45 protein-coding genes, 1 pseudogene and 1 riboswitch (1 of these 47 cut by a window edge) are annotated in these 51,806 nt (G+C 72.0%); of the genes and pseudogenes, 11 read left to right on the top strand and 35 right to left on the bottom strand.

Annotated elements, in window-relative coordinates; translation table 11 throughout:
* On the bottom strand, positions 1 to 2,355 hold a 2,355-nt coding region (locus tag ACL02U_RS15160), incomplete at its 3' end, for a DNRLRE domain-containing protein (protein WP_412791331.1).
* A gap of 271 nt (positions 2,356 to 2,626) precedes the next feature.
* On the opposite strand from ACL02U_RS15160, the gene ACL02U_RS15155 reads away from it, so the two are divergent.
* The gene (locus tag ACL02U_RS15155; protein WP_412791330.1) at positions 2,627 to 3,139 is read left to right on the top strand and encodes a hypothetical protein; all 513 of its coding nucleotides are present in this window, start codon (positions 2,627 to 2,629) and stop codon (positions 3,137 to 3,139) included.
* Positions 3,140 to 3,220: 81 nt separating this feature from the next.
* On the opposite strand, the gene ACL02U_RS15150 is transcribed toward ACL02U_RS15155, so the two are convergent.
* From ACL02U_RS15150 to ACL02U_RS15105, 10 genes and pseudogenes are all read right to left on the bottom strand, one after another.
* Positions 3,221 to 4,063 carry a hypothetical protein gene (locus tag ACL02U_RS15150; RefSeq protein WP_412791329.1) on the bottom strand — a complete coding sequence of 281 codons (843 nt, stop codon included), beginning with the start codon at positions 4,061 to 4,063 and terminating at the stop codon, positions 3,221 to 3,223.
* Positions 4,060 to 4,284, bottom strand: coding sequence for a hypothetical protein (locus ACL02U_RS15145; protein WP_412791328.1), 225 nt, complete (start codon positions 4,282 to 4,284; stop codon positions 4,060 to 4,062). The genes ACL02U_RS15150 and ACL02U_RS15145 overlap by 4 nt, the downstream gene beginning before the upstream one ends.
* Positions 4,285 to 4,350: 66 nt before the next feature.
* Entirely contained in the window at positions 4,351 to 5,418 is a 1,068-nt protein-coding gene (locus tag ACL02U_RS15140; RefSeq protein ID WP_412791327.1) for a hypothetical protein, read from the bottom strand.
* Between the two features lie 225 nt (positions 5,419 to 5,643).
* Positions 5,644 to 5,811, bottom strand: a pseudogene (locus ACL02U_RS15135) (hypothetical protein); the annotation flags it as partial.
* Between the two features lie 247 nt (positions 5,812 to 6,058).
* Positions 6,059 to 6,838 (bottom strand): endonuclease/exonuclease/phosphatase family protein, encoded by a 780-nt coding sequence (locus ACL02U_RS15130; RefSeq protein WP_412791326.1) that lies wholly within the window; start codon positions 6,836 to 6,838, stop codon positions 6,059 to 6,061.
* Positions 6,839 to 6,908: 70 nt separating this feature from the next.
* Positions 6,909 to 7,862 carry an ROK family glucokinase gene (locus ACL02U_RS15125; protein ID WP_412791325.1) on the bottom strand — a complete coding sequence of 318 codons (954 nt, stop codon included), beginning with the start codon at positions 7,860 to 7,862 and terminating at the stop codon, positions 6,909 to 6,911.
* Positions 7,863 to 7,914: 52 nt separating this feature from the next.
* Entirely contained in the window at positions 7,915 to 8,547 is a 633-nt protein-coding gene (locus ACL02U_RS15120) for a DUF5304 domain-containing protein (protein WP_412791324.1), read from the bottom strand.
* 295 nt (positions 8,548 to 8,842) lie between these two features.
* Positions 8,843 to 10,012 carry an ArsA family ATPase gene (locus ACL02U_RS15115; protein ID WP_412791323.1) on the bottom strand — a complete coding sequence of 390 codons (1,170 nt, stop codon included), beginning with the start codon at positions 10,010 to 10,012 and terminating at the stop codon, positions 8,843 to 8,845.
* A 258-nt stretch (positions 10,013 to 10,270) separates the two neighbouring features.
* The gene (locus tag ACL02U_RS15110; protein ID WP_412791322.1) at positions 10,271 to 10,714 is read right to left on the bottom strand and encodes an SRPBCC family protein; all 444 of its coding nucleotides are present in this window, start codon (positions 10,712 to 10,714) and stop codon (positions 10,271 to 10,273) included.
* A 311-nt stretch (positions 10,715 to 11,025) separates the two neighbouring features.
* On the bottom strand, positions 11,026 to 11,823 hold the full coding sequence (locus tag ACL02U_RS15105) for a metallophosphoesterase family protein (protein ID WP_412791321.1): 798 nt from the start codon (positions 11,821 to 11,823) through the stop codon (positions 11,026 to 11,028).
* A gap of 316 nt (positions 11,824 to 12,139) precedes the next feature.
* Between ACL02U_RS15105 and ACL02U_RS15100 the strand changes: the two genes are divergently transcribed.
* Positions 12,140 to 13,936 carry an AMP-dependent synthetase/ligase gene (locus tag ACL02U_RS15100; protein ID WP_412791320.1) on the top strand — a complete coding sequence of 599 codons (1,797 nt, stop codon included), beginning with the start codon at positions 12,140 to 12,142 and terminating at the stop codon, positions 13,934 to 13,936.
* 108 nt (positions 13,937 to 14,044) lie between these two features.
* On the opposite strand, the gene ACL02U_RS15095 is transcribed toward ACL02U_RS15100, so the two are convergent.
* The gene (locus ACL02U_RS15095) at positions 14,045 to 15,187 is read right to left on the bottom strand and encodes a glycosyltransferase family 4 protein (protein ID WP_412791319.1); all 1,143 of its coding nucleotides are present in this window, start codon (positions 15,185 to 15,187) and stop codon (positions 14,045 to 14,047) included.
* A 116-nt stretch (positions 15,188 to 15,303) separates the two neighbouring features.
* Between ACL02U_RS15095 and ACL02U_RS15090 the strand changes: the two genes are divergently transcribed.
* The gene (locus tag ACL02U_RS15090; RefSeq protein WP_412791318.1) at positions 15,304 to 16,539 is read left to right on the top strand and encodes a glycosyltransferase 87 family protein; all 1,236 of its coding nucleotides are present in this window, start codon (positions 15,304 to 15,306) and stop codon (positions 16,537 to 16,539) included.
* A 107-nt stretch (positions 16,540 to 16,646) separates the two neighbouring features.
* Here ACL02U_RS15090 and ACL02U_RS15085 read toward each other — a convergent pair whose 3' ends face one another.
* The 4 genes from ACL02U_RS15085 to ACL02U_RS15070 are packed head-to-tail and all read right to left on the bottom strand — an operon-like array spanning position 16,647 to position 22,118.
* Positions 16,647 to 19,034 carry a glycoside hydrolase family 3 N-terminal domain-containing protein gene (locus tag ACL02U_RS15085; RefSeq protein ID WP_412791317.1) on the bottom strand — a complete coding sequence of 796 codons (2,388 nt, stop codon included), beginning with the start codon at positions 19,032 to 19,034 and terminating at the stop codon, positions 16,647 to 16,649.
* 7 nt (positions 19,035 to 19,041) lie between these two features.
* A complete protein-coding gene (locus tag ACL02U_RS15080) occupies positions 19,042 to 19,860 on the bottom strand; it encodes a carbohydrate ABC transporter permease (RefSeq protein WP_412791316.1) in 819 nt (272 codons plus the stop codon).
* Complete coding sequence (locus tag ACL02U_RS15075; protein ID WP_412791315.1) at positions 19,857 to 20,810, bottom strand: carbohydrate ABC transporter permease; 954 nt, start codon at positions 20,808 to 20,810, stop codon at positions 19,857 to 19,859. Before ACL02U_RS15075 ends, ACL02U_RS15080 begins: the two co-directional genes overlap by 4 nt.
* A gap of 6 nt (positions 20,811 to 20,816) precedes the next feature.
* Positions 20,817 to 22,118 (bottom strand): ABC transporter substrate-binding protein, encoded by a 1,302-nt coding sequence (locus ACL02U_RS15070; protein WP_412791314.1) that lies wholly within the window; start codon positions 22,116 to 22,118, stop codon positions 20,817 to 20,819.
* Positions 22,119 to 22,258: 140 nt separating this feature from the next.
* Between ACL02U_RS15070 and ACL02U_RS15065 the strand changes: the two genes are divergently transcribed.
* Complete coding sequence (locus ACL02U_RS15065; RefSeq protein WP_412791313.1) at positions 22,259 to 23,296, top strand: LacI family DNA-binding transcriptional regulator; 1,038 nt, start codon at positions 22,259 to 22,261, stop codon at positions 23,294 to 23,296.
* 131 nt (positions 23,297 to 23,427) lie between these two features.
* Here ACL02U_RS15065 and ACL02U_RS15060 read toward each other — a convergent pair whose 3' ends face one another.
* From ACL02U_RS15060 to ACL02U_RS15040, 5 genes are all read right to left on the bottom strand, one after another.
* Positions 23,428 to 24,618: a hypothetical protein gene (locus ACL02U_RS15060; RefSeq protein WP_412791312.1), complete on the bottom strand. Its 1,191-nt coding sequence runs from the start codon at positions 24,616 to 24,618 to the stop codon at positions 23,428 to 23,430.
* Between the two features lie 101 nt (positions 24,619 to 24,719).
* Positions 24,720 to 25,742, bottom strand: a complete 1,023-nt coding sequence (locus tag ACL02U_RS15055; RefSeq protein WP_412791311.1) for an NlpC/P60 family protein — start codon at positions 25,740 to 25,742, stop codon at positions 24,720 to 24,722.
* Positions 25,743 to 26,004: 262 nt separating this feature from the next.
* Positions 26,005 to 27,036, bottom strand: a complete 1,032-nt coding sequence (locus ACL02U_RS15050; protein WP_412791336.1) for an NlpC/P60 family protein — start codon at positions 27,034 to 27,036, stop codon at positions 26,005 to 26,007.
* A gap of 242 nt (positions 27,037 to 27,278) precedes the next feature.
* Positions 27,279 to 28,622, bottom strand: coding sequence for an NYN domain-containing protein (locus ACL02U_RS15045; RefSeq protein WP_412791310.1), 1,344 nt, complete (start codon positions 28,620 to 28,622; stop codon positions 27,279 to 27,281).
* Positions 28,623 to 28,685: 63 nt separating this feature from the next.
* The gene (locus tag ACL02U_RS15040; protein WP_412791309.1) at positions 28,686 to 28,925 is read right to left on the bottom strand and encodes a hypothetical protein; all 240 of its coding nucleotides are present in this window, start codon (positions 28,923 to 28,925) and stop codon (positions 28,686 to 28,688) included.
* Between the two features lie 167 nt (positions 28,926 to 29,092).
* On the opposite strand from ACL02U_RS15040, the gene ACL02U_RS15035 reads away from it, so the two are divergent.
* Both ACL02U_RS15035 and ACL02U_RS15030 read left to right on the top strand, forming a co-directional pair.
* A complete protein-coding gene (locus ACL02U_RS15035) occupies positions 29,093 to 29,836 on the top strand; it encodes a rhomboid family intramembrane serine protease (protein ID WP_412791308.1) in 744 nt (247 codons plus the stop codon).
* The gene (locus ACL02U_RS15030; protein ID WP_412791307.1) at positions 29,833 to 30,114 is read left to right on the top strand and encodes an Lrp/AsnC family transcriptional regulator; all 282 of its coding nucleotides are present in this window, start codon (positions 29,833 to 29,835) and stop codon (positions 30,112 to 30,114) included. Before ACL02U_RS15035 ends, ACL02U_RS15030 begins: the two co-directional genes overlap by 4 nt.
* Positions 30,115 to 30,228: 114 nt before the next feature.
* On the opposite strand, the gene ACL02U_RS15025 is transcribed toward ACL02U_RS15030, so the two are convergent.
* The 6 genes from ACL02U_RS15025 to ACL02U_RS15000 all read right to left on the bottom strand — a co-directional run bounded on the left by ACL02U_RS15025 (position 30,229) and on the right by ACL02U_RS15000 (position 37,620).
* Positions 30,229 to 31,707 carry an aminotransferase class V-fold PLP-dependent enzyme gene (locus ACL02U_RS15025; RefSeq protein ID WP_412791306.1) on the bottom strand — a complete coding sequence of 493 codons (1,479 nt, stop codon included), beginning with the start codon at positions 31,705 to 31,707 and terminating at the stop codon, positions 30,229 to 30,231.
* A gap of 330 nt (positions 31,708 to 32,037) precedes the next feature.
* Positions 32,038 to 32,154, bottom strand: a riboswitch (SAM riboswitch).
* A 75-nt stretch (positions 32,155 to 32,229) separates the two neighbouring features.
* Positions 32,230 to 33,294 (bottom strand): anthranilate phosphoribosyltransferase, encoded by a 1,065-nt coding sequence (gene trpD, locus ACL02U_RS15020; RefSeq protein ID WP_412791305.1) that lies wholly within the window; start codon positions 33,292 to 33,294, stop codon positions 32,230 to 32,232.
* Between the two features lie 123 nt (positions 33,295 to 33,417).
* Positions 33,418 to 35,055, bottom strand: a complete 1,638-nt coding sequence (locus ACL02U_RS15015; RefSeq protein ID WP_412791304.1) for a cytochrome b — start codon at positions 35,053 to 35,055, stop codon at positions 33,418 to 33,420.
* On the bottom strand, positions 35,052 to 36,110 hold the full coding sequence (locus ACL02U_RS15010; RefSeq protein WP_412791303.1) for a Rieske 2Fe-2S domain-containing protein: 1,059 nt from the start codon (positions 36,108 to 36,110) through the stop codon (positions 35,052 to 35,054). Before ACL02U_RS15010 ends, ACL02U_RS15015 begins: the two co-directional genes overlap by 4 nt.
* Positions 36,107 to 36,919 (bottom strand): c-type cytochrome, encoded by an 813-nt coding sequence (locus tag ACL02U_RS15005; RefSeq protein WP_412791302.1) that lies wholly within the window; start codon positions 36,917 to 36,919, stop codon positions 36,107 to 36,109. The genes ACL02U_RS15010 and ACL02U_RS15005 overlap by 4 nt, the downstream gene beginning before the upstream one ends.
* Positions 36,920 to 36,999: 80 nt before the next feature.
* Positions 37,000 to 37,620: a heme-copper oxidase subunit III gene (locus tag ACL02U_RS15000; protein WP_412791301.1), complete on the bottom strand. Its 621-nt coding sequence runs from the start codon at positions 37,618 to 37,620 to the stop codon at positions 37,000 to 37,002.
* Positions 37,621 to 37,764: 144 nt separating this feature from the next.
* Here ACL02U_RS15000 and ACL02U_RS14995 point away from each other — a divergent pair, with 144 nt between their 5' ends.
* Positions 37,765 to 38,166 carry a hypothetical protein gene (locus tag ACL02U_RS14995; RefSeq protein ID WP_412791300.1) on the top strand — a complete coding sequence of 134 codons (402 nt, stop codon included), beginning with the start codon at positions 37,765 to 37,767 and terminating at the stop codon, positions 38,164 to 38,166.
* A 39-nt stretch (positions 38,167 to 38,205) separates the two neighbouring features.
* Here ACL02U_RS14995 and ACL02U_RS14990 read toward each other — a convergent pair whose 3' ends face one another.
* The 4 genes from ACL02U_RS14990 to coxB form a co-directional block, all read right to left on the bottom strand.
* On the bottom strand, positions 38,206 to 39,468 hold the full coding sequence (locus ACL02U_RS14990; protein ID WP_412791299.1) for an Ig-like domain-containing protein: 1,263 nt from the start codon (positions 39,466 to 39,468) through the stop codon (positions 38,206 to 38,208).
* 130 nt (positions 39,469 to 39,598) lie between these two features.
* A complete protein-coding gene (locus ACL02U_RS14985; protein ID WP_412791298.1) occupies positions 39,599 to 39,997 on the bottom strand; it encodes a cytochrome c oxidase subunit 4 in 399 nt (132 codons plus the stop codon).
* Entirely contained in the window at positions 39,994 to 41,733 is a 1,740-nt protein-coding gene (ctaD, locus tag ACL02U_RS14980) for a cytochrome c oxidase subunit I (protein WP_412791297.1), read from the bottom strand. The genes ACL02U_RS14985 and ctaD overlap by 4 nt, the downstream gene beginning before the upstream one ends.
* Positions 41,730 to 42,689, bottom strand: coding sequence for a cytochrome c oxidase subunit II (coxB, locus tag ACL02U_RS14975; protein ID WP_412791296.1), 960 nt, complete (start codon positions 42,687 to 42,689; stop codon positions 41,730 to 41,732). The genes ctaD and coxB overlap by 4 nt, the downstream gene beginning before the upstream one ends.
* A 286-nt stretch (positions 42,690 to 42,975) precedes the next feature.
* Here coxB and ACL02U_RS14970 point away from each other — a divergent pair, with 286 nt between their 5' ends.
* Positions 42,976 to 44,370, top strand: a complete 1,395-nt coding sequence (locus ACL02U_RS14970) for a cysteine desulfurase/sulfurtransferase TusA family protein (protein WP_412791295.1) — start codon at positions 42,976 to 42,978, stop codon at positions 44,368 to 44,370.
* Between the two features lie 430 nt (positions 44,371 to 44,800).
* Here ACL02U_RS14970 and ACL02U_RS14965 read toward each other — a convergent pair whose 3' ends face one another.
* Positions 44,801 to 45,775, bottom strand: a complete 975-nt coding sequence (locus tag ACL02U_RS14965; RefSeq protein ID WP_412791294.1) for a carbohydrate kinase family protein — start codon at positions 45,773 to 45,775, stop codon at positions 44,801 to 44,803.
* A 129-nt stretch (positions 45,776 to 45,904) separates the two neighbouring features.
* Between ACL02U_RS14965 and ACL02U_RS14960 the strand changes: the two genes are divergently transcribed.
* Together ACL02U_RS14960 and ACL02U_RS14955 are read left to right on the top strand one after the other, a co-directional pair.
* The gene (locus ACL02U_RS14960) at positions 45,905 to 46,132 is read left to right on the top strand and encodes a hypothetical protein (RefSeq protein ID WP_412791293.1); all 228 of its coding nucleotides are present in this window, start codon (positions 45,905 to 45,907) and stop codon (positions 46,130 to 46,132) included.
* A 177-nt stretch (positions 46,133 to 46,309) separates the two neighbouring features.
* Entirely contained in the window at positions 46,310 to 48,058 is a 1,749-nt protein-coding gene (locus ACL02U_RS14955; protein WP_412791292.1) for a hypothetical protein, read from the top strand.
* Between the two features lie 94 nt (positions 48,059 to 48,152).
* Here ACL02U_RS14955 and ACL02U_RS14950 read toward each other — a convergent pair whose 3' ends face one another.
* Complete coding sequence (locus ACL02U_RS14950; protein ID WP_076089244.1) at positions 48,153 to 48,509, bottom strand: iron-sulfur cluster assembly accessory protein; 357 nt, start codon at positions 48,507 to 48,509, stop codon at positions 48,153 to 48,155.
* Between the two features lie 279 nt (positions 48,510 to 48,788).
* On the opposite strand from ACL02U_RS14950, the gene nadA reads away from it, so the two are divergent.
* Positions 48,789 to 49,973, top strand: coding sequence for a quinolinate synthase NadA (gene nadA, locus ACL02U_RS14945; protein WP_412791291.1), 1,185 nt, complete (start codon positions 48,789 to 48,791; stop codon positions 49,971 to 49,973).
* A 431-nt stretch (positions 49,974 to 50,404) separates the two neighbouring features.
* Here nadA and ACL02U_RS14940 read toward each other — a convergent pair whose 3' ends face one another.
* Both ACL02U_RS14940 and ACL02U_RS14935 read right to left on the bottom strand, forming a co-directional pair.
* Positions 50,405 to 51,019 carry a hypothetical protein gene (locus ACL02U_RS14940; RefSeq protein WP_412791290.1) on the bottom strand — a complete coding sequence of 205 codons (615 nt, stop codon included), beginning with the start codon at positions 51,017 to 51,019 and terminating at the stop codon, positions 50,405 to 50,407.
* Positions 51,020 to 51,029: 10 nt separating this feature from the next.
* Positions 51,030 to 51,806, bottom strand: the final stretch of a protein-coding gene (locus ACL02U_RS14935) for an alpha/beta hydrolase (protein ID WP_412791289.1). It continues 1,002 nt past the right edge of the window; only the last 777 of its 1,779 coding nucleotides appear in the window; its start codon lies off the right edge, out of view; the stop codon is at positions 51,030 to 51,032.

Here is a 51,806-nt window from a genome sequence, read left to right as displayed (position 1 = left end):
GTCGCCGACGCCGGCGATCTCGTGCAGTTCGGAGCTGTTGCGGCCGAACCGCTCCTGCCGGCCGTCCGCACCGGTGACCACCACGCCGCCCGAACCGTCGTCGTCCGGCCGCACCCTCATGTCGGCCATCGACGACCAGCCGGCTCCGAACGCGCCGGAGGTGCGCACGTCCAGCGAGTTGTAGGCCCGGTCCACCTGCAGTCGGGGCCCGACCGCGGCGATCCGGGCGTCCGTGGCGCCGGTGGTGAAGTTGCCCGCTTCCGGGCCGTAGCCGTGGCCGGAGTTCTGCGCCAGGTGGGAGGCGACCAGGGGCTGGGCGACCGCGGTGGAGAACGCCTGCGTGCTGCTGGTCGTCGTGGTCCAGCCGTCGAAGGCGGAGACGGTCCAGTAGTAGGTCTTCCCCCAGGACAGGTCGCCCACCGGTACGTCCCAGTAGGCGGCGGACTGGGAGCCGGAGGACTCCAGCAGCGAGCCGGACGTGTTGTACAGCGCGAAGTCGTACGTCAGCGAGGAGTTCGGCCAGCTGTCCGGATCGGAGGCCACGGCCTGGAGCTGCGGGGTGAGCGTCGAGGCGGTGAACCCGGTGACCGGATAGGTGTGGACGACGTCCGGCGCCTGGTCGGGCGCGTAGGTGACGTCGACGTACGGTGCGTGACCGGAGACGTGGTCGGAGTCGAACTGCTTCCAGCTCGTGGAGTCCGTACCCGAGGAGAACACCGCGATCCCGTTGTTCGCGGTCTTCCCGAGGGCGATGTCCTGGAAGTAGTCGGTCGACAGGGTCGTGTACTGCCACTGGCCCGTGGAGGAGTTCAGCGAGGAGTTCCCGCACACGCTCGACGACGGCTTGCCCGACCAGGTGCCGATCGCCGCCGCCGTGGGCGGCCGGTCGGACCACGACTTGCTGCCGGTCACGCTCCAGGACGAGGCGATCGGGTACACGTGGTACGAACTGGTCGTGCCGCAGGTGGAGGCCCAGATGTCGAACAGGCCCAGCTTCGCGCCGGTGATGTGGTAGCCGTTGCTCTTCGGCAGGTTCGGGAGTTTGATGAACGACTCGCCGATGTGCCCGCCGCCGTCATACGTGCCGATCTTCAGCACGGAGGCGGAGGAGAAGTCCTGGGCGTACGGGTACTCGGCGTAGGTGGTGTCGGTCTGACCGGACGTCGACACCGTCATGGTCGGGTCGACCGTGACGGGGAAGTCCACGGCGGGATCCTGCAGCCAGGACGGGTCCAGCGACATCCGGACCGCGGGCGAGCCGTCCACGGTCGTGACCGAGTACTGCATCGACCAGTTCTCGTGGTGCTCCCCCGACACCGGGTCCACGGCCGCGTCGAAGGCGTAGGGCTTGGGGAGGGTCGCCATGGCCGTGCCGGCGTCGTCGACCAGTTCCACGGTGCCGTCCGCCGCGGTGGCCAGCGACAGCCCGTGCAGCGACATGGGGAAGACCCAGCTCGTCGGCGCCGCCGCCGACTTCAGGATGATGGACTCCTTGACGCCGTCGCCGTTGCCCTCCAGCACGAGGCTGGTGTCCGGCAGGATCCCGTCGTACTCGGCCCGGGAACCCGAAACCGAGGCCGGCACACTGCTCGCCCCGGAGAGCGACCAGGACACCGACCGGGACGACGAGAGCGCCAGGGTGGCCAGCGGCCCGTCGGAGGTGCCACCCGTCACGACCGTGTCGACCGGTACCGCCTGCGACTGCCCCGGCAGCGCCGAAACCCCTGCCGGGGCCCGGTACACGGCAGCGCGTGCGGTACCGGTGCCCGAGGTGAAGGCCGGGGCGGCGGACGCCGGGGTGCCGTCGGTGGCGGTGCCCGCTGCCCGAGGGGTGGAGCCCGGCGCCCTCGACGCGAACGACACGCTCAGCGAGTTCGCCTTCTCCCGCACCCGGTGCCCGCTCGCGGACACCAGGGTGGAGTCGATCGGCTGCCAGTCACCGGCGCTGTCACGGTAGTTGACGACCTGCCGGAAGACGCGGCGGGTGAATGTGCCGTCGGCGTTGCGGAAGTAGTCGAACCCGGCCCCGGACTTGGCGGCCAGTCGCTTGGACGTCCCTGGGTCGTAGCCGTGCTTCGGGCTGCTCGACTCGCCTTGGCGAGCGGACACGTGCGCCGTCGTCTCGGGCGGCAGTTCGCCCTTCGCCCGCCCCGGTCGGGCACCTGCCGGGTGCCCTTCGCCCGCCTTCGCCCGGCGCACGTCCGCGGCCGTGCCCGTCACCGAATGCGGACCCGAGCCGTCCCCGGCGGCCAGCCAACGCGTCACGTCCGCGAGGGCGGTCCTCACCGACGTCCCCGGGTGCGACGCGGCGAACGCGCTACCGGTCTGCGCCCAGCCGGCAAGCACCACGGCCATCAGCGTTACCCAGACATGCCGACGCGGCACGCGGCGCATGGAAACCCCCACCCGGATGGAAACTCGGAATCACCAGATCGGCGCCACGTCCGTGACGCCGCAGTGGGTGATCGAAACAGTCATGCCGGGAACACGACAAGACTGCTTTACCGGTTGCGTTCGCGATCATGGCTTGATCTTTGCCGTGCCCACCCGCGTCGACAGGTCTCAGGCAGTCCCGGGTACGATCCGCGCGACCTCACGAACGCGAAGGATTCAAGGGATTCCACGCATGCGACGAACTCCGCCGAGTCGGGCCGTGCTCGGCGCTTCCGCCCTCCTCATCGCCGCTTTCGCCGCCGTGTTGACCTACTGGTCGGCCGGCCGGCAGGGCGGGAGCGCCGAAGGAGGGCCCCCGACTCCCGTCTCCTCGGTCGCCACGGCCCGAAGGGGCTGCCTGCTCACGGACAACCGCACAGATCCGGTCACCGGCGGCCGCGTGTGGACGGCTCTGCGTCAGGCCGCCGCCCACGATCCCCACCTGATAGCGCAACGCTTCGTGCTGCCCCCGGCCGCAACACCCGGCGGCTACCTCGACACGCTCACCCACATGCACTGCACGACCGTCGTCGCCGTCAGCCCGGCCCTGCGCGGCGCCGTCCTCGAGGCGGCCGGCGAACCCGGGCAGACCAGTCACTTCCTCCTGATCACCGAAGAGCCCACCGGCACCGGTCGCGTCGCGACGCTCTCCCCCGATGGGGCAACCGCGTCCGCCATCGCCGAGGCGGTCGGCGCACAACCGTAGCGCGACCTGCGAACCGGGGACGGCCTCACCGCACCCCGGTTAGCCCCTCCGGGTGCAGAGAAAGCCCCATGCGCACCGGGGTCACGGCCATACTCCGAGGGCGGTGTCGACCGTGCTCTCCTGCATGCCGTGGCCGACGACGATGCCCTGCCGGGCACGGGCTTCGGCGATGGCCGGGTCCGTCACCGACAGGGTCAGCGACCAGTCCTCCTCACGGCCCATGGCATCCACCATCTCGGGCCAGGCCATGCCGCTGCCGTTCATCGACTCGGGCAAACGGACATCGAGGACGAGCAGCCCGTTCACCCGCTCCACCACCGGAACCAGACCCTCCCGCCTCAGAAAGCTGCCGCTCGGCCCCTCGACGTACAGGGAGACACGAACCGGACCACTCGGCTCCTCGTCCAACGTGGCGGACAGCCGCAGCTCGTCACCCGCCATCCCGAACCCCTCGACCGTCAACCGTCCCACCGGCGGCAGGTCGGCGTGGGAACACACCGGCTCAAAGATCCACCTGACCACCTCCTGCTCCGCCCGCTCGGCTTCTTGCCTCTCCAGGAACTCGTCCACGTACTCCCAGGGATCCTGACCGGCAGCCTCCAGCGCGCGCTGCTCGCCCGCGGAAAGGAACCGGGAATGCGGATGACCGAGGATGTCCCGCAGATCGACCGGGCGCCCTCGCGAGTCCCCCAGCATCCGGACGAAAAACTCCGCCATCCCGTACGGCAGCTCGTAGGCCCAGCCCTCCCGGTGCCCGACGACGACCACGGGCCAGTCGTCCGGATCATCCCCGGTGACCCGCCAGAGCAGGTCGTACCCGATCGGGGTCACACCCCAGCCGAGCAGCGCCCCCGGGGCCGGCCAGGCGGGAAAGTGCCTCTTGCCGTGGAAGGTCTCGTAATCCACCCCCACAGCAGGTGTCATCCGGCGCACGGTGAGCACGCCCCGCTCGCCGACCGGCTCTCGGGCGTGGCGACGACGATCAGGTTGTCGATGCTTCCCCGGCCGTACACCTCCATGAAGTCGCGGTAGTCACGCGGGAACCCGGTCCCCCACTCGGCCCGGACCTCTCCCCAGGACAGAACCTCCACGCCCGCCGACGGAGGCGGCAGGAGCCGCTGCAACTCTCTGACTGCGGAATGCATGCCCTCTTCCCTTCCCTGCACGATCAGCGGACCCTGCAGCGAGAGCCTGCTGGCACGTCACAGGTCTCACGGCCAAGCCCCGTACGCCGTGTTCACCCCGCTCTCGTGCATGCCCGTACCCGTCACGATGCCGCGCCGCCCACGTGCAGCGCCGATCGCCCAGTCCTTCACCGAGACCGAGAGGCACCACTCGGGCTCGTGGCTCATGGCGTGTATGAGGTCCCGCCATGACATGCTCGTGTCGTTCATGTCCTCGTGCAGCCAGATGTCGAGGACGAGCGGATCCCCGGCACCGCCCGACGTGGAGACCGGCAGACCCTCACGACGCAGAACGTCACCGTTCGGGCCGCCGATTCGTACCGCGGCCGTGACCGGCGCCGTCGGTTCGAGGTCCAGGGTCGCCGACACACGCAGATGGTCGCCGTCCAGGCCGAAACCCTGGACGGTAAGCCGCGGCACGGGCGGATTGTCATGCTGGTGCCGTCCCGGGCCTTGCACCCAGGCGACCTCGTCGCTGTCCGCCCGCTCGCGCTCCCGCTCGTCCCAGAAGTCGTCGAGGTACTCCCAAGGGTCCTCCCCAGCGTCCTCGAGATCGGCCTCCTCCCGGACGCTCAGGTAACGCGAGTGCGGATGTCCTGGGATGCCCGTGATGCCGACCGGGCGGTCCAGGGGATCGCCGAGCATGCGGACGAGGAATTCCGCCATGCCGCAGGACAGCTCCACCGCTGTCCCGCTGCGGTAACCGACGATCACGACCGGCCAAGTGTCCGGGTCGTTTCCCCGCTTCCGCCAGAAGAGGTCGTAGCCGACGGGGGTGGTGCCCCAACTCAGCAGGGCCCCTTCGGCGGGCCAGGGCGGGAACCGCACCGTCCCGTGGAAGGTCCGGAATTCGCCCTCCACCGTGGAGGGCAACCCACGCACGGCAGGATCGTCGACTTCTCCGCCCCGCCCACCGGCAGGACAGACCCTGAGTACATCGTCCAGGCTTCCATAGCCGTAGGTGTCCACGAAATCCCGGAAGTCCTGCGGCAAAGCTGTTCCGTGGACGGCCTGGGCCTCCTCCCAGGGCAGCGGTTCCGCCCCGGCCGAGGGAGGAGGCAACAACGTGGTCAGCCGCCTTACCATTTCGTTCATGATCAACTTCTCACCTGACGCCGGGAGTGGGCAGCCGGTTCCGGCATGAGGAACACGCTGTGAGGCCTATGTTGGCCCACGTCCGCTGTGCCGGACTGCAGATGACGTCGGGCACCACGTCGGCACGCAGCTCGCCCCTCGTGCTGGCGGCCACCATGGCGAAGGCGTAGGGCACTGCGCGTTCCCCTCGTACACAGGTTCCACGTGGTAGTGGACGTCCGCGCCGGACTCCACCTGGGCGCGCGTCGCGTCCTCGAACTCCCGCATGTAGCCGGGACGGCCGGGGTCGGTGGGATCCTGGCGTGAGGAGTTCGTGGGCCGTCCGCAGGTTGCCTCGTTCGCCAGGACGCCCTCGCCGCCGAGTTGGTCGCCCAGCAGATGGCAGGCGTTCACGGAATACTTGGCATCAGAGACGCCCAGTTCCTTCGCGTACGACTGCGCCCACTTGCAGCCGGGGACGACCCGGGGGTTGGACGGGCTACCGCCGTCCAGGGCGCCGTCCGTGAGGCAGGCGTCGACGCCGGTGGCCCGGTTGCCGTTGGCCTTATCCCGTTCGCCGTACGTGACCGAGCCGACGCCACCGCACCCGCTCGACTCCTGGTGGGGCCGCGGGTCTGCTCCGGACTGTGCCGGTGCCGCGTCAGGGGGACGTCGGCGGTCGGTTCGGGGCGGGGAGGCGCAGCGCGGCGAGGACCGGCAGGTGGTCGGTGGCCGCCTGGACGTCGGCCTCGGCGACCCCGGGGTGGCCCTGGGGCACACCGCAGCCGAGCACTTCGACACCGGGGGTGGCGAAGACGGTGTCGATGCGCCGGGTCGGGTCGGCGGGCGTCCAGGTGTGCTCGCCGCCCCAGGGGGCCACGGCCCGGCAGTCCTGCAGGTGGCCGGCGAGGCGGCGGAAGGTGCGGCCGTCGGGGCCCTCGTTGAGGTCGCCGCCCGCGACGGCGTGGTCGACGCCCATCCCGGCGAGCCGGTCGAGGAGCAGCCCGCCCTGCGCGTACCGCTCGCCGGCCTCCAGTGACAGGTGGCAGCTGAGGACGCCGAGCCGGGCGGCGCCGAAGCGGACGACGGCGGTGGCGAATCCGCGCCGGTGCAGTCCGGGGGTGAGCGGCAGCAGCACGTCCTCGGTGCGTTCGACGGTGGCGCGCAGGGAGCACAGCAGGGCCGGGCCGGCGGCGGTGCCGCCGCCGGAGAGGACGACCAGGTCTGCGGCGCGGGCCAGCCGGGCGAGCTTCTTGCGCCAGCGGAAGAAGCGGGGCGCCTCCTGCACGAGGACCAGGTCGGGCGCGCACGACCGGATCACCCGGGCGAGGGCCGCGGGGTCGTCGCGCATTGACCGGATGTTGTAGCTCAGCACCCGGACGACGGCCGAACCGTCTTCCTCGGTCGTGGAGTTGGGGAGCAGCGGGATCGCGTTCGCCATGTGGATCAAGATACGCCGATGCCCGCCGTCCCCTCGGGGAGCGGCGGGCATCGCGGGCGGTCTCGCGGTGTCACATGACCGGGTCGGGCTCCCGGGCCAGGTCGGCCGCGCCGACCAGGCCGGCCTCGTTGCCCAGCTCGGCGGCGCGGACCTCGGCGACCGGGCGCCAGTTGCCGCCGACCAGCCAGCGCTTGTACGACTTGCGGATCGGGTCCAGCACCAGTTCGCCCTCGTCCGACAGGCCGCCGCCGACGATGAAGGCGGACGGGTCGAAGAGGGAGGCGAGGTCGGCGAGGCCGGCGCCGACCCAGCGGGCCAGCTCGCGGTAGGAGTCCACGGCGACCGGGCAGCCCTGCCGGGCGGCCATGGAGATGTGCTTGCCCTCGATGCCCTCGGGGGTGCCGTCTCCCAGGCCGAGCAGGATGTCGGCGATCTCGGGGGTGGCGTTGGCGCGCTGCTTGGCGTAGCGGACCAGGGCGCGGCCGGAGGCGTACTGCTCCCAGCAGCCCTGCGAGCCGCAGCCGCACAGCAGCCCGTCCGGCACCATGCGGATGTGGCCGAACTCGGCCGCCACCCCGAAGTGGCCGCGGCGGAGCTTGTTGCCGATCACGATGCCGCCGCCGAGGCCGGTGCCGAGCGTGATGCAGATGACGTTCCGGTGGCCCTTGCCGGCGCCGAACCGGTACTCGCCCCACGCGGCGGCGTTGGCGTCGTTCTCCACGACGACGGGGAGGCCGGTGCGGGCCTCGACCTTCTCCTTCAAAGGCTCGTTGCGCCAGTCGATGTTGGGCGCGAAGTACACGGTGGAGCGCTGGCGGTTGACGTATCCGGCAGCACCGATGCCCACGCCGACGATGTCGTGCCCCGGGCGTGCGCCCTCCACGGCCGAGGCGATGGCGTCCACGATGGCCTCGGGCGTGGTGGGGGTCGGCACCTTGAAGGTCGAGAGGATGTTGCCTTCCTCGTCGACCACGCCGGCCGCGATCTTGGTGCCGCCGATGTCGACGCCGATGGTGAGTCCCATGAATCCCTCAGTTCGGTCGAGCCCCGCTATGGCCAACCGTACCCGAGGGGGGTCAGTCCAAGTCGATGCGCTGCCCGGGGCCGCTGCCCTCGCCGCCGTCCCGGGGCTTCTGAGGGCCGTCGGGATCCGCGGGCGGCTCCCGGCGCGGGTCGCGCGTCCCGGTGGCCCACCGCCGCTCCTGCGCCTGGACGGCGGAGCGGTACGCGGCGAGCAGTTCGCCACCGGCGGCGGCGAGATGATCGAACACATCCGGATTGCGCTCTATGACCGGGTCCACCGCGGCCCTGGCCTGCTGGACGGCCTGCCGCACCATCTGCTGGGCGGCGGGCCCGGCGACGGCGCCGAGCGGGGCCTGCAGACCGGACAGCTTCTCGGCGACCGTGTCGGCGAGCCTGCGCAGTTCCTCGGCGGCCGAGCCGGGCGGCGGGCCGTGCTGGGCGCGGCGGCGGGCCTTCTCCTCCGCCAGGTCCTCGGCGCAGGCGGTGGCCCAGGCGTCGGCGTCGGTCTCGGTACGGGTCTCTGTGCGGGTCTCGTCGCGGGTCTCTGTGCGGGTCTCGTCGCGGGTCTCGGTGGGGGAGGTGGCGTCGGCGATGGCGTCGGTGTCCGCGGCGCGGGGCGCCGGGTCGCCGTCCCGGGCCGCGGCGGCCTCGGCGTCGCCCTCGGGCCTGGGGCGCTCTTCGCTCATGGCGGGCTCCTGACTACGGTTCGTCCCTACGACGGTACCGGAACGCGTGGCCGCGGTTGACGTCCCCGAGGCCGCCGGGGCACGGGACCCGGGACCGGTTCCGCGCCCCGGCGGGACGGACGTCACCCGAGGTCACCCGACATCGCCGGGCGCGCGGGGGCGCGCGGGGCGCGGGGGCGCGGGGCCCGCACGGTCGCCGCCGCCCGCGCGCCTCGCCGATCGTCGACACCGGCGCCTTCGTGGCGGCGCCTCGGTCGAACCGCCCGCGGGACCGGCGGGCGCGGGAACGGCGCGGTCAGGGCGTGCGGGGCCACAGGTCCGGGTCAGGGGTGAAGCGGACCCGCAGTTCGCCGTCGCTGAGCCCCGCCCCGGCGACGGAGCAGCGGCGCAGCGCGGAGGGCAGGGGGGCGATCCGCCGGAAGGGACCGACCGTGACGACGAGTTCGTCGCCGCGCCGGACCAGGTCGAGTTCCTCGCGCCGGGCGCCGGGCAGCGGGATGTGCCAGACGAGCACGCCGTCCTCGGCGAGCCGGTCGGTGACGGGCCACTCGACGGCCGGGGTGCGCTCCGGCACGCCGGGCGGGGCGAGCGCGGCGAGGTCGTCGGTGCCGCGCGGGTCGCGGCCGAGGTGGGCGATCGTGCGGGCGCCGTACGTGCCGTGCCAGTCCTCCAGCGTCTTGCGCTGCTGGGCGACCGGGCCGGCCAGCCAGGAGCCGGCCGGGTCCTCGGGCAGGACCCGGTTGGCGAGGAGGCAGTCGACCGGCAGGGCGCGCAGGGCGAGGCCGATCAGGGCGGTGCGGACGCCGTCGGCGCCGGCCGGTCCGGGCTCGGCGACCAGCCGCACCCGGGTGCCGCGGTCGGCGAGGACGGCCTCCACCGCCGCCAGTTCGACGTCCCACCGGGCCGCGGTGTCGTACAGCCGTTCCGCGGGCATCGGCACGCCGGCGAGGCGGCCGAGGACGGGGCGCAGCGCGCGGGCGGCCTGCCGCTCGGTGGGAAGCAGGCGGCGCAGGTAGCGGCGGAGCTGCTCGGGCAGCGCGAGCAGGGCGAGGGCCTGCGGGGTGGGCGGCAGGTCGACGACGAGCAGCTCGTGCTGCTCGGCGAGCGCCGCGTCCCGCAGGGCGCGCAGCAGGGCCAGTTCCTCGGCGCCGGGCAGGGGGGTGACCTCGTCCGGGTCGAGCGGGCCGGCGCCGAGGAGGTCGAGGAGGTTCGCCGCGCGTTCCTGGAAGGCGGCCAGATCGTCGCGGAACCCGGCGGCCGGGTCGGGGCGCCAGGCGGTGAGCCCGGGGGCGGCCTCGCGGGGGGCGGACCCGGTCGGGGTGCCCAGCACCGTACCGAGGGTGTCGGTGCGGTCGGCGGTCAGGACGAGGGTGCGGGTGCCCTCGCGGGCGGCGGCGAGTGCGGTGGCGGCCGCGAGGGTGGTACGGCCGTTTCCGCCGGGGCCCGTGATCAGGAGGGTGCGCATGGGAGTGAACGCTACCCAAGCGGGGCACCGCACTCGGGATGCCGGGCATCCGGGCGAGTACTGCGGGCGCCGGGACGCCCCCGCCGGGGCCGGCCCCGGCGGCCGGGGGTCCGTACCCCGCGGCCCGCCGGGCGGGTACCGGGTGCCGGCGGGGTGCCGGGTACCGGGTACCGGCCCTGCGGATCCGGTCCCCGATCCCCGTCCCCGTCCACGTCCACGTCCACGTCCACGTCCCCGACCCCGATCCCCCGGTCGGTTCTACGAGCGGTCCGACTCCACCCTCTTCTTCAGTCCCGCCAGTGCGCGGTCGATGATGACCTTCTCGGCCTTCCGCTTGATCATCCCGAGCATCGGGATCTTGACGTCGACGGTGAGCCGGTAGGTGACCTCGGTGGTGGCCTCGCCCGCGGGTGCGAGGAGGTAGGAGCCGTCGAGGGAGCGGAGCATCTGGGACTTGACCAGGGTCCAGGAGACCTCGTTCGCGCCGGTCCAGGTGTAGGCCAGCGTCTGGTCGTCCTTGATCGCGCCCGCGTCCATCACCAGGCGCACCTGCGCGGCTCGGCCCTGCTCGTCCTTCTCGAGGACCTCCGCCTCCTTCACCTCGCCCGTCCAGTCCGGATAGCGGGCGAAGTCGGCGATCACCTCCATGACGTCGGCCGGTGCCGCATCGATCGTGATGCTCGAGCTGGTGTGTTCCGCCATCGCCGTGGCTCCTCCAGATGCGGGCCGTTAGTGAGGTCGCCGTGCGCGTGCGTGCGCACGTGGATGCAGCGTGAAGGCTACCGCGCGGCCCGCCGGCCGGGACGACCGCCATCTGCACCGACGGCCGGGAAGGCGCCCCACGGCACCCGCCACCGCGGCACGCGCACCCGCGACACCTGCGACACCTGCGACACCTGCGACACCCGCGACACCCGCGACACCCGGGGAGCCTGCGACACCCGGGGAGCCTGCGACACCCGGGGAGCCTGCGACACCTGCGACACCCGGGGAGCCTGCGGCACCCGTGGCCCTCACCACTGCAGTGCCCACGGCTTCCCCGTGCCGGCGAAGTGCCCGACGTTCACGCACTCCGTCGCCCCGATCCGCATCCTGCGCACCAGCGGCTGGTGGACGTGGCCGAACAGGGCGTAGCGGGGGCGGGTGCGGCGGATCGCGTCCAGCAGGGCGCGGCTGCCGCGCTCGAAGCGGCGCGCGACGGTGTCGTAGACCAGCTCCGGCACCTCCGGCGGGATGTGCGTGCACAGCACGTCGACCTCGCCGACCGCCTCGACCTTCGCCGCGTACTCCTCGTCGTCGATCTCGTAGGGGGTGCGCATCGGGGTGCGCAGTCCGCCGCCGACGAAGCCGAAGGTGCGGCCGCCGATCTCCACCCGCTCCCCGTCCAGCACGGTCGTGCCGGGGCCGGCGTACTCGGGCCAGAGCGGCGGCATGTCGACGTTGCCGTAGGTGGCGTAGGTCGGGGTGGGGAAGGCCGCGAAGAGTTCCGCGTACTGCTTGCGCACCGCCTGCTCGATCAGCGCGCGCCGGTCGCCCTCGATGCCGGCCCACAGCCGGGCGCCGAACTCCCGCGCCTCGGTGTAGCGGCGTGCGGTGCGCAGCTCGACGATGCGGTCGGCGTTCCGCACCCCGAAGAGGTCGGGGAAGATGCCGCGCGAGTGGTCGGCGTAGTCCAGGAACAGGACCAGGTCACCCAGGCAGATCAGGGCATCCGCGCCGTCCCCGGCGCGGGCCAGGTCGCGGGCGTTGCCGTGCACGTCGCTGACCACGTGGACGCGGGTCCTCGGACCGCCGACCGGTACGGGTGACATGGCGATCAAGGGTATGCGGAGTGGTGGCCCGTGAACAGTGGCGGCCGGACCTGCGGTTACTGGCTCGTCACGGTTCCCCTCGACTACTCTGCGCACAGGAAGCCACGACTGTGTGACGCAGCGAACATCTCGCCGGCCCCCCTGTCGAAGAAGCCATACCGGCGGGTAACGTCCGGGCAGTCCAGTCGTGCTCGGGAATTCAACCAGTGGGCTCCACAACCCTCTGGGGAGGTTCCGGGGCACCCGACCGAGCCTTGGACCGCACCGTCGCATCACACAACGTCGTGGCGCCGGCGCCCTATGAGGAGCAGCAGTCTTGCGCGAGTTCAGCCTTCCGGCTTTGTACGAGGTCCCTGCCGACGGCAACCTGACCGACATCGTCCGCCGCAACGCCGCGCAGCATCCGGACGTCGCCGTGATCGCCCGCAAGGTGGGCGGCGCCTGGCAGGACGTCTCCGCCGTCCGGTTCCTCTCCGAGGTGCGCGCCGCGGCCAAGGGCCTCATCGCCTCCGGGGTGCAGCCGGGCGACCGGGTCGGCCTGATGTCCCGCACCCGCTACGAGTGGACCCTGCTCGACTTCGCGATCTGGAGCGCGGGCGCGGTCACCGTGCCGGTGTACGAGACCAGTTCGCCGGAGCAGGTGCGGTGGATCCTCTCCGACTCGGGGGCCACCGCCTGCCTGACCGAGCTGGACGGCCACACCGCGGCCGTGGAGGCGGTGCGCGAGTCGCTGCCCGCGCTCAAGCACGTCTGGCAGATCGAGGCGGGCGGAGTGGAGGAGCTGGGGCGGGCCGGGCGGGACGTGTCCGACACGGCCGTCGAGGAGCGCAGTTCGCTGGCCCGGGCCGACGACCCGGCGACCATCGTCTACACCTCCGGCACCACGGGCCGCCCGAAGGGCTGCGTGCTCACCCACCGCAGCTTCTTCGCCGAGTGCGGGAACGTGGTGGAGCGGATGGGGCCGCTGTTCCGCACCGGTGAGTGCTCCGTTCTGCTGTTCCTCCCCCTCGCGCACGTCTTCGGACGGCTGGTGCAGATCGCCCCGATGATGGCGCCGATCAAGCTGGGCTGCGTCCCGGACATCAAGAACCTCACCGACGAGCTGGCCGCGTTCCGCCCGACGCTGATCCTCGGCGTGCCGCGGGTGTTCGAGAAGGTCTACAACTCGGCGCGGGCCAAGGCGCAGGCCGACGGCAAGGGCCGGATCTTCGACCGGGCCGCGGACACCGCCATCGCCTGGAGCAAGGCGATGGACGGCCCGTCCGGCCCGTCCGTCGGCCTGCGGATCAGGCACAGGATCTTCGACCGGCTGGTCTACGGGAAGCTGCGCGCGGTGCTCGGCGGCCGCGGCGAGTACGCCATCTCCGGCGGGGCGCCGCTCGGCGAACGGCTCGGCCACTTCTTCCGCGGCATCGGCTTCACCGTCCTGGAGGGCTACGGCCTCACCGAGTCCTGCGCGGCCACCGCCTTCAACCCGTGGGACCGGCAGAAGATCGGTACGGTCGGCCAGCCGCTGCCCGGCTCGGTGGTGCGCATCGCCGACGACGGCGAGGTGCTGCTGCACGGCGACCACCTGTTCAAGGAGTACTGGAACAACCCGGGCGCGACGGCCGAGGCGCTGACCGACGGCTGGTTCCACACCGGGGACATCGGCGCCCTGGACGAGGACGGCTACCTGAGGATCACCGGCCGCAAGAAGGAGATCATCGTGACCGCGGGCGGCAAGAACGTCGCTCCGGCGGTGCTGGAGGACCGCATCCGGGCGCACGCGCTGGTCGCGGAGTGCATGGTGGTGGGCGACGGGCGGCCGTTCGTGGGCGCGCTGATCACCGTCGACGAGGAGTTCCTGGGCCGCTGGGCAGCCGAGCACGGCAAGCCGGCGGGGGCCACCGCGGCGTCGCTGCGCGAGGACCCGGACCTGCTCGCCGCGGTCCAGGCCGCGGTCGACGACGGCAACGCCGCGGTGTCGAAGGCGGAGTCGGTGCGCAGCTTCCGGGTGCTCGGCGCCCAGTTCACGGAGGAGTCCGGCCATCTGACGCCCTCGCTGAAGCTGAAGCGGAACGTGGTGGCGAAGGACTACGCGGACGAGATCGAGGCGATCTACGCGAAGTAGGGGCGCGGTTCGCCGCGGGCGGGCGGACCACCGGGACGGGGGCGCCCGCCCGGACAACCGGTGCCGAGCGCGCGCCTACACCCCCGCCGGAGCCGCCCGCGGCGAGCCCTACAGCAGCGCCCTGAGGTGGTCTGCCAGCAGGTCCCAGCGCCATTTCTGCTCGACCCAGGCCCGGCCCCGCTCCCCCATGCGCCTGCGCAGCTCGGCGTCGCCGAGCAGGGCCACGACGCGTTCGGCGGTCTCCTCGGCGGAGTCGCCGCGGACCACCCAGCCGGTCTCGCCGTCGAGGACGGCGTCCGGGGCGCCGCCGGAGTCGCCGGCGACCACGGGCAGGCCGGTCGCGGAGGCCTCCAGGTAGACGATGCCGAGGCCCTCGACGTCGAGCCCGCCGCGCCGGGTCCGGCAGGGCATGGCGAACACGTCCCCGGCGCCGTAGTGGGCGGGCAGTTCGGACCAGGGCACGGCGCCGGTGAAGTGGACGGAGGCGGCGACGCCGGTGTCCCGGGCGAGCCGGCGCAGCTCCTGCTCGTACGGTCCGCCGCCGACGATCAGCAGGACGGTGTCGGGCTCGGCGGCCAGGATCCGCGGCAGGGCGCGGATCAGGGTGTCCTGCCCCTTGCGCCGCACCAGCCGGGACACGCAGACCACGACCGGCCGGTCGGTCAGTCCGAGGCGGGCGCGCACCTCGTCGCCTCCGGAGGCCGGGTGGAAGGTCTTCTCGTCGACGCCCGGCGGAAGCTGCACCATCCGGGCGGCCGCGTCCGGGGTGAGGGCGGCGGAGATCCGCTTCCGGGTGTACTCGCCGAGGTAGGTGAGGGTGTCCGTGGTGTCCCCGACGCGCCGCAGGAGCTGTCGCGCGGCGGGCAGCTGGGCCCAGCCGGCCTCGTGCCCGTGGGTGGTGGCCACGATGCGTTCGGCTCCGGCCCGGCGCAGGGCGGGCGCCATCAGCCCGAGCGGGGCCGCCGCGCCGAACCACACCGCGCGGCAGTCGTGCTCCCGAAGCAGCCCGACCGCCCGCCGGGTCGCGCCGGGCGTCGGCAGCAGCATCGTCGTGGGGTCGCGTACGACGGTGAACGGCTGCTCGGCGTCGAAGGCGGCGGTGGCCTCGGCGCCCTCCCGGCCCCGCTTCCAGGTGGAGGCGTAGACGACCAGGCGGTCGGGGTCCAGGCGCAGCGCCATGTTGTGCAGGAACGCCTGGATGCCGCCGGGACGGGGCGGGAAGTCGTTGGTCACGATGAGGGTCCTGTGCATCGCCGCCGACCCTACCGAACCCGGCGCCTGCCGCCGCGGCGCCGTCGACGGCTCCCGGACCGCCCGGTGGGACATCATGGTGGGGCGGGGGCCGAGGTCGGACGGCAGGGGATCTGGTGGAGACGAGGGACGCGCGGCGGTCGCTGCTGCGGCTGCTGGGCGCCTGGGGTGCGACGCGCTCGCTGCTGCTGCTCTTCGTCCTCAAGGTCGTCGTGTTCCCCGGCCCGGACGTCACCAGCGACGTGTCGGTGATCTACCAGGGCTGGTACGAGGTGCTGCGCACCGGGGCGTTCCCGCACCAGGACGTGACCTGGCAGTACCCGCCGGCCGCCGCGCTGGCGATCCTGTCCCCGGCGGTACTGCCGTTCCTCGACTACCCGCAGGCGTTCTTCCTCCTCGCCTGCCTCGCCGACCTGGTGGTGCTGGGCCTGCTGGCCCGCGCGGGCACCCGCCCCGGCCGCACGCTGCGCGGCGCCCGGTTCTGGGTGGCGGGCGTGCCGCTGCTGGGTCCGACGGTGTACGCCCGCTACGACGTGATGGTGACCGCCGTCGCGGTGGCCGCGCTGCTGGCGGGCGCCCGGCGGCCTCGGGTGCTGGGCGCGCTGGCCGGTTTCGGGGCGATGCTGAAGGTGTGGCCGGTGCTGCTGCTGGTGGGGGTGCGCCGTCGGACGGCGTGGGTGGCGGCCGCGGTGACCGCGGCGCTGGTGGGGGCGGCGTTCCGGCTGACGATGCCGGGGGCCTTCACGTTCCTGGCCTTCCAGCGGGACCGGGGCACCGAGGTGGAGTCGCTGGGCGCGCTGGTCTTCCACGTGGCCCGGCACTTCGGCTGGCAGGGGCGGGTGCTGCTGAACTACGGCTCGGTGGAGTTCCTCGGACCGTGGGTCGGCCCGGTCAGCCGGGCGGCCCTGCTGCTGACCGGTGTCGCCCTGGGCTGGCTGCTGCTGTGGCGGGTGCGGGCGGTGCGCGCGGCGCCGGCCACCGTCGTGGACGCGGCGTTCACGGCGGTGCTGCTGTTCACGGTGACCAGCCGGGTGATCAGTCCGCAGTACCTGGTGTGGCTGGTGGGCCTGGCCGCGGTCTGCCTGTGCGACCGTACGACGCGGATGGGCCGGCCGGCGGTGCTGGTGCTCGCCGCGTGCGGGGTGACGGTGCTGGAGTTCCCGGTCCGGTTCGCCGACGTGGTGGCGAGCGATCCGCTGGGGGTCGCGCTGCTGTTCGCCCGCAACGGCCTGCTGGCCGCCGCCGCGGTCGTCGCGGCGGTGCGGCTGTGGCGCTCCACGGTGCCTCCGGCCGCGGCCGACCGGGCGCCCGCGGGGGCCGACCGCCCCCGGGAGGCCTCGCCCTCGTCCTGAGGGGAGCTGCCGGGTCGGAGAGACCCGGTGCCGCGCCGCGCGGGACGCGGGACGGCCCCGGCACCGGGCGGCGGGAGGGGCGCGGTGCCGGGGCCAGGGGCGTGCCGTCAGCGGAACTGCGCGTGCAGCCGCCTGGTGTGGTCCACGGTGCGGGCCTCGCCGGTCAGCCGCACCCGGGCGGTGAGCCGCGGGTCGTCGCTGGCGGCGGACAGTCGGAGTTCCAGCGCGCCGGGTTCGACGACGCGCCGGCCGTCGCGGCCGGTGAAGGAGGCGACGTCCGCGGGGACCGTCACCGTCAGGCGCCGGGACTCCCCTGGGTGGAGCGGGACCCGCTGGTAGCCGACGAGCCGCTGCACGGGCTGCACCACCGAGGCCACCGGGTCGTGCAGGTAGAGCTGCACGACCTCGGTGCCCTCCCGGTCGCCGCTGTTGCGGACGGTGAAGGAGAGGGTGAACTCCCCGTCCGTGGGGCTCTCCTCGCCGTCGACGGCGAGGTCGCTCCAGGTGAACGCGGTGTAGGACAGGCCCCGGCCGAAGGCGAAGGCCGGGCCGGGGTCGATCGCGGAGACCTCGGTCCTTCGGGCGAGCGTCGACGCGAGGTAGGTGGCGGGCTGGACGCCCGGTCCCGCGGGCACGCTGACGGGCAGTCGGCCGGAGGGGTTGACCCGGCCGCCGAGCACCCCGGCGAGGGCGCCGGTGCCCTCGGCGCCGGGGAGGAAGGACTGCACGATCGCGTCGGCCTCCGGTACCGCCCGGCCGAGCGTGTACGGCCGTCCGGCGAGCAGCGCCACCACCAGCGGGGTGCCGGTGTCGAGCAGCCGGTCGAGGAGGGCCTGCTGGACGCCGGGCAGGGCCAGCGAGTCGGCGTCGCAGCCCTCGCCGCTGGTGCCGCGGCCGAAGAGTCCGGCGCGGTCGCCGAGGGCGGCGATCACCACGTCGGCGTCCCGGGCGGCCCGGACCGCCTCGGCGAACCCGGACGTGTCGTCGCCGTCGACGTCCGCGCCCCGCACGGTGACGATCTCCGCGTGCGGGAACTCGCGGACCAGTGCCTCCCGCAGCGTGGGCAGGCCTATGCCCACGGGGGTGTCGGGGTGGTGGACGCCCACGTGCAGGGGGAACGAGTAGCAGCCGAGGACCGAGGTCGGCCGGTCGGCCTGGGGGCCGACCAGCGCGATCCGGCGCGGCGCGGACAGCGGCAGCACGCCGTTGTTGGTGAGCAGGATCATCGCCTGCTCGGCGGCCTCGGCGGCGAGTTCCCGGTTGGCCGGGGAGTCGAGGTCGACGCTGCCGCGCAGGGCCTGCGGATCGTCGTCGGCGGCGGCGTCGCGCAGGGCGGCCGGAACGGGGTCGTAGCCGGCGTCGAGCAGTCCGAGTTCCGCCTTCTGGGTGAGGACGCGGCGCAGTGCGCGGTCGATGAGTCCGGCGGGGACCGTGCCGTCGTCGACGGCCTCGGCCAGTGCCGGGCCGAAGGTCTTGACGTTGGGCAGTTCCACGTCGACGCCGGCGCGCAGGGCGGTGGCCGCGGCTTCGGTGAAGTCGGCCACGACACCGTGCAGGGTCTTGAGGAAGGCGATCCCGAAGTAGTCGGCGACGACGGTGCCGGTGAAGCCCCAGGTGTCCCGGAGCAGTCCGGTGAGCAGGTCCTCGTCGGCGGCGGAGGGGATGCCGTCGGTGTCGGTGTAGGCGTGCATGACGGAGCGGGCGCCGCCCTCGCGCAGGGCCATCTCGAACGGCGGGAGCAGCACGTCGGCCCGTTCGCGGGTGCCCATGGACACCGGGGCGAGGTTGCGTCCGGCGCGGGAGGCGGAGTAGCCGGCGAAGTGCTTGAGGGTGGCGACGATCCCGGCGGACTCCAGGCCCTGCACGTAGGCGGTGCCGACGGTGCCGACCAGGTAGGGGTCCTCGCCGATGGTCTCCTCGACCCGGCCCCAGCGGGCGTCGCGCACCACGTCCAGGACGGGGGCGAGGCCCTGGTGGATGCCGACCGCGCGCATGTCGCGGCCGATCGCGGCGGCCATCCGGCGGACCAGGCCCGGGTTGAAGGTGGCGCCCCAGGACAGCGGGACGGGGTAGGCGGTGGCTCCCCAGGCGGCGAAGCCGGCCAGGCACTCCTCGTGGGCGACGGCCGGGATGCCGAACCGGTTGGCGGCGACGATGCGCCGCTGGGTGCGCAGCAGGGACAGGGCACCGAGTGCCGGGTCGACGGGGACCGTGCCGAAGGGCCGGGTGAGCTGGCCGAGCCCGGCGGGCAGCAGGGTCTCGAGGTCGACCGGCTCCTCCATGTCGTGCTGGTGCGGGGCGACTTCGCCGCCCTCGTCGGAGGCGCCGACCCAGATCCCGAAGAGCTGGGCGATCTTCTCCTCGGTCGTCATCGCCTCGATCAGGGCCGTGACGCGGGTGCCGGTGTCCTGGGACGGGTCGTTCCAGACGGGGACGGCGGGGGTGCCGGGGTCGGCGGGGCGGGCGGGGTTGACGGGGGTTGTCTCAACTGCCACGAGGCGGTCACTTTCCTCCGACGCCCATGAGCCCCTGTACCAGGGCGCGGCGGGCGAACAGGTAGACGAGCAGGACGGGCACCATGGACAGCACCACCGCGGCCAGTAGGCCGGGGATGTTGATGCCGTGCTCGGTTTGGAAGTTGTACAGGCCCAGCGTGACGACCTTGGTGGAGTCGGACTGGGTGAGGACGAGCGGGAAGAGGAAGCCGTTCCAGGCCTGGAGCGCGGAGAACACCACGATCGTGGAGATGCCGCCCTTGGACAGCGGCACCACGAGCTGGAAGAACATCCGGCGCGGGGTGGCCCCGTCCATGGCCATGGCCTCGAACAGTTCCGGCGAGATGTCGCGCATGGCGCCGCTCAGCACCAGTGCGGAGACGGGCAGGCAGAAGGCCGCGGTCGGCAGGATCACGCCGATCAGGTTGTCGTACAGTCCGGCCTTGCTGATCAGGAAGAACATCGGCACGATCACGGCCTGCACGGGGATCGCAAGGCCCAGCAGGAACAGCCGGAAGACCAGGGAGGTGACCCTGGAGCGGCTGCGCACGATGGAGTAGGCGAGCGGCGGCACCAGTACCACCACGATGCCGACCACGGCGAGCGTGACGACGACGGTGTTGAGGAAGTACTGGCCGAAGCCGCCGTCGAAGGCGCTGGTGTAGTTGTCGAGGGTGAAGCCCCTCGGCAGGGACAGCGGGCCGCCCCGGGCGTAGTCGGACCGGCTCTGCACGGTCGCGGTGAGCAGCACGTACAGCGGCAGGCCGATGATGAACAGCCAGGCGAGGGAGGCCGCGCCGGCGACGTAGTTGGGGCGGCGCCTCATGACATCCCCTCCATGGTGCCGCGCATCTTGTCGTAGCCGGACAGGCGCACGACGACGAGCGAGATGACGGTGGCCGCGAGCACGAGCACCAGCGCGATGGCGGAGCCGGCGCCGAAGTCGAAGCTCTTGAAGGCCTTCTGGTACATGTAGTAGGCGCTGATGGTGGTGTCGGTGCCGGGCCCGCCCTGGGTGAGGATGAGCACCGTCTCGAAGGTGGTGAGTCCGCCGACCACCATGAGGATCATCGAGGTGATGATCGAGTTCCGCAGCTGCGGCAGCGTGATGTGCACGAACTGCCGGATCCGGCCGGCGCCGTCGATCTCCGCGGCCTGGTAGAGCACCTGCGGGATGGCGCGTGCGGAGCCCTGGTAGATCAGGGTGTGCAGCGGGGTGAACTGCCAGGTGCTGACGAAGGCGAGGACGCCGATGGCGGTGGCCTGCTTGCCGAACAGGTTGCCGTCGCCGAACAGCCAGGTCGCCTGGGAGGGGATGCCGAAGTTCGGGTCGAGCAGCGCCCGCCACAGGACCGACACGGCGGTGGAGGACAGCAGCAGCGGGACGAAGTAGACGGCGGAGAGCACCGCGCGGTTGCGCTGCTCTCCCGCGGCCCACACGCCCAGCAGGATGCTCAGCGGGGTCTGGACGGCCACACCGAGTCCGGTGAGCAGCAGGGTGAGCCAGATGCTCTTGAGCATGACCGGGTCGTCGAAGACCCGCTTCCAGTTGTCCAGTCCGACGAACTCGGGGGATCCGAGCCCGTTCCAGCTCATGAACGACAGCACGGCGACCATCACGAGCGGGGCGAGGGCGAACAGGGTGAAGAAGACGGTGGCGGGGACCGCCCAGGCGAAGCCCGGGCGGCCCACGTGGGCGGCCCGCGACCCGCGCGGCCGGCCGGTCCGGCCGGTCGCGACGGGTCGCGCGGTCGCGCGTGTCGTGTGCGTGGTCATGGCGTGTCAGACGGTCGGGAGGGCCTGCATGGCCTTGACGAAGCCGTCCACGTCCAACTGGCCGTTGAAGAACTGCTGCACGGCCTGGTGCATCGGGGTGCCGGCGGACGGCGGGTAGGCCTGGTCCCACGAGAGCTGGAAGCTGGGGGCCTTCTTCACCAGGTCGAACTGGAAGCGCGAGTAGTCCGGGCTGGCCGCGGTGTCCAGGAACTGCTCGGTGTTGGTCGTGGTCGGCAGGTTGCCGATGGCGAGCTGCTGCTTGACGAAGGAGTCGGAGTACATCAGCTTCAGGAACTCGGCGACGGCCTCGGGGTGCTTGGTCTTCTTCAGCACCGAGTAGAAGTTGTTGGTGTTGCCGACGACGTCCGCCGGGTCGCCCTTGCCGCCCGCTATGGTCGGGAAGGAGCTGTAGCCGAGGTTCTTCTCGGCGAAGTCCTTGTCGAAGTCCTGGATGGTGGAGTACTCCCAGGAGCCCATCAGTTCGAAGGCGGCCTTGCCGCGGGCGAGCAGCGTCGGGGAGCCCTGGTCGGTGAACTTCACCGAGTCGAAGTTGGTGCCGAAGGCGCCCGCGTCGACGAGTTCCCGCAGCATGCCGAGCGCCTTCCTGCTGTCCGCGCCGGCCCAGGCGTCCTTGTCGCCGTTGAGTGCCTTCTGGAACAGGTCCGGGCCGGCGACGCGGTCGTAGACGTACTCGAACCACATCAGGGTCGGCCACTGGTCGCCGCCGCCCAGGGCGATCGGGGTGACGCCCTTCGCTTTGAGCTTCTTGACCGTGTCCAGTAGTTCGGCCCAGGTCCTGGGGGCCTGGACGCCCGCGTCGGCCAGGGCCTTCTTGTTCTGGAAGAGCAGCACCGGCTGGGTGCCGCGCATCGGAACGCCGTACGCCTTGCCGCCGATGACCGCGGAGTTGAAGACGGACGGCAGGAACGAGGACTTCAGCTTCGGGTCGTCCTTGATGAAGTCGTCCAGCGGCAGGAGCAGTCCGGCGTCGACGAACGGCTTGATGCTGCCGCCGCCCCAGTTGAAGAAGACGTCCGGGGCCTGGGGCGTGTTGATGATCGTCTGAAGCTTCTGCTGGTAGTCGGCACCGGGGATGGTGTCCAGGACCGCCTTGACCTTCGAGGTCTTGTTGAACTCCGCAACGATCTGCTTCTCGACCTTGTTGGTCGCGTCGCCGTAGACGAGGACGTGGATCTTGCCGTCTCCGCCCGAGGACGCGCTGTTGCCCCCGCAGGCCGAGAGGGACAGCGCCACAGCCAGGGTCACGCCGGTCGCGAGTACGCGGGAGAACCGCACGCGTGTCCGCATCGCGCCCCACCCCTTCCGAAAGTTTCGATGTCACGTACGAAAATTGCTGTTGCGGGGACATTAAACGAGCCATGTCACAGGGTCAACGGAGGGACACCGTCGCGATCGAACCGTTACCGGTGGTGCCGTATGCTGCGCCCATGCATGACAAGGACGAGCCTGAGATGGCCGGTCGAGTGACGCTTGCCGAGGTGGCCACGCGCGCCGGGGTGTCCCTCTCGACAGTTTCGAAGGTCCTCAACGGACGTTCGGACGTCTCGCCCACCACCCGCAGCAAGGTCGAGCACCTGCTGGAGGAGCACGGCTACCGGCGACGGGCCGCCGCCACCGCGCACGCGCCGCTCATCGAACTCGTCTTCCACGAGCTGGAGAGCGTCTGGGCGATGGAGCTGATCCGCGGCGTGGAGAACGTCGCGCAGCAGCACCGGATCAGCGTGGTCGTCACGGAGAGCGGCACCCGGCACGCACCGGGCCGCGAATGGCTCGACGGGGTGCTGCGGCGCCGGCCGCGGGGCGTGGTGCTGGTCTTCTCCGCGCTGCCGGACCACGTCCGCAGGCAGCTGCGCTCGCGCGCCATCCCGTTCGTCATCGTCGATCCGGCCGGCGACCCCGAGGCGGACGTGCCGTCGGTGGGCTCGGCGAACTGGGCCGGCGGCGTGGCCGCCACCCGGCACCTGATCGACCACGGCCACGAGCGCATCGCCATCATCACCGGCCCCGCCGACCTGATGTGCTCGCTGGCCAGGCTCGACGGCTACCGGTCCGCGCTGGCCATGGCCGGACTGGAGCCCGACCCCAAGCACATCCGCTACGGCGACTTCCACGTCGACGGGGGCTTCACCCACGCCCTGGAACTGCTCCAGGGCCCCGACCGTCCGACGGCCGTCTTCGCCGGCAGCGACCTGCAGGCGCTGGGCGTGCTGGAGGCGGCCCGCCGCCTGGGGCTCAGCGTCCCCGAGGACCTGTCGGTGGTGGGCTACGACGACGTCCCGCCGGCCCAGTGGTCCTCACCCCCGCTGACCACCGTGCGCCAGCCGCTGCGGCAGATGGCCGAGGAGGCGGCCCGGATGCTGCTGCGCCCGCAGGAGGCGAGCCGGCCCGCCCTGCGGATGGAGCTCGCCACCCGGCTGGTGGTCCGCCAGAGCACCGCCGCGCCCGCCCCCGCCCAGGCGGGCTGACGGAGCCGGGGGGCCGGGCCGCGGGGCCAGGGGCCCCGGGGCCACGGGAGGCCCGCCCCGCCGGACCGTGCTTCTCCGGGCGGGTCCGCGGGCGGCTCCGGCGGGCCGTTCCCGGCGCCGGAAGCGGCCCCTCAGCCCAGCTCGCTCCGCAGGTACCGCTGCCACAGCGCGGTGAACTCCCGCGGGGTCGTGCCGAGCACCTCGGCCATCGCGTCCGCCTCCGCACCCGCCCGCTTCTCGTGTGCGCCCACGGCACGGTAGAACGCGCCCAGCCGCTCCTCCCCCCACCGCTCGGCGATCAGCCGGCAGGCCAGCCAGCCGCCCTCGTAGGCCTGCGCCAGCCGGGTCGCGTCGCCGGAGAAGCCGAAGTCCTCGTCGCCGGGCAGCCGCGCCGGCACGTCGCCGTCGGCGACGGCGCGCTGGAGTTCGGGCGCGGCCTCGGCCGGGGTGCGCCCGCTGCCGCGGTAGCCGATCCAGTCGGCGTATCCCTCGGACAGCCACAGCGGGGTGGCCCCGTCGGTGGCACGGCGGGTGGCCACGTGCGTGGTCTCGTGGGTGAGCACCACCTGCCGTCCCAGCGGACCGAGCGTGCGGTAGGCGTCCGGGTTGACGATGATCCGGTCCGCGGGCGTCCTCCCGGTGCCGCCCGTCTCCCCCGTGGTCACCGCGGCGATCCCGCGGTAGGCGGAGGCGGGCGAGCCGAGCAGCCCGGCCATGCCCTCCAGCGCCTTCGGCACGAGCACCACCACGTGCCGGGGCCAGTCGGCGCCCCACGCCCGGGTCACCGCCGGCACGGCCCGGTCCGCCAGAGCGGCGTAGGAGCGCAGGGTGGCCGCCGGCTGGCCGACGCCCAGGACGATGCTGTGGCTGCCGCGGACCACGTCCACCGCTCCCTGGTCCCAGAGCTGCTGCCCGGAACCGGGCGCGGGCAGGTCGGCGGCCACGTACCAGCCGCCGCCGGCCGTCCGGGTCAGGCGCAGGGTGCGGGAGGCGGTGACGGGGGCGGTGTCGTAGCCGCGGAGCCGGTAGCGCAGGTCGGCGTCGGCGGTGGCGGTGCCGCCGGACCGGTGGACGGCGGTGACCCGGTAGGACCAGCCGGCCAGCGGTACCCGGCGCAGTCCGGCGAACCCGTCCCGGGTGCCGGTCCGGCCGTACGCGGCCGCGTCGTGGGCGAGGACGGCCGCCGCGCGCCGGTCGAGCAGGTGCTGCACCCGTGCCCGCTCGGTGTCCGCCGGGGACCTTCCCCCGCACGCCACCAGGGCGACGAGCAGCAGGCAGAGCCCCAGCACCGGGATTCTCGACGCCCGCCTCCGACCAGCCACCTTCCCGATCGTACGGTGCACCGGGCGGCCCCGGGAGGTGGCCGGGTCGGCCCGCCCCGCCCCGTCCCGGGCCGCCGGACACGGGGCGTCCGGGGCCCCGGTCAGACGCGGGTCACCGAGGAGACCGGCATCATGCGGACCGGGTCGTAGCGGACCGGCGCGCCGGGGTAGGGGGCGTGGATGACCTGCCCGTGGCCCATGTACATGGCCACGTGGCTGGCGTCCGAGCGGTAGACGACGAGGTCACCGGGTCGGGCCTGGGAGAGCGGGACCTGCCTGCCGGCGTACCGCTGGGCCTGGGAGGTGCGCGGCAGGTGCACCCCGGCCCTGGCGTAGGACCACTGCATCAGGCCCGAGCAGTCGAAGCCGGAGGGCCCGTTGGCGCCCCACACGTAGGGCCTGCCGAGCGCGGAGCGGGCGGCGGCGACGGCGGCGGCGGCCCGGCCGGAGGCGGGCACCCCGCCGCCGAGGTCGGGCAGTTCGGGGCGGGCGGAGCGGGAGGCCCGCCGGTGGTCGCCGCGTTCCGCGGGCGGCAGCGAGTTCAGCAGCCGCCGGGCGCGGGCGAGTTTGTCCTCCACCGCGCGCTTGTGCCGGGCGACGGCCGTTCGGCTCGACTCCAGCTCGCGCAGTGTGCGGCGGGTCTCCGCACGCTCCTGGGCGAGGGCGCGCAGGGCGTTCTGCAGGTCCCGCAGCCGGCCGGCCTGCCGGTCGCCGATCCGGTCCAGGACGGCGGCCTTGTCGAGGTAGTCGGCGGGGTCGTCGGCGAACAGCAGGGCGAGCGAGGGGTCCACGCCGCCGGACCGGTACTCGGCGCCGGCCAGCGAACCCAGTTCCTCCCGCATGGAGTTGACGCGCTGCTGCTGGCGGGCGACCCGGTCCTGGGCGAGGGCGGCGGCTCGGCGCAGCGTGTCGGCGCGCTCGTCGGCCGCGTCGTAGGCCTCGGTGGCGCGTTCGGCCTCCTCGTAGAGGCGGTCCACCTCGGCGCGGGTGCCGTCCTGCGGCGCGGCGGCGGCCGGGGTGGACGGAACGGCGGCGAGCGCCGCGGTCGCGGCGGAGAGCACCGCCAGGGCGGCGCAGGCGCCTTTGTCGAACCCCGATGCTGCACTGCGGCGATGAGAGCCCACGGGAAGCCGCACTCCTTCCGCTGGCGGTCAGGACGTGTTCCCTCCCCGGGCCGGGGCGCGGGGGGATGCGCCCCGGCCGTGGGGGGAAACGCGGCAGACAGTAGCCCCGGGACGGGGCGGCGGCCAACGACCGCCGCGGGCACGCACGGTGACGCCCCGCCGCTGACGCAGGTCATCGGCGGGGCGCGGGGTCAGTCCCGGTCGCCGCGATTCGCCCGTTCGGGCGGTACGGCGTGTTGGTCTTGAGGGGGTCGGCGGGGCGTCAGATGCGGACGCCGAACTGGAACGGCATGTTGCCGATCGACTCGTAGCGCACGACCGTGCCGGTGCGCGGGGCGTGCAGCACCTGACCGTTGCCCGCGTACAGGGCGACGTGGTGGTAGTCGCTGTAGAAGATGACCAGGTCGCCGACCTTGAGCTGGCTCTTCGAGTAGATCCGGGTGCCGGCGTTGGCCTGCGCCTGCGAGGTGCGCGGTATGGAGATGCCGGCGTGCGCGTAGGCCTGCATGGTCAGGCCGGAGCAGTCGTAGGAGCTGGGGCCGTCGGCGCCGTACACGTAGGGCTTGCCGATCTGGCTCTGCGCCCAGGAGTAGGCGGCGCCGGCGCGGCCGGAGGCGGCACTGGTCGGGCCGAGCGCGGTGCGCCCGCTGTCGCGACTGGCACGGGCCTGCTCGGCGGCGAGTGCGGCCTTCTCCTGCGCGGTCAGCGTGTTGAGCAGTTTCTGCGCCTCGGCCAGCTTGGCCTGGACTTCCTGCTTCTTCTTGCCGAGCTCGGTGCGGGTGGCGGCGAGGTCCTTGAGCTTCTCGGAGGCCTCGGAGCGCTCCTGGGCGAGTTCGCGCTGCTTCTCCTGGATCTTCTTCAGCGCCGCGACCTGCTGGGCGCTGAGCTGGTCCATGGTGGACGCCTTGTCCAGGTACGTGTCCGGGTCGGAGGACAGGAACAGCTGGACGGAGGGGTCGAGGGTGCCGGTGCGGTACTGCGCGGCGGCGGCCAGGCCCATGGAGTCGCGCAGCTCGTTGAGGTCCTGCTGGCCGCGCGCCACGTTGTCCTGGATGGTGGAGATCTCCTTCTGGAGCTTCTCCTGCTTCTCCTTGGCCCCGTCGTACTTCTCGGTGGCCTGCTCGGCCTCCTCGTAGAGCTTGTCGACCTTCGCCTTGACCTCGTCCTTGCTCGGCTTCTCGCTGGGCGCGGCGTTGGCGGCGTTCGCGCTGAGGGCGACGGCAGCGGCGGCTGCGGTGGTCAGCACGGTCACGCGGGCGCGACTCGGCTGCTTGGGTCGACGGTGGGACGCCACGGAGGTGAACTCCTTCTTCTGAGTGATCACCCGTTCGGAGGTTCGACGCCAGACCCTAGTGACCCAGTTGTGATCAGTTCAAATCCTCGCGGGAAAAATCTCGATGATCGAACGCATTTGCCCACCGCAACTCACCTGCCGTGACGTCCGGCTGACGCTACGTTGCGCACGGACCATTCCAATTCGGGCGTTACGCCCGTACATTGCGATTGCGGGCGTAACGGGACCAGTGACCGCAAGGGTCAGGAAAGCCGCTTCAGCAGCACCGCGGACGCCACCGGTCGCGCGCCGGCCCGGGCCACCCCGTCGGCCACCTCCCGGTCGGTGGAGGCGACGATGACGGGCCTGCCGGGCGGCTCGGCCCTCACGAGCTGCCGGATCAGCTCGTCCGCGGTCACCCCCGGCTTGGAGAACAGCACCCGCACCCCGCGCGGCGGCGCGAGCAGCACCGGCGCGGCCAGCTCGGCGCCGTCGAAGACGCAGGTGACCTCGGCGCCGGTCTGCGCGGCCAGCTGGGAGAGCTGGCCGAGCAGCCGGAGCCGCTGCTTCTCCAGCGGCATCTGCGGATAGCCGGTCTTGGTGACGTTGTACCCGTCGACGACCAGGTGCGCCTGCGGCAGCGCCAGCAACTGGTCCAGGATGGCCGGGTCGTGCTCGGACAGCGCCCGCGCGGCGATGTCCTTCGGGGTCATCCGACCCGGCTCGACGGCGTCCACGGTCTCCGCGGGCCGCACCGAGACCGGCGGCAGCGCCAGCTCCCGGCGCAGGCCCTGGGTGGCGTCCAGCAGGGTGTCCAGCAGCAGCCGGACCCGCATGTCCTCGACACTGCGTCCCTCGCGCGCCGCCCTGCGGGTGGCCTCCAGGGCGGCCTCCGCCTCGCCGAGGCGCGCCCTGAGCCGGCGGGACTCGCTCTCGGCGGCGGACACCTGCGCCTGCCCCTCGGCGCGTGCGGCCTCCGTCTCCGCCCGCTGCTTGCGTAGCGCCGCCTCGCCGCGCTTGATGTCGCTGTGCGCGGCGCGCAGCTTGCGCTGAAGCGATTCCGCTTCCTTCCTGGCCGCGTCCAGTTCCTGGCGCAGGTGCTCGGTCTCGGTCCGGGTCTGGTCGCGGGCCCGGTCCAACTGCTCGCGCAGCCGCTCCAGCTCGGCGCGGGCCTCCTCCTCGACGCGTTCGGCGTCGGCCCGCTGGGCCTCCTCACCGGCCGCGGCCACCAGCTTGACCCAGCCCGCGGGCCGCAGCATGTAGGCGGCGGCCGCCACGTCGAGCGGATCCGCGGCCGGAGGCGGCGAGCCGGAGTCCACGGCGCCGGCGAGTTCCGGCTGGGCCTGTCTGAACCGCTCCCCGATGCGCTGCCGGAACACCGCGTCGGTCTCCACGGCGGCGGCCATGGCGTTGCCGGCGAACTTGGCCCGCCGGCTGGGTGTGAACCGGGCGTACTGCCTGAGCTGGGTGGGCAGTTCGCCGAGGGTCAGGTCGCCGAAGCCGTCCGCGACGATCTGGACGATCCGGCGCCGCACTCCGTCGGACAGCGGACGGTCGAGCACCTCAGCGGCGCCGTCGTCCGGCTCCCCGCCCGCGCTCTCCACCATCCGTCACCTCATCACTGTCGTGCCCGATCCCGCGCGGCGCTCGTCCGCGCCGGTCCGCTCCGGTCAGGAGTCCGTGCTGGGCCTGTCCACCAGCTCCACCTGGTCCACGGCGTTGCACCAGCGGCAGCGCACCGACTCGATGGTCTCACTGAGCACCTCGCGCTCCTCGACCTTCGGCTCACCGGCCAGGTCGAGGTGGACGTACTCGACGACCTTCGACGAGCGGGTCACGTCGAAGCGGGTGAGATTGCCGCAGAGGGTGCAGCGCCACCGCGTCGTGGCGGTCGGCAGGGGAACCGTCATCGACTGTCCACTTTCCTTCCGGTGTCAGTTCCAGTGTCGGGGATGCCCGGGCCATGCCCGCGCATGTGGCTCGTAACCCTACGGCCTGGCGGCAACCCGCCGCCCATCCGTCCATGACGGCGAGGCGGCCCGGCCCGGTGCGTCCCGTTACGCCATGCTCTGTAACCATGATCGGCGACTGGATCACGAGGGCGGGCGGAACGGCCGGAGCGAGGTGGCGGCCGTCGGCGCCGGTGACGTACGGGCTGATCGCCGCGTGCTGCCTGGTCTTCCTGGTGGGCCCGGCCTCGGGCCTGAACCCGGCCTACGGCACCGGCGACGCGCTGCTCACCGCGCAGCGCGCCTACTTCCGGCACTGGGGCGTGGTCCCGGCCGAACTGTTCCAGGGCTCCGCCGGGGCGGCGCTCACCCCGGCGACGGCGCTGTTCGTCCACGGAAGCTGGGTGCACCTGCTGGGCAACATGCTCTTCCTCTACGTCTTCGGCGCGATGGCCGAGGAACGGATGGGCCGCGTCCGGTTCACCCTGTTCTACGTCGGCTGCGGCTACCTGGCCCTGCTGGGCTTCGCCGCCGCCAACGCGGGATCCGAGCAGTCGCTGGTCGGGGCGTCCGGGGCGATCTCCGCGGTCCTCGGCGCGTTCCTCTACCTGTTTCCCCACGCCCGGGTGACCAGTCTCCTGCCGTTCCTGTTCTTCCTGCCGCTGCGCTTCCCGGCCTGGGTCGTGCTGCCGTTCTGGGCGGTCCTGCAGTGGCTGGCCGCCGGCCGGGCCCCCCAGGGACCCGGTGTGGCCTACCTGGCCCACCTGGTCGGCTTCGGCCTGGGCCTCGGCTACGCGTGGGCGCGGTTCCGCCGTCCTACTAGAGTGAGGCCCGCCCCTGCTCCGGCCCCCGAGGGAGAGAACCAGACGTGATCACCGCGATCGTCCTCATCAAGACCAGCGTGGACCGGATTCCGGAGATCGCCGAGCAGATCGCCGCGCTGGACAGCGTCAGCGAGGTGTTCTCGGTGACCGGCACCTACGACCTGATCGCCATGGTCCGGGTCCGGCAGCACGAGGACCTCTCCGAGGTCATCCCCGGGCGGATCAGCAAGATCCCCGGCGTCGAGGGCACCGACACCCACGTGGCCTTCCGCACCTACTCCCAGCACGATCTGGAGGCGGCCTTCGCCATCGGGCTGGACTCCTGACGCACACCGGCCCGTCCGCGTTCCGGGCGTCCGCGTTCCGCCCGCCCGGGGCGGCCGGAACCGGCGCGCCGGCGGGACCGCTCCGGGCCGGAGCGGCAGGCGGGCGGGGACGCTCTACGGCCGGTCGGCCGCGGCGGGCCGGTCGGCCGGGGCGGGCCGGTTCCCCGGAGCGGGCCGGTTCCCCGGAGCGGGCCGGTTCCCCGGGACGGGCCGGGCGGCCGCCGGACCGCGGCGGGCCAGCTCCCGCACGGCGCGCACGAACCGCTCCAGGTGCTCGTCGGGCGTGCCCGCGCCGAAGCTCACCCGGACCGCGTTGAGGGAGCCGGCCGGACTCTCGGCCCCGCACTCCCCCGGGACGCCGGAACCGCCGCCCAGCAGGAGGCGGACCAGCGGGTGGGCGCAGAACAGTCCGTCGCGGACGCCGATGCCGTACTCGTCGGAGAGCGCGGCGGCCAGCTCCGAACCGTCCCAGCCGGCGACGACGAAGGACAGGACCCCGACGCGCGGGGCGTCGGCGCCGAACTGCGACAGCAGCCGCACCTGCTCCACCCCGGCCAGCCCTTCCCGCACCCTCCCGATCAGGTACTGCTCACGGGCCACCAGGGCGTCCCAGCCGGCCGCGGTGAGCGCGCGGCAGGCGGAGGCGACGGCGTGCGCGCCGATGACGTTCGGGGAGCCGGCCTCGTGCCGGGCGGCGCCGTCCCGCCACTCCACGTGCACCGCGCCGTCCGCGCGCCGGACGACGCTCCGGCTGGCGCCGCCGCCCGCGAGGTAGGGCTCGGCCGCGTCCAGCCAGTCGGTGCGTCCGGCCAGGACACCCGCGCCGAACGGGGCGTACAGCTTGTGCCCGGAGAAGGCGACCCAGTCCACGTCGAGATCGCGGACGGACACCGGGTGGTGCGGGGCGAGCTGCGCGGCGTCCAGGACGATGCGGGCGCCGTGCGCGTGCGCGGCCGCGGCGAGTTCCCGTACCGGCCACAGCTCGCCGGTGACGTTGGAGGCGCCGGTGACGCACACCAGGACCGGACCGGGCCGCCCGTCCTCGGCCAGGGCCCGCTCCAGGGTCCGCACGGCCTGCCGCGGGCCGCGCGGGGCGTCGAGGACGGTGACCCGCGCGTGCCGCCAGGGCAGCAGCGCGGCATGGTGTTCGGACTCGAAGACGAGGACCCGGCAGTCGGCCGGCAGCGCGGCCGCCAGCAGGTTGAGGGAGTCGGTGGTGGAGCGGGTGAAGACCACCTGGTCGGTGTCCCGGCAGTCGAGGAAGCCGGCGACCGTGCGCCGGGCGTTCTCGAACAGGTCGGTGGACAGCCGGGAGAGGCGGCCGGCTCCGCGGTGGACGCTGGCGTAGTACGGCGCGTAGGCCGCCACGTCGTCCCAGACCCGCTGCAGCGCCGGGGCACTGGCGGCGTAGTCCAGGGCGGCGTACCCGGCTTCCCCGCCAGCGGCGAGCGGGACGCGGACATCGCGGCCGAGGACGGGCAGCGGCGCACCGACGGTCGGGGCGGCGGGGGCGGGGGCGAGGGAGGGGGTGGCGGCGGTCCGTGCGGTGGCGGCGGAGGCGGTGCGGGTGGCGGCGAGGGCGGGGAAGGACATGGCGGGCTCCCGTGAGGCAGGCGGAGGGGCCTCGCGGGCACGGAGCGGCGCGCGAGGCGGGGAAGGGCCGGCTGGGGGGAGTTTCGAGAGTCCGGTGCGGTGCCCGCGGTGTCCGGTGCGCGCTCTCGGCGTGCCGGACGACAGCCCTCGTAGGCGATGGACTCGGGCTTTCGGCGGATGCGGGGAGCGGGGGCGCCTCCCACGCCCTCGGGGCGGTGGGGAGCGCGGTGGGGCGCCGCGGGTGCGGTGCGGGGCTCTCGAAACGTCCCCTAGCGCATTCGCTTGCTCATGGAAGGCTCCTCGACGACCAGGACCCCTGGTGACGCGAGGGGTCCGCGCTTGCCGCAGACCTCGCTGACTGCGGCCTGGTCCTCACCCGGGGCACCCCGCCACGGACGGAGGGTTGCCGGACAGCCGGCCGGGGCCGAGTGGCTGTCGCTCATGACCTGCCGAGGAACGTACGCGAAGAGATCGCGGCCCCGCAAGCCGTGTCCGGATCGCGGGACCGCCGACCGAGCGGTGTCAGGCGTTGCTGACGGCCACCCAGCGCTCCAGCGCCCGCTTCGCCGCCCCCGAGTCGACGGACTCCGCCGCGCGCTCCATACCTGCGCGGAGCTGCTCCGCCAGGGGCGCCCCGGTGGGCTCCAGAGCGACCAGGGCGGCCGCCGAGTTCAGCAGCACCGCGTCCCGCACCGGGCCCCGCTCCCCGTCCAGCAGACGGCGGGCCACCTCGGCGTTGTAGGAGGCGTCGGCACCGCGCAGCGCCTCGATCGGGACGAGGTCGATGCCGACGTCCCGCGGGTCGAACGCCTCCTCCTCGACCTTGCCGTCCCGCACCACCCAGACCCGGGAGGTGGCGGTGGTGGTCAGCTCGTCCAGTCCGTCGTCGCCGCGGAAGACGAGCGAGGAGTGGCCGCGCCCGGCGAAGACACCGGCCACGATGGGCGCCATGCGCGGGTCCGCGACGCCGACCGCCTGCGCCCTCACCTTCGCCGGGTTCGTCAGCGGGCCGAGGAAGTTGAAGACGGTGCGGATGCCCAGCTGCCCGCGGGCGGCACCGACGTGCCGGAGCGCGGGGTGGAACTTCACCGCGAAGCAGAAGGTGATGCCGGCCTCCTCGGCGACCTCGGCCACCCGCTGCGGCGTCAGCTCCAGGTTGACTCCGAGCTTCTCCAGGACGTCGGAGGCGCCGGAGGCGGAGGAGGCGGCCCGGTTGCCGTGCTTGACGACCTTCGCCCCGGTGCCGGCGACCACGATCGCGGACATGGTGGAGACGTTGACCGTCTTGGCGCCGTCGCCGCCGGTGCCGACGATGTCGACGGTGCGGCCCGGCACCTCGATCACGTTGGCGTGCTCGTACATCGTGCGCACGCAGCCGGAGATCTCCTCGACGGTCTCGCCCTTGGCGCGCAGGGCGACCGCGAAGCCGGCGATCTGCGCGTCGGTGGCCTCGCCGCGCATCATCCGGTCCATCGCCCAGGCCGTCTCGTCCGCGCTCAGATCACGTCCGTCGAGCAGGCCGTTCAGCACGGCGGGCCAGGAACGGCCCGCCGCGGTGTCGCCTCCAGCGGGGGTCACAGCGCTCATCAGCCGCTCCTGGTCGTCGTAGAAGGCCGGGGCCCCCAGCCTATCCAGCCCCGGACACGGCGAAGGACCCCGTCCGCAGACCGGACGGGGTCCCTCACTCGTGGCGTGGCGACGCCGGGGCGATCAGTGGTGGCCGTGGCCGCTCGTGATCTCCCTGTATTCCTCGACAGTGGGCTTGGTGACCTGGGAGTCCTCCCCGAAGTACGCGGCGGTGACCTTGGCGCGCAGCTTCTCGGAGCCCTTCACCTTGCGCTCGACGCCGTTCTCGTCGACCGTCGGGCCGATCTCCGTCGGCTGGTACTGCTCGTGCGCGGTGAGTGTGTACAGCTGCTCCTGGCTGAGCTGCTCGTGCACCTCGATGAACTCACCGTGCGGCAGCCGCTTGATGGTGCCGGTCTCGCGACCGTGCAGCACCTTCTCGCGGTCCCGGCGCTGCAGGCCGAGGCAGATCCGCTTGGTGGCGAGGAAGGCCAGCACCGGACCGACGAAGAAGAAGATCCGGACGAACCAGGTCACCGCGTTGATCGACAGGTGGAAGTGGGTGGCCCACAGGTCGTTGCCGCCGCCGACCAGCAGGGTCAGGTAGACGGTCATCCAGGCGACGCCGAGACCGGTACGGGTCGGAGCGTTGCGCGGGCGGTCCAGGATGTGGTGCTCGCGCTTGTCGCCGGTGACCCAGGCCTCGATGAACGGGTAGACCGCGATCGCCACCAGGACCAGCGGGAAGATCACCAGCGGGATGAACACGCCCAGGACGAGCGTGTGGCCCCAGAAGTTGACCTCCCAGCCCGGCATGAACCGGATCAGGCCCTCGGAGAAGCCCATGTACCAGTCGGGCTGGGCGCCGGTGGACACCTGGTCCGGCCGGTAGGGGCCCATCGCCCAGATCGGGTTGATCTGGGCGACCGCGGAGATGACCGCGATGACGCCGAAGACCAGGAAGAAGAAGCCGCCCGCCTTCGCCATGTACACGGGCAGCAGCGGCATGCCGACGACGTTCTTGTTCGACTTGCCGGGGCCCGCGAACTGCGTGTGCTTGTGGTAGAAGACCAGGATCAGGTGGCCGACCACCAGGCCGAGCATGATGCCCGGCAGCAGCAGGATGTGGATCGAGTAGAACCGGGCCACGAAGTCGCCGCCCGGGAACTGGCCGCCGAACAGGAAGAACGACAGGTACGTGCCGACGATCGGCACGGACAGGATCGCGCCCTCCATGAAGCGGACGCCGGTGCCGGACAGCAGGTCGTCGGGGAGCGAGTAGCCGGTGAAGCCGGTGAACATGCCCAGGACGAACAGCAGGAAGCCGAACAGCCAGTTGACCTCGCGCGGCTTGCGGAACGCGCCGGTGAAGAACACGCGCATCATGTGCACGAACATGCCCGCGAGGAAGATCAGCGCGGCCCAGTGGTGGATCTGCCGGATGAGCAGGCCACCGCGCACGTCGAAGGAGATGTGCAGGGTCGAGCTGAAGGCCTCGGACATCAGCTGCCCCTGGAGCGGGACATAGCTGCCGTGGTACTCCACCTCGTTCATCGACGGGTGGAAGAACAGCGTCAGATAGACACCCGTCAGGATGATGATGATGAAGCTGTACAGGCAGACTTCACCCAACATGAACGACCAGTGGTCGGGGAAGATCTTGCGCATGTTGGCCTTGGCCAGGGAGTAGATCCCCAGGCGGCCGTCGGCCCAGTCGGCGACGCGCTCGCCGGCCGGTGCCTTCCCGCGCGAGCGGGACTCGGGGGTTGTCGTAGTGCTCATCCGCGCTCCCAGAATGCAGGACCGACAGGCTCTTCGAAGTCGCCGAGCGCCTCGAGGTAGCCCTGGTCGTTCACGCCGATGCGCAGCTGCGGCAGGGCGTGACCGGCGGGACCGAAGATCACGCGGGCACCGTCGGAGAGGTCGAAGGTGGACTGGTGGCAGGGGCACAGCACGTGGTGCGTCTGCTGCTCGTACAGCGAGATCGGGCAACCGACGTGCGTGCAGATCTTGGAGTACGCCACGACGCCCTCGTGCGACCACTCCAGCTCGCGCTTGTCCTTGATGTCCTCCGGCTGCAGCCGGATGATCATCAGGGCCGCCTTGGCGATCTGGGTCTGGAAGTCCTCGTCGGTCTCCTCCAGGCCCTCGGGCTTGGCGAAGGTCAGCGAGCCGACCGCCACGTCGGACGGGCGCAGCGGCTCGTTGGTGTTCATGTTGACGAGCAGCTTGCCCTTGGACCACAGGGTGTGGCGCAGCTTGTCGTGGGGCAGCGGGCCGAGGTCGCGCAGCAGCATGACGCCGGAGAGCGGCACCAGGGTCAGCGCGCCGAACATCGTGTTGCGGATCAGCTTCCGCCGGCCGAGCGCGGACTCCTTGGCGCCCTCCGCGAAGTCCGCGTGCACCTTCGCGCGGACCTCCGGGGCGGCCTCGATCGGGTGGCGCTCGTCGGCGACCTCCGCGTCGGACATCAGCGTGCGGGCCCAGTGGACGGCGCCCGCGCCGATGCAGAACAGCGCCGCGCCGAGGGTCAGGCCCAGGGCGAAGTTGAGCGCGCTGACGTGCCCGAACGGGAAGATGAAGACCGACTTGTCGTGCGGGATCGACACGTACGAGGCGATGAAGCCGACGGTGGCCAGCATCGACACCGTGAACAGCAGGGCGACCGTGCGCTCGGACCGCTTGGCGGCCCGCTCGTCGATGTCCTGGATCCGGCTCTCGTGGGGCGGCAGGCCCGGGTCGGCGAACGGGTTCTTCTCGTCCGCCACGTCGACCGCGCCGTGCGCGTGCTCCGCCTCGGCGGGCAGGTTCTCTTCTGGAATGTCTTGGCTACTCATGACTTCTTGGCCTTTGCGGTCCGAGCGGCGACCCAGACGGCGACCGCGATCAGCGCACCGAGGCCGAAGATCCACGCGAACAGGCCCTCGCTGACCGGCCCGAGGCCGCCCAGTTCCAGACCGCCGGGGTTCACCGTCTCGCTGCTGTCGACCGCGTTCAGGTACGCGATGATGTCCTTCTTGTTCTGCTCCGACATCGTCGTGTCGGGGAACGACGGCATGCTCTGCGGGCCGGTGAGCATGGCCTCGTAGATGTGCTTGGGTGCCACGTTCTCCAGCGTCGGTGCGTACTTGCCGTGGGTCAGCGCACCGCCCTTGCCGGTGAAGTTGTGGCACTGGGCGCAGTTGGTGCGGAACAGTTCGCCGCCCTTGGCGATGTCGGCGCCCTCGGGCGAGTACTGCTGCTTGGTGGGCACGGCCGGGCCGGCGCCCAGCGAGGCGATGTACGCCGCGAGCTGGTCGATCTCGGCCTGCGAGTACTGGACCCGCTTCTTCGGGACCTGCGCGCCCGCGGACGTCGCGGCGGGCATCCGGCCGGTGCCGACCTGGAAGTCGACGGCCGCGGCACCGACGCCGATCAGGCTAGGACCGTCGGAGCTGCCCTGACCGCCGGTGCCGTGGCAGCTGGCGCAGCCCACGGAGTACAGCTTCTGGCCCTCTTCGATGGCGAGGGACTGGGCGGTTTCGTCGGCCTGTGCCTTGGTCGCGGGTGCGAACGCGGCGTACAGCCCCCCCGTGGCCGCCAGCGCGAGGAGTAGGACGACGACCGCCGCCAGCGGATGGCGTCGTCGTGCGGAGAGCTTTTTCACGGATTACCCCGGTGTCAGGATCTTCTGCGTCGATGCTTCTGGTGGTGCGTTTCTCGGAACGCGCGGGGGATCGGGCCCGGCTACTGGATCAGGTAGATCGTGGCGAAGAGGCCGATCCAGACGACATCGACGAAGTGCCAGTAGTAGGACACGACGATGGCGGCGGTGGCCTGCTCATGAGTGAACCTCTTGGCCGCGTAGGTGCGCCCGAGGACCAGCAGGAAGGCGATGAGTCCGCCCGTCACGTGGAGGCCGTGGAAGCCGGTGGTCAGGTAGAAGACCGAGCCGTAGGGGTCGGAGGACAGCGAGATGCCGTCGTTCCTGACCAGCTCGGTGTACTCGAAGACCTGACCACCGATGAAGATCGCACCCATGATGAAGGTGACGATGAACCAGCCCCGGAGCTTCTTCACGTCCCCGCGCTCGGCTGCGAACACGCCGAGCTGGCAGGTGAGCGAGGAGAGCACCAGGATCGTGGTGTTCACGGAGGAGAAGGGGACGTTCAGCGCGTCCGCCATCTCTTTCCAGTGATCGGGACCCGTCACCGATCGCAGGGTGAAGTACATCGCGAAGAGGGCCGCGAAGAACATCAGCTCGGAACTCAGCCAGATGATGGTTCCGACGCTGGTGAGGTTCGGCCGGTTGACCGACGGGTGCGCGTGCCCGGTATCTACTGTCGTTGCTGTCGCCACGACCGACATTATGTCGGTCGCTTATCCCGCCCTCACTCCGGGGGGTGCCGTTCGGAGTGTCTCTGCCGTCCGTACTGGTGCTGACGTGGTGTTCGTGGGAGTAGCATCCGCTCAACGGGCCTGTCCTTACGACGCTGACGTCACGGAGGAACAATGCAGCCGACCGCCACGGTGCTGGTCTACAGCGACGACTCCAACACCCGGGAGCAGGTGCGGTTGGCCTGCGGTCGGCGGCCGTCCCCGGACGCTCCGCTGGTGGAGTTCCTGGAGTGCGCGACGCCCGCCGCGGTGCTGCGGGAGCTGGACAGGGGCGGTATCGACGTCTGCGTGCTGGACGGCGAGGCCGTGCCCATGGGCGGTATGGGCGTCTGCAGGCAGATCAAGGACGAGGTGTTCCACTGCCCGCCGGTGCTGCTGCTCATCGGGCGGCCGCAGGACGCCTGGCTGGCGACGTGGAGCCGGGCGGACGCGGCGGTGACGCTGCCGGTGGAGCCGGTGGAGTTCGCGGGTGCCCTGGCGGGTCTGCTGCGCCGGCCGCGGCTGGCGAGCGCCTGAGACATCCCGCGTCGACGGCACGGTCCGCCGTGGGGCGGCTCAGAGCGCCGCGGGCCGCAGTCTCGCCCGGGCCCGGGTGTCGGAGCCCTGCTGCTGCGCGGCGACCAGCGCACTGCCCTGGCGCCACTTCGCCCAGCTCAGGTTCCAGTCGCCGAAGCCGTTGCCGAAGGGTTCCATCGTGTCGCCGTCGCTGTTGACGACCTTGACGATGTCGCCCTTGCGGAAGGTGTCGAAGAACCACTCGGCGTTGGCGGTGCTCATGCCGGTGCAGCCGTGGCTGACGTTGGCGTAGCCCTGGGAGCCGACCGACCAGGGCGCCGCGTGGACGTACTCGCCGCTCCAGGTGACCCGGGTGGCCCAGTGGACGGGCAGGTCGTAGGACTCCGAGGAGCCCGCGGCTATGCCGATGCTGGTGCTGCGCATCCGGACCAGGCTCTGCTTGCCCAGGACGACCTTGATGCCGTTGCGGGTGTCGAAGCCGGGCTTGCCGGTGGTGACCGGGACGCTCTTGACCTCCTCTCCGTTCTTGTACACCGTGAGCGAGTGCTCGGCGGCGTCCGTGACGGCGACGAGCCGGTCGCCGGTGGTGAGCTGGAGGGGCTTGGAGCTGCCGCCCCGCAGGCGGTCGCCGATGCGTATGCCGTCCAGGGCGCTGTGCACGCGGATGGTGGCGTGGGCCGGCCAGTACTCCTGCGGGCGGTAGTGGAGTTCCTTGTCGTTCACCCAGTACCAGGAGCCGGCGACGGCGGGGCTGGAGTCGACCTTCAGCGCGCCCTCGACGACGGCGCGCTGGGCCGGGTCCTTGATCGGCGCGCTCAGTTCGGCGGTGACCGGCTGGCCCACCCCGTAGGCGCCGGCCTCGGGGCCGAAGGCGACGGTGAGTGTCTTCTTGGCGGTGGGGCTGCCGGTGTCGAAGGTGAGGACCTTGCGGCCGGGGGCGCCGTCCCCGTCCTCGGTGCTCACCCGCAGCGTGTAGTGGGCTCCTGCGGCCAGCGGCACGGTGCTGTGCCATCGGGTGCCGTCGGCGGAGAGTTCGCCCGCCACGTAGCGCCCTGCGGCGTCCCTGGCGGTGACGTCCGTGATCCGGCCGTCACCGTGCTGGGCGGTGACCACCAGGGGTTTGTCGGGGTCGACCTTCTTGCCGTCGCCCGAGGGGCCGTTGAAGGCGATCTGGTCCGCCGCGTCGTACGGGCGGGAGGAGAGCGGGTCGCCGTCCGAACTGCAGGCCGTGGCGCCCGCGCAGAGGGCGGTCACCAGCAGCGTGCAGCCGACGACGAGGCGAGGACGGGGGTGGATGCTCATGGCTTCACGCTAGGAAGCTTCGTCCACCGCGGCGCGCCGGGTGACACGGACGGGTTAACCGGATTGCGGCAAACGCGTGAGCCCGGACCCTCCTGACGGAGCGTCCGGGCTCATCGGTGCGCGGGGCGTGCTACTGGGTGCGGTTCTCACCGCGGTAGTACTCGAACACCCATCCCCACAGGCCGACCACGATGATCGGGGCGGCGAAGTAGATCAGCCACCAGCCGACCGCGATGCTGAGGAAGGCGATGGCGCCGCCGGTCCCCAGCGCGAGCGGCTGCCAGCTGTGCGGGCTGAAGAAGCCCAGCTCGCCCGCGTCGTCCGCGACGTCGGCCTCCTTGTTGTCCTGGGCGCCGGTGTCGACCCGCTTGGCCGTGAAGCCCAGGTAGAAGCCGACCATGATGGACAGGCCGAAGGCGAGGAACAGGGCGGTGGTGCCGGCCGGTTCCTTGGACCAGACGCCGTAGACGACCGCCACGAGGAGGAGGAAGACGCTCAGCCAGATGAACATCCTGCCCTGGATCTTCACTTGCCGGCCTCCTTGCTGCCCGCGATGGCCTTGTCACCGTGGCCGGCGAGCGCGAGCTGCTCCAGCTCGTTGATCTCCGGGTGGTGCAGGTCGAACGCCGGGGATTCGCTGCGGATCCGCGGCAGGGTGAGGAAGTTGTGCCGCGGCGGCGGGCAGGAGGTCGCCCACTCCAGGGAGCGGCCGTAGCCCCACGGGTCGTCGACGCCGACCTGCTTGCCGTACTTGGAGGTCTTCCAGACGTTGTAGAGGAACGGCAGTATCGACGCGCCGAGCACGAACGAGAAGATCGTCGAGACCGTGTTCAGGGCGGTGAACCCGTCGGCCGCCAGGTAGTCGGCGTACCGGCGCGGCATGCCCTCGGCGCCCAGCCAGTGCTGCACCAGGAAGGTGCCGTGGAAGCCGGTGAACAGCGTCCAGAAGGTGATCTTGCCGAGGCGCTCGTCGAGCATCTTGCCGGTCCACTTCGGCCACCAGAAGTGGAAGCCGGCGAACATCGCGAAGACGACGGTGCCGAAGACCACGTAGTGGAAGTGGGCCACCACGAAGTACGAGTCGGAGACGTGGAAGTCCAGCGGCGGGGCCGCCAGGATGACGCCGGTCAGACCACCGAAGATGAAGGTGATCAGGAAGCCGGTCGACCACAGCATCGGGGTCTCGAAACTCAGCGACCCCTTCCACATGGTGCCGATCCAGTTGAAGAACTTCACGCCGGTCGGGACGGCGATGAGGAACGTCATGAAGGAGAAGAACGGCAGGAGCACACCGCCGGTGACGTACATGTGGTGCGCCCACACGGTCACGGACAGACCGGAGATCGCGATGGTCGCCGCGATCAGGCCCATGTAGCCGAACATCGGCTTGCGGCTGAAGACCGGGATGATCTCCGAGATGATGCCGAAGAACGGCAGGGCGATGATGTACACCTCTGGATGGCCGAAGAACCAGAAGAGGTGCTGCCAGAGCAGTGCGCCGCCGTTCGCCGGGTCGAAGACGTGCGCGCCGAACTTGCGGTCCGCCTCCAGGGCGAACAGCGCGGCCGCCAGGACCGGGAAGGCCAGCAGGACCAGGACCGCGGTCAGCAGCACGTTCCACACGAAGATCGGCATGCGGAACATGGTCATGCCGGGGGCGCGCATGCAGATGATCGTGGTGATGAAGTTGACCGAGCCGAGGATGGTGCCGAAGCCGGAGAAGGCCAGGCCCATGATCCACATGTCACCGCCGATGCCCGGCGAGTGCACCACGTCGGACAGCGGCGAGTAGGCGAACCAGCCGAAGTCGGCGGCGCCGTCCGGGGTGAGGAAACCGCCGACCGCGATCAGCGAGCCGAACAGGTACAGCCAGTAGGCGAACATGTTCAGCCGCGGGAACGCGACGTCGGGCGCGCCGATCTGCAGCGGCATGATCCAGTTCGTGAAGCCGGCGAACAGCGGCGTCGCGAACATCAGCAGCATGATCGTGCCGTGCATCGTGAACGCCTGGTTGAACTGCTCGTTCGACATGATCTGCAGTCCGGGGCGGGCCAGTTCGGCGCGCATGAACAGCGCCAGCACACCGCCGATGCAGAAGAACGCGAACGAGGTCGCCAGGTAGAGCGTTCCGATGGTCTTGTGGTCGGTGGTGGTGAGCCACTTGACCACGACGTTGCCCGGCTGCTTGCGCCGGACCGGCAGCTCGTCCTCGTAGTACGGCTTTTCGGCCGCCGAGGGTTCTTGTGGTTCGTTGACGATGCTCACAGGTTGTTCGTCTCCCGGTTCTTCTCGTGGCTCGTCTGCGCGATGCCGGCGGGAACGTAACCGGTCTGCCCCTTCTTCGCGAGGTCCTTGAGGTGCTGCTGGTAACGCTCGGGGGAGACGACCTTCACGTTGAACAGCATCCGGGAGTGGTCGACGCCGCAGAGCTCGGCGCACTTGCCGCGGAAGGTGCCCTCGTGGTCGGGGGTCACCTCGAAGGCGTTGGCGTGGCCCGGGATGACGTCCTGCTTCATCAGGAACGGCAGCACCCAGAAGGAGTGGATGACGTCGCGGGAGGTCAGGACGAAGCGCACCCGCTCGCCCTTGGGCAGCCACAGCGTCGGGCCGGGGTTGCCGGTCTCCGGGTTCTTCGTACTGGGGGTGCCGCAGGTGTAGACGCCGCCGGCGTCGGCCGGGAAGTCCTTGCGGAACCGGTCCGGGATCGCGTTCAGTTCCGGGGCGGTCTTGGCGTCGCCGGTGGAACCCTCGACCTTCTCGACGTAGTTGAAGCACCAGCTCCACTGGAAGGCGACGACGTTGACGGTGACGTCGGGGTTCTTCTTCAGTTCGAGCAGCTTCGACTCGTCCCGGGCGGTGAAGTAGAACAGCACCGAGACGATGAGGATCGGAACGACCGTGTACAGGGCCTCGATGGGGAGGTTGTAACGGGTCTGCGGAGGGACTTCCACCTTGGTGCGGCTGCGCCGGTGGAACATCGCACTCCACAGGATCAGACCCCACACCAGCACGCCGACGGCGAGCGCGGCGGCCCAGGAGCCCTGCCACAGGGAGAGGATCCGGGGAGCCTCCTCCGTGGTGGGGGTGGGCATACCAAGGCGGGGGAAGTCCTTGTATGTGCAACCGGTCGCGGTCGCCAGGACCAGGCCCGCGGTCAGTGCCTGCAGCAGCTTCCGCCGCATCGGGCGCCGCGGCGAGCGGTCGGAGCCGTTGGGACTCACGTAGCGCCTTCCCGAGAGTCTCGCCCGCGCGGTATGGCTGCGGCCTGGCCTTCTCGCTGGTCGGTCGCCGCCCTGCGTCGGGCAGGGGTTTGGATGTTTATGCGGACCAAACCCTAGCCGACGCGTTTTGGGGTCGCGCGGGGAGGGGTGGGACAACGCGCCGCGGGTCATGCCGACGGGTGGGTACGGGGTGCCGGGGGTGCCCGGATCCCGTCCGGAGGTGCGGAGCGCGCAGGTCCGGAACCGGCCGGAACCGTGCGGCCCCGCGGCGTTCTACCGTTGCGCCATGGCCTACTTCGACGCCGCGTCGTCCGCTCCCCTGCATCCCGTCGCCCGTCAGGCGCTGGTGGCCGCCCTGGACGAGGGCTGGGCCGACCCCGGGCGGCTGTACCGGGAGGGCAGGCGGGCCCGACTCCTGCTGGACGCGGCACGGGAGGCGGCGGCGGAGGCGGTGGGGTGCCGCACCGACGAACTGGCGTTCACCTCGTCGGGTACGAGCGCCGTGCACACCGGGATCGCCGGGGCGCTGGCCGGGCGGCGGCGCGTCGGACGCCACCTGATCGTGTCAGCGGTCGAACACTCCTCGGTGCTCCATTCGGCCGAGGCGCACGAGGCGGACGGGGGAACTGTCACCCGGATCGCGGTCGACCGCGCCGGGTCGGTCGCCCCACCGGTGTACACGTCGGCGCTGCGGCCGGACACCGCGCTGGCCTGCCTGCAGTCGGCCAACCACGAGGTGGGCACCGAGCAGCCGGTGGCGGAGGTCGCCGAGGCGTGCCGGCACCGCGGGGTGCCGCTGCTGGTGGACGCGGCGCAGTCGCTGGGCTGGGGTCCGGTGGCGGGCGACTGGTCCCTGCTCACCGCGAGCGCGCACAAGTGGGGCGGCCCGGCCGGGGTGGGGCTGCTCGCCGTGCGCAAGGGCGTCCGCTTCGCGGTCCGCGGTCCGGCGGACGAGCGGGAGTCGGGGCGGGCGCCCGGCTTCGAGAACCTTCCGGCGATCGTGGCGGCGGCGGCCTCGCTGCGGGCGGTGCGGGCGGAGGCCGCCCAGGAGGCCGCCCGGCTGCGGGAACTGACCGAGCGGATCCGGTCGCGGGTGCCGGGACTGGTGCCGGACGTCGAGGTGGTCGGGGACCCGGTGCGCCGGCTGCCCGGCCTGGTCACCTTCTCCTGCCTCTACGTCGACGGGGAGGCGCTGCTGCACGAGCTGGACGGCGCCGGTTTCTCCGTCTCGTCCGGATCGTCCTGCACCAGCAGCACCCTGACGCCGAGCCATGTGCTGCGGGCGATGGGCGTGCTCAGCGAGGGCAACGTACGGGTCTCGCTGCCGCCGGGCACGGCCGGCGAGGACGTGGAGCGCTTCCTGCGGGTGCTGCCCGGCGCGGTGGCGGCGGTGCGGGAGAAACTGGGGGCGCCGGATCCGGGACCCGCGGGCGCGGCGGCCGGCGAGGGGGACGTGCGGACGGTGGACGCGGTGGGCAGGCTGTGCCCGCTTCCGGTGATCGAGCTGGCGAAGGTGATCGGGAAGGTGCCGGTGGGCGGCACGGTCCGGGTCCTCGCCGACGACCCGGCCGCCCGGCTGGACATCCCGGCCTGGTGTGCGATGCGCGGCCAGGAGTACGTGGGCGAGGAGCCGGCCGGCGAGGGCGGGGCGGCGGCGTACCTGGTGCGCCGCCTGCAGTGAGCCGCCCCCGGCCACGGCACCGCGCGGGGTCGGCCGGTCCGCCGGATCGGCCGGTCCACCAGGTCGGCCGGTCCACCAGGTCGGCCGGTCCACCAGGTCGGCCGGTCCACCAGGTCGGCCGGTCCACCAGGTCGGCCGGTCCACCAGGTCGGCCGGTCCACCAGGTCGGCCGGTCCGCCGGGTCGGCCGGTCCGGCGGGTAGGCGGGTCCGGCCGCCTCGGCGACCCGGTCCCGGCCCGCCGGAGCCGGGGTGCCGCGAGCCGGGCGGTGCCGGCCACCGCACGCCCGGGGGCCGCGCCGCGGCCGCGCGCGCCCGGCGGCCGCGGGTGCGTACGGCCCGCGCGTCCGCTCCTCGCGGGGTGGACGCAGGGGCCGGACGCGGACGCGGTCGCGGTCGCGGTCGCGCGCGGCGTTGCGCGGGGCGGAGGCTTCAGGCCAGGTGGGCGCGGACCTCGGCGGCGGCCTCGTCGCCGTACGCCTTGGTGAACCGCTCCATGAAGTGCCCGCGCAGCAGCCGGTACTCCTGGGTGCCCACGGTCTCGATGACCAGCGTGGCGAGCATGCAGCCGACCTGGGCGGCCCGCTCCAGGCCGACGCCCCAGGCCAGGCCGGAGAGGAAGCCGGCCCGGAAGGCGTCGCCGACGCCGGTGGGGTCGGCCTTGCGCTCCTCGTCGGGGGTGCCGACCTCCACGGGGTCCTCACCGGCGCGCTCGATGCGCACCCCGCGCGCGCCGAGGGTGGTGACCCGGTGGCCGACCTTGGACAGGATCTCCTCGTCCGTCCAACCGGTCTTGGTCTCGATGAGGCCCTTCTCGTACTCGTTGGAGAACAGGTACGTCGCGCCGTCGAGCAGGATGCGGATCTCCTCGCCGTCCATCCGCGCGATCTGCTGGGAGAAGTCCGCGGCGAAGGGGATGTTGCGGGAGCGGCACTCCTCGGTGTGGCGGAGCATGGCCTCCGGGTCGTCGGCTCCGATGAGGACCAGTTCCAGGCCGCCGACCCGGTCGGCCACGGTCTTCAGCTCGATCAGGCGGGCCTCGCTCATCGCACCCGTGTAGAAGGAGCCGATCTGGTTGTGGTCGGAGTCCGTGGTGCACACGAAACGGGCGGTGTGCAGGGTCTCCGAGATGCGGACGGAGCCGGTGTCCACACCGTGCCGGTCCAGCCAGGCCCGGTAGTCCCCGAAGTCGGAGCCGGCGGCGCCGACCAGGACCGGCCGGGTGCCGAGCTGCCCCATGCCGAAGGCGATGTTCGCACCGACCCCGCCGCGGCGCACGTCCAGCTGGTCGACCAGGAACGACAGGGAGACCGTGTGGAGCTGGTCGGCGACCAGCTGGTCGGAGAAGCGGCCAGGGAAAGTCATGAGGTGGTCGGTGGCGATGGAGCCGGTGACTGCGATGCGCACGGCTGGACTCTCCTGGGTGGAGGGGGATTGACAGTTCACGCTACCCGGTCGAGGGGATGCCCCCAAGTGAACGAAAGTACCCGATAGTAGGTCTTTCTTCACCGGCGTGACCGTGCATACGGTGCGACCATGACGAACCTCGAACCCCTCACCCCCGCGGGCGCAGCAGTCCGCACCCCGGTCGAGCCCGAGGGCGGCCTGGAGTCGCTGCGGGGCGACTGCGCCCGGATGGTCCCCCACTGGGCCGCGCCCGACCGGGCCGCCGCGCGGCCGGTGCCCCCCGGGCTCATCCACGGAGTGACGGTGCCGGTGCGGTCGGCCCGGCTGCTGGACGCCATGTCGGACTACGGGGACTGACGCGCCCGGAGCCGACTCGGGTGCCACGGCAGGCGCTCCGAGGGGAACCGCGTGCCCCTCTCGCGCGTCCCATCGGCGTCCCCCGGAGGGGACGCGGGACGCGACCCGCACCGGGACCGCTTTGACAAGGCTCGGTCAGTCGCGTCGGGACGGCAGCGCAGTCGAAGGAGCGATGCGGTGAACACCGAGCGACCGGACAACGACGACGCGGCCGCGGAGGCCGGCGACGGGGCCGCCGCGCGGCAGCGGGAGACCGACGGCGGCCGCGACACGGAGCCCCGCACCGAGGCGGACCACGCGGAGGAGCCCCGCACCGAAGCGGATTGCGCGGAGAAGCCCCACACCGAAGCGGACCGGGCGGAGGTGCCCCGGGCGGAGGACGGGGGGTCGCCGGGCGGGCCGGACGCCGGTGGCGCGGACGACCGCCCCGCCCGGCGGCGCTCACCCGCGATCGTCGCCTCGGTCGCCGCGGCCGTGCTGCTGGTCGGCGGCGGCGGCGCCTACCTCGCCGCGCACGCCGCCGGCGGCCCGGCCGGCTCCCCCGGCGGTGCCGGCACGGGCACGGCCACCGGGACCGGCACTCCCCCGCCGCTCGCCCTGGACGGCTACCCGGCGGGCGGTACCCCGGAGACGGCCCCCGGCAACGGCATCGCACCGGGCGAGCCGAACCCGTACGGCACGACCTACCGGGCCACCGGACCGCTCCCCGCGGGCCCCGGCTCGGCACCCGTGTACTGGGCCGACGGCCAGGTGACCCGGGAGCAGGTGGCCCGCCTGGCGAAGGCCCTCGGCATCGACGGCTCACCGGTGGCCGCGGGGGGCACCTGGCAGGTCGGCCGGGGCGCGGACGGCCAGGGCCCGCTGCTCCGGGTGAACCGTGCGGCGCCGGGGGCGTGGACCTTCGCCCGCTACGCGGCGGGCACCGACGACTGCGCCCCGGGCAAGCCGGTCTGCCGCAGCTCCCCCATGAACGCGACCGTGGACCCGGTGAGCGTCGAGGCCGCGAAGAAGGCGGCCGCACCGGTGCTGAAGGCGGTCGGCCAGGACACGGCGAAGGTGGACGCGAGCCAGGTGAGGGGTGCCCGGCGGGTGGTGAACGCCGAGCCGCAGGTGGGCGGCCTGCCCACGCACGGCTGGACCACCGGGGTGGTGGTCGGCGCGCAGGGCGATGTGGTCGGCGGCAGCGGCCGGCTGACGGCTCCGGTCAAGGGCGACACGTATCCGGTGCTCGACGCGCGGCAGGCGCTGGACCTGCTGAACGCGGCGCCCGGCACCGCCGACCGGACGGGTGTCGGCGGCTGCGCCAGCCCCGTTCCGCTGAAGGACCTGCCGGGGTCGCGCTGCGGCGCCTCGACGGCCCTGCCCAAGGCGCCGAAGGAGCACACGCTCACCGTCGAGGACGCGGTGTTCGGGCTCGCGGCGCAGCGAGCGGACGGGCGGCAGGCCCTGGTTCCCTCGTGGCTGTTCACGGTGCGTGAGGCGGGTGCGGCGGACGGCTTCACCGTGGCGTACCCGGCGGTCGACCCCGACTTCCTCACCTCGCCGGCGCCCTCCGGGACGCCGTCGGCACCGCCGAGCCCGCGGCCGACCGGCCCCGGCGACCGGCCGACCGGGTCTCCGACCCGGCGCGACGTCCCGGTGGACGGCTACACGGCGACCGGCAGCGAGCTGACCGTGGCCTTCACCGGCGGGGTGTGCGCCGACTACGCGGTGACGGCGCGGGAGAGCGCGCAGCAGGTGACGGTGAAGGTGACCGCGACGACCCGGCCGGGCGAGGTCTGCATCCTGCTCGCCAAGGTGTTCCACCGGACCGTGCGGCTCGACCAGCCGCTCGGCGGCCGGACGGTGGTCGGATCGGACGGCGCGAAGATCCCGCGGGAGGACACGCAGACCATGCATCCCCTGACTCCGACGCTGCAGCGCTGAGCCCGGCGGGCGACGTGTCGGACGCACGAGGGCGGACCCGTCCCTGGGACGGGTCCGCCCTCGTGCGTGTGCCGGGCCTCCGGCTCAGCTGATCTCAGCTGAAAGAGTCGCCGCAGGCGCAGGAGCCCGTGGCGTTCGGGTTGTCGATCGTGAAGCCCTGCTTCTCGATGGTGTCGACGAAGTCGACGGTGGCACCGCCCAGGTACGGGGCGCTCATCCGGTCGGTGACGACCTTGACCCCGCCGAAGTCCTTCTCCACGTCGCCGTCGAGGGAGCGCTCGTCGAAGAAGAGCTGGTAGCGCAGGCCGGAGCAGCCGCCGGGCTGGACGGCGACGCGCAGCGCCAGGTCGTCACGGCCTTCCTGGTCGAGCAGGGCCTTGACCTTGGCCGCGGCGGCGTCGGTCAGGATGATGCCGTCGGTGACGGTGCTGGTCTCGTCCGATACGGACATCTACATCTCTCCCGGGTTGTACGGAGACTGCTTGCCGACGGGTGCAACCGGCCGGGCCGCGGATTCATTCCGGGCCCCGGACGCTCGTCCTTCGCATCCTCCGGTTCCCTCTTCATGCTCGCACATGCGGTCGGCGGCGGAAAACGTCGCGAAACGCCGGGCCGGACCGGGGGCCGCCGGGATTCACGTCACATCGACACGATGAGGATCGTCAAACTGACGTGAAGCAGGTTATGATAGATAACGTCAATTCGACGAAAAGTAGAAAGGGTGCGTGTCGTGACCACCGCCCACACCCCGGAGCTCGACGTGCAGCCGACTCCGCTCGCCCTGCTGCTGCTCGGCCGCGAGGCCGACCCGAGGAGCGAGCGGGGTGTCGAGTGCCCCGGCGACCTGCCCGCGCCGTCCGACCCCGACCTGGTGGCACGCGCGCGTGCGGCCAAGGAGAAGCTCGGCGACAAGGTCTTCGTGCTCGGCCACCACTACCAGCGCGACGAGGTCATCCAGTTCGCGGACGTCACGGGCGACTCCTTCAAGCTGGCCCGGGACGCGGCGGCCCGCCCGGAGGCCGAGTACATCGTCTTCTGCGGCGTGCACTTCATGGCCGAGTCGGCGGACATCCTCACCTCGGACGACCAGAAGGTGGTCCTGCCCGACCTCGCCGCCGGCTGCTCGATGGCCGACATGGCGACGGCCGAGCAGGTCGCCGAGTGCTGGGACGTGCTCACCGAGGCCGGCGTCGCCGAGCAGGTCGTGCCGGTGTCGTACATGAACTCCTCCGCGGACATCAAGGCCTTCACCGGCAGGCACGGCGGCACGATCTGCACCTCCTCGAACGCCCAGCGGGCCCTGGAGTGGGCCTTCGACCAGGGCGAGAAGGTCCTGTTCCTCCCGGACCAGCACCTCGGCCGCAACACCGCCGTCCGCGACATGGGCATGTCCCTGGACGACTGCGTCGTCTACAACCCGCACAAGCCGAACGGCGGCCTGACCGCGGACGAGTTGCGGGCCGCGAGGATGATCCTGTGGCGCGGCCACTGCTCGGTGCACGGCCGCTTCTCCCTGGACTCGGTGAACGACGTGCGCGCCCGGATCCCCGGGGTGAACGTGCTGGTGCACCCGGAGTGCCGGCACGAGGTCGTGGCCGCGGCGGACCAGGTCGGCTCGACCGAGTACATCATCAGGACCCTTCAGGCCGCTCCGGCCGGCTCCAAGTGGGCCATCGGCACGGAGCTGAACCTGGTCCGCCGCCTGGCGAACCGTTTCGCCCCCGAGGGCAAGGAGATCGTCTTCCTCGACCGGACGGTCTGCTTCTGCTCCACCATGAACCGCATCGACCTCCCCCACCTGGTGTGGGCCCTGGAGTCGCTGGCCGACGGCAAGCTCGTCAACCGGATCGAGGTCGACCGGGAGACGGAGAAGTTCGCCAGGCTGGCACTGGAACGGATGCTGGCGCTGCCGTAGCCGCGGCGGTCTATCGCGGACGCCTCTGCCCGGTCGGGCAGAGGCGTCCGCGATAGACCGGCCAGTGCCGGCCAACCGGCCGTTGGCCGCAGAGCCGGCGGGCCGACTTCGGCCACTCTTTGCGGGCTCAGTACGTCGACGGCGACAGGTCCAGAACCCGGCAGACGGGATCGACCCCGAGGCCCCTTTCACGCAGGTGGTCGATCACCTGCTGGACCTCGTCCGGGGACGGTCGATCTGCTGGGCAAAAGAACACCGAGGCGGCTTTGGGGATCTCGTTCCCCCGCTTCAACTCGACTTTCTCCTTGCGGAGTTGCTTCAGCTCAACGCGCTCGGCGGGCAGTGAGTCGGTCGTCGCCCTCGCTGTCGGCCTCGGCGTGGCGCACCCGGCCGCGCGGGGCCTGCAAATCTCAGTTCAGCTCACACTGCGATCAGTACTGAGCGTTGAGATCCGTGCCCGTGGGGGCTTGCCAGCAGCCGGAGACGACAGTGATCGCGAGAAGCGGGTCCTTCTCGTGCGGGTTGGTCGGGGTGGACACGATGAGCACGGCGTTCACCGAGAAGCGGTCCGTCTTCGCATCTGCCGTGAGGGACAACGACTTGGCCTCGCTGTTGTTAGGGCCGTAGTCGACGATCTCCCAGCCTCTCTTCGGCAGTTCCTCCCGCAACCGTTGGAAGGCCGCCCTCAGGTCGTCCTCGGAGAGGCCGTAGACCGACCAGGGATGCCGCGTCATGTAGAAGCGCTGGGGGTCCTTCCTTTCGCACGTTGAGATGGCGGGACCGCGCTCGGTGACCTTGCCTTTGTGGACCCCGAGCATCTCGTATATTGCGCTGGAGACGCCCTTTGCCTTGTCGCGGGCCGCATCCAGGTCCAACGTGGGATTCTCGGGGGCTGTCTCCGAACCGGATGACTGCGCCGTCGAGGGGGAGTGTCCGTTGTCGTCCACGGTGTTCGAACATCCTGCCGTGAGGAGGGAAAGTAGCACTGCGGCGGCGGCAAGACCGATGTACACCCCTCGGTACCGCTTCCTTACTGGGCTGCGCATCAGCATCACCTTACGGGTAGATCACCTGGTTGTACCGTCCAGTAACTACTGCCCCCTGGTTCCAGAGACTGGCCGAGCCTTTGTCCCAGTAGCCACTGTGGCCACCTGTGTCGACGGCCATGCGATGCGCGCCGAACGCTTCGTCGGACGGCACCGTCTGGATGTAACCGGCGTCGTAGGGCAATCCGTGGAAGGTCTGGACGCCCCACTTGTAGCCGCCGAGGTGGGCGATCCTGCCGCCCAGTGGGACCGGGTCGTCGTGTGCCGCCTCGGCCCATACGTGGTTCTTGCCGACGTCGAGGTCGCTCGCGTCGCCGACCAGCATGCCCGGGCTGCCCGCCACGACGATGTCGTCCGCTGCGAAGTGTCCTGGCGCCTTCGACGCGGCACCCACAGTGGTGGAACCGTAGCTATGGCCGATGACGGTGGTGTGGCTGGCATCCGGGCCCCCCTGGACCGTCTGTAGACCGTCCAGGAAGTCGTTCAGTCCAGGCGCGCCCTCATAGGCCCAATGCTTCTCCATTGCCTCGGGGGCGATGCTCTGCGGGGCGTCGTACCCAATCCACGTTATGGTCGAGGTGGTTTGACTGGGAGACAGTTGGTTGCTGACGTCCCACACCTCCTGCATGCGCTGGATATCACCTTTGGCCCCCGCCAGCTTCGACGTCGTACCCGGCACGTACACCGCCGTGTTGTCTGCCGTGTCCGGGTTGCCGTTGGCCAGGATCACGTGTCCGTTGCCCTTGAGGTCGAATCCGAGCAGGTAGGCCGGAGGCATGTGATCCAT

Origin of the sequence: Streptomyces sp. MS06, from assembly GCF_047200655.1 — a bacterium.
Lineage (GTDB): Bacteria > Actinomycetota > Actinomycetes > Streptomycetales > Streptomycetaceae > Streptomyces.
Note: the sequence above shows the minus strand (reverse complement) of the source record. Positions and strands in the feature narration are given on the sequence as shown.

Coding starts and splice junctions, on each gene's coding strand:
- ACL02U_RS15155 (WP_412791330.1), top strand. CDS start 2,627: ATGCGACGAACTCCGCCGAGTCGGGCCGTGCTCGGCGCTTCCGCCCTC.
- ACL02U_RS15150 (WP_412791329.1), bottom strand. CDS start 4,063: ATGACACCTGCTGTGGGGGTGGATTACGAGACCTTCCACGGCAAGAGG.
- ACL02U_RS15145 (WP_412791328.1), bottom strand. CDS start 4,284: ATGCATTCCGCAGTCAGAGAGTTGCAGCGGCTCCTGCCGCCTCCGTCG.
- ACL02U_RS15140 (WP_412791327.1), bottom strand. CDS start 5,418: ATGAACGAAATGGTAAGGCGGCTGACCACGTTGTTGCCTCCTCCCTCG.
- ACL02U_RS15130 (WP_412791326.1), bottom strand. CDS start 6,838: ATGGCGAACGCGATCCCGCTGCTCCCCAACTCCACGACCGAGGAAGAC.
- ACL02U_RS15125 (WP_412791325.1), bottom strand. CDS start 7,862: ATGGGACTCACCATCGGCGTCGACATCGGCGGCACCAAGATCGCGGCC.
- ACL02U_RS15120 (WP_412791324.1), bottom strand. CDS start 8,547: ATGAGCGAAGAGCGCCCCAGGCCCGAGGGCGACGCCGAGGCCGCCGCG.
- ACL02U_RS15115 (WP_412791323.1), bottom strand. CDS start 10,012: ATGCGCACCCTCCTGATCACGGGCCCCGGCGGAAACGGCCGTACCACC.
- ACL02U_RS15110 (WP_412791322.1), bottom strand. CDS start 10,714: ATGGCGGAACACACCAGCTCGAGCATCACGATCGATGCGGCACCGGCC.
- ACL02U_RS15105 (WP_412791321.1), bottom strand. CDS start 11,823: ATGTCACCCGTACCGGTCGGCGGTCCGAGGACCCGCGTCCACGTGGTC.
- ACL02U_RS15095 (WP_412791319.1), bottom strand. CDS start 15,187: ATGCACAGGACCCTCATCGTGACCAACGACTTCCCGCCCCGTCCCGGC.
- ACL02U_RS15080 (WP_412791316.1), bottom strand. CDS start 19,860: ATGAGGCGCCGCCCCAACTACGTCGCCGGCGCGGCCTCCCTCGCCTGG.
- ACL02U_RS15075 (WP_412791315.1), bottom strand. CDS start 20,810: ATGACCACGCACACGACACGCGCGACCGCGCGACCCGTCGCGACCGGC.
- ACL02U_RS15070 (WP_412791314.1), bottom strand. CDS start 22,118: ATGCGGACACGCGTGCGGTTCTCCCGCGTACTCGCGACCGGCGTGACC.
- ACL02U_RS15065 (WP_412791313.1), top strand. CDS start 22,259: ATGCATGACAAGGACGAGCCTGAGATGGCCGGTCGAGTGACGCTTGCC.
- ACL02U_RS15045 (WP_412791310.1), bottom strand. CDS start 28,622: ATGGTGGAGAGCGCGGGCGGGGAGCCGGACGACGGCGCCGCTGAGGTG.
- ACL02U_RS15040 (WP_412791309.1), bottom strand. CDS start 28,925: ATGACGGTTCCCCTGCCGACCGCCACGACGCGGTGGCGCTGCACCCTC.
- ACL02U_RS15035 (WP_412791308.1), top strand. CDS start 29,093: ATGATCGGCGACTGGATCACGAGGGCGGGCGGAACGGCCGGAGCGAGG.
- ACL02U_RS15025 (WP_412791306.1), bottom strand. CDS start 31,707: ATGTCCTTCCCCGCCCTCGCCGCCACCCGCACCGCCTCCGCCGCCACC.
- trpD (WP_412791305.1), bottom strand. CDS start 33,294: ATGAGCGCTGTGACCCCCGCTGGAGGCGACACCGCGGCGGGCCGTTCC.
- ACL02U_RS15015 (WP_412791304.1), bottom strand. CDS start 35,055: ATGAGCACTACGACAACCCCCGAGTCCCGCTCGCGCGGGAAGGCACCG.
- ACL02U_RS15010 (WP_412791303.1), bottom strand. CDS start 36,110: ATGAGTAGCCAAGACATTCCAGAAGAGAACCTGCCCGCCGAGGCGGAG.
- ACL02U_RS15000 (WP_412791301.1), bottom strand. CDS start 37,620: ATGTCGGTCGTGGCGACAGCAACGACAGTAGATACCGGGCACGCGCAC.
- ACL02U_RS14995 (WP_412791300.1), top strand. CDS start 37,765: ATGCAGCCGACCGCCACGGTGCTGGTCTACAGCGACGACTCCAACACC.
- ACL02U_RS14990 (WP_412791299.1), bottom strand. CDS start 39,468: ATGAGCATCCACCCCCGTCCTCGCCTCGTCGTCGGCTGCACGCTGCTG.
- ACL02U_RS14970 (WP_412791295.1), top strand. CDS start 42,976: ATGGCCTACTTCGACGCCGCGTCGTCCGCTCCCCTGCATCCCGTCGCC.
- ACL02U_RS14960 (WP_412791293.1), top strand. CDS start 45,905: ATGACGAACCTCGAACCCCTCACCCCCGCGGGCGCAGCAGTCCGCACC.
- ACL02U_RS14950 (WP_076089244.1), bottom strand. CDS start 48,509: ATGTCCGTATCGGACGAGACCAGCACCGTCACCGACGGCATCATCCTG.
- ACL02U_RS14940 (WP_412791290.1), bottom strand. CDS start 51,019: ATGCGCAGCCCAGTAAGGAAGCGGTACCGAGGGGTGTACATCGGTCTT.